This window comes from Williamsia deligens, assembly GCF_024171765.1.
Taxonomy (GTDB): Bacteria; Actinomycetota; Actinomycetes; order Mycobacteriales; family Mycobacteriaceae; genus Williamsia_A; species Williamsia_A deligens.
Map to the genome: position 1 here is coordinate 1 of NZ_JAMTCI010000001.1, position 57,105 is coordinate 57,105.

At 70.4% G+C, this 57,105-nt stretch carries 53 protein-coding genes, 1 pseudogene and 1 riboswitch (1 of these 55 only partly in view); of the genes and pseudogenes, 24 read left to right on the top strand and 30 right to left on the bottom strand.

The window, feature by feature from the left end; genetic code table 11:
- Positions 1-68 precede the first annotated feature (68 nt).
- Positions 69-1,250 carry an SGNH/GDSL hydrolase family protein gene (locus LX14_RS00005; RefSeq protein WP_253645251.1) on the top strand — a complete coding sequence of 394 codons (1,182 nt, stop codon included), beginning with the start codon at positions 69-71 and terminating at the stop codon, positions 1,248-1,250.
- Positions 1,251-1,264: 14 nt separating this feature from the next.
- Here LX14_RS00005 and LX14_RS00010 read toward each other — a convergent pair whose 3' ends face one another.
- Both LX14_RS00010 and LX14_RS00015 read right to left on the bottom strand, forming a co-directional pair.
- Positions 1,265-1,480, bottom strand: a complete 216-nt coding sequence (locus LX14_RS00010; RefSeq protein ID WP_253645252.1) for a hypothetical protein — start codon at positions 1,478-1,480, stop codon at positions 1,265-1,267.
- A complete protein-coding gene (locus tag LX14_RS00015) occupies positions 1,473-1,631 on the bottom strand; it encodes a hypothetical protein (protein ID WP_253645253.1) in 159 nt (52 codons plus the stop codon). The genes LX14_RS00010 and LX14_RS00015 overlap by 8 nt, the downstream gene beginning before the upstream one ends.
- Before the next feature lie 453 nt (positions 1,632-2,084).
- Between LX14_RS00015 and LX14_RS00020 the strand changes: the two genes are divergently transcribed.
- Positions 2,085-3,368, top strand: a complete 1,284-nt coding sequence (locus LX14_RS00020) for a SatS C-terminal domain-containing protein (protein WP_253645254.1) — start codon at positions 2,085-2,087, stop codon at positions 3,366-3,368.
- 21 nt (positions 3,369-3,389) lie between these two features.
- Here LX14_RS00020 and LX14_RS00025 read toward each other — a convergent pair whose 3' ends face one another.
- Genes LX14_RS00025 through LX14_RS00035 form a run of 3 tightly spaced genes read right to left on the bottom strand, consistent with a single transcriptional unit; the run spans position 3,390 to position 6,237 of the window.
- Entirely contained in the window at positions 3,390-4,529 is a 1,140-nt protein-coding gene (locus tag LX14_RS00025) for an adenosine deaminase (RefSeq protein WP_253645255.1), read from the bottom strand.
- On the bottom strand, positions 4,526-5,839 hold the full coding sequence (locus LX14_RS00030; protein ID WP_253645256.1) for a thymidine phosphorylase: 1,314 nt from the start codon (positions 5,837-5,839) through the stop codon (positions 4,526-4,528). The genes LX14_RS00025 and LX14_RS00030 overlap by 4 nt, the downstream gene beginning before the upstream one ends.
- Entirely contained in the window at positions 5,836-6,237 is a 402-nt protein-coding gene (locus tag LX14_RS00035) for a cytidine deaminase (protein ID WP_253645257.1), read from the bottom strand. Before LX14_RS00035 ends, LX14_RS00030 begins: the two co-directional genes overlap by 4 nt.
- Positions 6,238-6,456: 219 nt before the next feature.
- Between LX14_RS00035 and sdhC the strand changes: the two genes are divergently transcribed.
- Genes sdhC through LX14_RS00060 form a run of 5 tightly spaced genes read left to right on the top strand, consistent with a single transcriptional unit; the run spans position 6,457 to position 11,222 of the window.
- Entirely contained in the window at positions 6,457-6,861 is a 405-nt protein-coding gene (sdhC, locus tag LX14_RS00040; protein WP_253645258.1) for a succinate dehydrogenase, cytochrome b556 subunit, read from the top strand.
- Positions 6,862-6,872: 11 nt separating this feature from the next.
- A complete protein-coding gene (locus LX14_RS00045) occupies positions 6,873-7,328 on the top strand; it encodes a succinate dehydrogenase hydrophobic membrane anchor subunit (RefSeq protein WP_253645259.1) in 456 nt (151 codons plus the stop codon).
- 23 nt (positions 7,329-7,351) lie between these two features.
- Positions 7,352-9,106, top strand: coding sequence for a succinate dehydrogenase flavoprotein subunit (gene sdhA / locus LX14_RS00050; RefSeq protein WP_253645260.1), 1,755 nt, complete (start codon positions 7,352-7,354; stop codon positions 9,104-9,106).
- Entirely contained in the window at positions 9,106-9,897 is a 792-nt protein-coding gene (locus LX14_RS00055; RefSeq protein ID WP_253645261.1) for a succinate dehydrogenase iron-sulfur subunit, read from the top strand. Before sdhA ends, LX14_RS00055 begins: the two co-directional genes overlap by 1 nt.
- Positions 9,898-9,950: 53 nt before the next feature.
- The gene (locus LX14_RS00060; protein WP_253645262.1) at positions 9,951-11,222 is read left to right on the top strand and encodes a glycoside hydrolase family 27 protein; all 1,272 of its coding nucleotides are present in this window, start codon (positions 9,951-9,953) and stop codon (positions 11,220-11,222) included.
- On the opposite strand, the gene LX14_RS00065 is transcribed toward LX14_RS00060, so the two are convergent.
- The gene (locus tag LX14_RS00065) at positions 11,206-12,738 is read right to left on the bottom strand and encodes an HNH endonuclease signature motif containing protein (protein WP_253645263.1); all 1,533 of its coding nucleotides are present in this window, start codon (positions 12,736-12,738) and stop codon (positions 11,206-11,208) included. The genes LX14_RS00060 and LX14_RS00065 overlap by 17 nt on opposite strands.
- Positions 12,739-12,813: 75 nt before the next feature.
- Entirely contained in the window at positions 12,814-13,140 is a 327-nt protein-coding gene (locus LX14_RS00070; protein ID WP_253645264.1) for a hypothetical protein, read from the bottom strand.
- A gap of 163 nt (positions 13,141-13,303) precedes the next feature.
- Here LX14_RS00070 and glpK point away from each other — a divergent pair, with 163 nt between their 5' ends.
- Complete coding sequence (gene glpK / locus LX14_RS00075) at positions 13,304-14,851, top strand: glycerol kinase GlpK (RefSeq protein WP_308214109.1); 1,548 nt, start codon at positions 13,304-13,306, stop codon at positions 14,849-14,851.
- Positions 14,852-14,861: 10 nt separating this feature from the next.
- Here the strand turns inward: glpK and LX14_RS00080 are convergent, their stop codons facing one another.
- Complete coding sequence (locus LX14_RS00080) at positions 14,862-15,860, bottom strand: YihY/virulence factor BrkB family protein (RefSeq protein ID WP_253645265.1); 999 nt, start codon at positions 15,858-15,860, stop codon at positions 14,862-14,864.
- A 22-nt stretch (positions 15,861-15,882) separates the two neighbouring features.
- Entirely contained in the window at positions 15,883-16,812 is a 930-nt protein-coding gene (locus LX14_RS00085; protein ID WP_253645266.1) for an HpcH/HpaI aldolase/citrate lyase family protein, read from the bottom strand.
- 77 nt (positions 16,813-16,889) lie between these two features.
- On the opposite strand from LX14_RS00085, the gene LX14_RS00090 reads away from it, so the two are divergent.
- Both LX14_RS00090 and LX14_RS00095 read left to right on the top strand, forming a co-directional pair.
- Positions 16,890-17,387, top strand: a complete 498-nt coding sequence (locus tag LX14_RS00090; protein ID WP_253645267.1) for an acyl-CoA thioesterase — start codon at positions 16,890-16,892, stop codon at positions 17,385-17,387.
- Positions 17,384-18,502, top strand: a complete 1,119-nt coding sequence (locus LX14_RS00095; RefSeq protein WP_253645268.1) for an alcohol dehydrogenase catalytic domain-containing protein — start codon at positions 17,384-17,386, stop codon at positions 18,500-18,502. The genes LX14_RS00090 and LX14_RS00095 overlap by 4 nt, the downstream gene beginning before the upstream one ends.
- Here the strand turns inward: LX14_RS00095 and LX14_RS00100 are convergent.
- Entirely contained in the window at positions 18,455-19,144 is a 690-nt protein-coding gene (locus tag LX14_RS00100; RefSeq protein WP_253645269.1) for a DedA family protein, read from the bottom strand. The two genes, LX14_RS00095 and LX14_RS00100, sit on opposite strands and share 48 nt — an antisense overlap.
- A 125-nt stretch (positions 19,145-19,269) precedes the next feature.
- On the opposite strand from LX14_RS00100, the gene LX14_RS00105 reads away from it, so the two are divergent.
- Complete coding sequence (locus LX14_RS00105) at positions 19,270-20,775, top strand: APC family permease (protein WP_253645270.1); 1,506 nt, start codon at positions 19,270-19,272, stop codon at positions 20,773-20,775.
- A complete protein-coding gene (locus tag LX14_RS00110; protein WP_253645271.1) occupies positions 20,765-21,661 on the top strand; it encodes a universal stress protein in 897 nt (298 codons plus the stop codon). Before LX14_RS00105 ends, LX14_RS00110 begins: the two co-directional genes overlap by 11 nt.
- 1 nt (position 21,662) lies before the next feature.
- Here LX14_RS00110 and LX14_RS00115 read toward each other — a convergent pair whose 3' ends face one another.
- A complete protein-coding gene (locus LX14_RS00115; RefSeq protein ID WP_253647822.1) occupies positions 21,663-23,042 on the bottom strand; it encodes an NAD(P)/FAD-dependent oxidoreductase in 1,380 nt (459 codons plus the stop codon).
- A 65-nt stretch (positions 23,043-23,107) separates the two neighbouring features.
- The gene (locus LX14_RS00120; RefSeq protein ID WP_253645272.1) at positions 23,108-24,595 is read right to left on the bottom strand and encodes an aminobutyraldehyde dehydrogenase; all 1,488 of its coding nucleotides are present in this window, start codon (positions 24,593-24,595) and stop codon (positions 23,108-23,110) included.
- A gap of 73 nt (positions 24,596-24,668) precedes the next feature.
- Here LX14_RS00120 and LX14_RS00125 point away from each other — a divergent pair.
- The 4 genes and pseudogenes from LX14_RS00125 to LX14_RS00140 all read left to right on the top strand — a co-directional run bounded on the left by LX14_RS00125 (position 24,669) and on the right by LX14_RS00140 (position 28,737).
- Positions 24,669-25,156: pseudogene (locus tag LX14_RS00125) on the top strand (Lrp/AsnC family transcriptional regulator).
- Complete coding sequence (locus LX14_RS00130; protein WP_253645274.1) at positions 25,153-26,553, top strand: aspartate aminotransferase family protein; 1,401 nt, start codon at positions 25,153-25,155, stop codon at positions 26,551-26,553. Before LX14_RS00125 ends, LX14_RS00130 begins: the two are co-directional and overlap by 4 nt.
- A 64-nt stretch (positions 26,554-26,617) precedes the next feature.
- Complete coding sequence (locus LX14_RS00135) at positions 26,618-27,424, top strand: alpha/beta fold hydrolase (protein ID WP_253645275.1); 807 nt, start codon at positions 26,618-26,620, stop codon at positions 27,422-27,424.
- A gap of 11 nt (positions 27,425-27,435) precedes the next feature.
- The gene (locus LX14_RS00140) at positions 27,436-28,737 is read left to right on the top strand and encodes a D-alanyl-D-alanine carboxypeptidase family protein (protein ID WP_253645276.1); all 1,302 of its coding nucleotides are present in this window, start codon (positions 27,436-27,438) and stop codon (positions 28,735-28,737) included.
- Here the strand turns inward: LX14_RS00140 and yhjD are convergent, their stop codons facing one another.
- From yhjD to LX14_RS00165, 5 genes are all read right to left on the bottom strand, one after another.
- On the bottom strand, positions 28,738-29,772 hold the full coding sequence (gene yhjD / locus LX14_RS00145) for an inner membrane protein YhjD (protein ID WP_253645277.1): 1,035 nt from the start codon (positions 29,770-29,772) through the stop codon (positions 28,738-28,740).
- A 20-nt stretch (positions 29,773-29,792) separates the two neighbouring features.
- Positions 29,793-30,803 carry a tryptophan--tRNA ligase gene (gene trpS / locus LX14_RS00150; protein WP_253645278.1) on the bottom strand — a complete coding sequence of 337 codons (1,011 nt, stop codon included), beginning with the start codon at positions 30,801-30,803 and terminating at the stop codon, positions 29,793-29,795.
- Between the two features lie 23 nt (positions 30,804-30,826).
- A complete protein-coding gene (locus LX14_RS00155; RefSeq protein ID WP_253645279.1) occupies positions 30,827-31,654 on the bottom strand; it encodes an exodeoxyribonuclease III in 828 nt (275 codons plus the stop codon).
- Between the two features lie 11 nt (positions 31,655-31,665).
- Positions 31,666-32,943, bottom strand: coding sequence for an MFS transporter (locus LX14_RS00160; RefSeq protein WP_372505214.1), 1,278 nt, complete (start codon positions 32,941-32,943; stop codon positions 31,666-31,668).
- An 82-nt stretch (positions 32,944-33,025) separates the two neighbouring features.
- Positions 33,026-34,249: an NADP-dependent isocitrate dehydrogenase gene (locus LX14_RS00165; RefSeq protein ID WP_253645280.1), complete on the bottom strand. Its 1,224-nt coding sequence runs from the start codon at positions 34,247-34,249 to the stop codon at positions 33,026-33,028.
- Positions 34,250-34,448: 199 nt separating this feature from the next.
- Positions 34,449-34,572, top strand: a riboswitch (SAM riboswitch).
- 57 nt (positions 34,573-34,629) lie between these two features.
- On the opposite strand from LX14_RS00165, the gene LX14_RS00170 reads away from it, so the two are divergent.
- Positions 34,630-35,967 (top strand): bifunctional o-acetylhomoserine/o-acetylserine sulfhydrylase, encoded by a 1,338-nt coding sequence (locus LX14_RS00170; protein WP_253645281.1) that lies wholly within the window; start codon positions 34,630-34,632, stop codon positions 35,965-35,967.
- A gap of 1 nt (position 35,968) precedes the next feature.
- Positions 35,969-37,105 carry a homoserine O-acetyltransferase MetX gene (gene metX / locus LX14_RS00175; RefSeq protein ID WP_253645282.1) on the top strand — a complete coding sequence of 379 codons (1,137 nt, stop codon included), beginning with the start codon at positions 35,969-35,971 and terminating at the stop codon, positions 37,103-37,105.
- Positions 37,106-37,178: 73 nt separating this feature from the next.
- Here metX and LX14_RS00180 read toward each other — a convergent pair whose 3' ends face one another.
- From LX14_RS00180 to LX14_RS00195, 4 genes are all read right to left on the bottom strand, one after another.
- Positions 37,179-38,624, bottom strand: a complete 1,446-nt coding sequence (locus LX14_RS00180) for an Hsp70 family protein (RefSeq protein WP_253645283.1) — start codon at positions 38,622-38,624, stop codon at positions 37,179-37,181.
- A 95-nt stretch (positions 38,625-38,719) separates the two neighbouring features.
- The gene (locus LX14_RS00185; RefSeq protein WP_372505215.1) at positions 38,720-39,076 is read right to left on the bottom strand and encodes a DUF3017 domain-containing protein; all 357 of its coding nucleotides are present in this window, start codon (positions 39,074-39,076) and stop codon (positions 38,720-38,722) included.
- Positions 39,073-39,945 (bottom strand): bifunctional methylenetetrahydrofolate dehydrogenase/methenyltetrahydrofolate cyclohydrolase, encoded by an 873-nt coding sequence (locus LX14_RS00190; RefSeq protein ID WP_253645284.1) that lies wholly within the window; start codon positions 39,943-39,945, stop codon positions 39,073-39,075. The genes LX14_RS00185 and LX14_RS00190 overlap by 4 nt, the downstream gene beginning before the upstream one ends.
- Before the next feature lie 75 nt (positions 39,946-40,020).
- Positions 40,021-40,893: a rhomboid-like protein gene (locus tag LX14_RS00195; protein ID WP_253645285.1), complete on the bottom strand. Its 873-nt coding sequence runs from the start codon at positions 40,891-40,893 to the stop codon at positions 40,021-40,023.
- A gap of 81 nt (positions 40,894-40,974) precedes the next feature.
- Between LX14_RS00195 and LX14_RS00200 the strand changes: the two genes are divergently transcribed.
- Positions 40,975-41,439 carry a tRNA (cytidine(34)-2'-O)-methyltransferase gene (locus tag LX14_RS00200; protein ID WP_253645286.1) on the top strand — a complete coding sequence of 155 codons (465 nt, stop codon included), beginning with the start codon at positions 40,975-40,977 and terminating at the stop codon, positions 41,437-41,439.
- 13 nt (positions 41,440-41,452) lie between these two features.
- Here LX14_RS00200 and LX14_RS00205 read toward each other — a convergent pair whose 3' ends face one another.
- On the bottom strand, positions 41,453-44,755 hold the full coding sequence (locus tag LX14_RS00205; protein ID WP_253645287.1) for an error-prone DNA polymerase: 3,303 nt from the start codon (positions 44,753-44,755) through the stop codon (positions 41,453-41,455).
- A gap of 63 nt (positions 44,756-44,818) precedes the next feature.
- Positions 44,819-45,250 (bottom strand): PPOX class F420-dependent oxidoreductase, encoded by a 432-nt coding sequence (locus LX14_RS00210; RefSeq protein WP_253645288.1) that lies wholly within the window; start codon positions 45,248-45,250, stop codon positions 44,819-44,821.
- Positions 45,251-45,384: 134 nt separating this feature from the next.
- On the opposite strand from LX14_RS00210, the gene LX14_RS00215 reads away from it, so the two are divergent.
- Together LX14_RS00215 and LX14_RS00220 are read left to right on the top strand one after the other, a co-directional pair.
- Positions 45,385-46,440: an alanine racemase gene (locus tag LX14_RS00215; protein ID WP_253645289.1), complete on the top strand. Its 1,056-nt coding sequence runs from the start codon at positions 45,385-45,387 to the stop codon at positions 46,438-46,440.
- Complete coding sequence (locus LX14_RS00220) at positions 46,437-47,735, top strand: serpin family protein (protein ID WP_253645290.1); 1,299 nt, start codon at positions 46,437-46,439, stop codon at positions 47,733-47,735. Before LX14_RS00215 ends, LX14_RS00220 begins: the two co-directional genes overlap by 4 nt.
- A gap of 13 nt (positions 47,736-47,748) precedes the next feature.
- Here LX14_RS00220 and LX14_RS00225 read toward each other — a convergent pair whose 3' ends face one another.
- Positions 47,749-49,323, bottom strand: a complete 1,575-nt coding sequence (locus LX14_RS00225) for a DNA polymerase Y family protein (protein ID WP_253645291.1) — start codon at positions 49,321-49,323, stop codon at positions 47,749-47,751.
- Between the two features lie 12 nt (positions 49,324-49,335).
- Complete coding sequence (imuA', locus tag LX14_RS00230; protein ID WP_253645292.1) at positions 49,336-50,172, bottom strand: DnaE2-dependent mutagenesis accessory factor ImuA'; 837 nt, start codon at positions 50,170-50,172, stop codon at positions 49,336-49,338.
- 196 nt (positions 50,173-50,368) lie between these two features.
- Between imuA' and LX14_RS00235 the strand changes: the two genes are divergently transcribed.
- Complete coding sequence (locus tag LX14_RS00235) at positions 50,369-51,676, top strand: serine/threonine-protein kinase (RefSeq protein ID WP_253645293.1); 1,308 nt, start codon at positions 50,369-50,371, stop codon at positions 51,674-51,676.
- Positions 51,677-51,694: 18 nt separating this feature from the next.
- On the opposite strand, the gene LX14_RS00240 is transcribed toward LX14_RS00235, so the two are convergent.
- Genes LX14_RS00240 through LX14_RS00255 form a run of 4 tightly spaced genes read right to left on the bottom strand, consistent with a single transcriptional unit; the run spans position 51,695 to position 55,258 of the window.
- Positions 51,695-52,696, bottom strand: coding sequence for a MerR family transcriptional regulator (locus tag LX14_RS00240; protein ID WP_253645294.1), 1,002 nt, complete (start codon positions 52,694-52,696; stop codon positions 51,695-51,697).
- Positions 52,683-53,348, bottom strand: coding sequence for a HEAT repeat domain-containing protein (locus LX14_RS00245; RefSeq protein WP_253645295.1), 666 nt, complete (start codon positions 53,346-53,348; stop codon positions 52,683-52,685). Before LX14_RS00245 ends, LX14_RS00240 begins: the two co-directional genes overlap by 14 nt.
- A gap of 57 nt (positions 53,349-53,405) precedes the next feature.
- Complete coding sequence (locus LX14_RS00250) at positions 53,406-54,065, bottom strand: response regulator (protein WP_253645296.1); 660 nt, start codon at positions 54,063-54,065, stop codon at positions 53,406-53,408.
- Positions 54,062-55,258: an ATP-binding protein gene (locus tag LX14_RS00255; RefSeq protein WP_253645297.1), complete on the bottom strand. Its 1,197-nt coding sequence runs from the start codon at positions 55,256-55,258 to the stop codon at positions 54,062-54,064. The genes LX14_RS00250 and LX14_RS00255 overlap by 4 nt, the downstream gene beginning before the upstream one ends.
- Positions 55,259-55,388: 130 nt before the next feature.
- On the opposite strand from LX14_RS00255, the gene LX14_RS00260 reads away from it, so the two are divergent.
- Together LX14_RS00260 and LX14_RS00265 are read left to right on the top strand one after the other, a co-directional pair.
- Positions 55,389-56,633 (top strand): PspC domain-containing protein, encoded by a 1,245-nt coding sequence (locus tag LX14_RS00260; protein WP_253645298.1) that lies wholly within the window; start codon positions 55,389-55,391, stop codon positions 56,631-56,633.
- Positions 56,626-56,829 carry a hypothetical protein gene (locus LX14_RS00265; RefSeq protein WP_253645299.1) on the top strand — a complete coding sequence of 68 codons (204 nt, stop codon included), beginning with the start codon at positions 56,626-56,628 and terminating at the stop codon, positions 56,827-56,829. The genes LX14_RS00260 and LX14_RS00265 overlap by 8 nt, the downstream gene beginning before the upstream one ends.
- An 82-nt stretch (positions 56,830-56,911) precedes the next feature.
- On the opposite strand, the gene guaA is transcribed toward LX14_RS00265, so the two are convergent.
- A protein-coding gene (gene guaA / locus LX14_RS00270) for a glutamine-hydrolyzing GMP synthase (RefSeq protein ID WP_253645300.1) crosses the window boundary here: on the bottom strand, positions 56,912-57,105 show its end. It continues 1,390 nt past the right edge of the window; 194 of the gene's 1,584 nt are visible here — the last part of the coding sequence; its start codon lies beyond the right edge, outside the window — the gene reads right to left on this strand; it ends in the stop codon at positions 56,912-56,914.

Genomic DNA, 57,105 nt, shown 5'->3' on the forward strand with positions numbered 1-57,105 from the left:
TCCAGCTCCACCGCGCTCGCCGACAACGGCGACGGCACCTACACCCTGACCGCGTAAGGATCACCACCATGGCAACTGTCACCGCGTACACCGCCGCGCAGACCGACGCGTTGCTCGACGCGGCGGCCCAAGAGGCGGCGAAGAACAGCCACCGGTGGGTGGCGCGTCCGAAGATCGCCGCGATGGGCGACTCCATCACGGCGGCCAACCACCTGCTGAACCAGCCGTACTCGGTGGGCGGCGGCGCGTGGATGGACCTCGGGACCCTGCTGTCCGGGTACCGATACGAGTTCGTCGGCGCCGCGTCCACGGGCGGCTACACCATCGCGCAGGTGCTCGCGACACACCTCCCGACCGTCCTCGCCGCGCAGCCCGACTACTGCCTCGTGCTGGCGGGACAGAACGACATCGGGGCGATCGACACGCCTCGGCTGACGATGCTGCGGACGATCTGGGAGGCGCTGATCGCCGCCGGCATCACCCCGATCCTGTGCACCAACGTGCCGTCGTCCACCATCCCCAACTGGTGGCTGCTCTACGACTTCACCGTGGGGTACGCGCACCAGCACTCGCTGCCGCTCTTCGACCTCCACGCCGTGCTGACCGACCCCGCGACGGGCCTCTACCGAGCGGGCTACTCCACCGACGCGGTGCACCCGAACACGAAGGCGGGCATCGCAGCCGCGGCGCAGGCATGGTCGGCGTTCGCGAACAACCTCGTCGGCACCGCGCCGCAGCCGCCGACTCAGCTGCTGCCGATCACCGGGTCCGACGGCGGCACCACCCCGAACCCGCTCATGAGCGGTTCGAGCACCACCGCGTTGCCCGACGGATGGTACTGGGCCGAGGCGGCCGCGAGCGGCACCGTCGCGCTCGAGGCGGCCACCTACGGCAACCGGATGCGCCTGACGAAGTCGAGCTCGCAGCGCCTGCAAGCGAACAGCCCCCTGACTCCCGTCCAGCCGAGTACTCGTTACGCCGTGACGATGCGGATCGGCGCCCACGTGGCCGCCCAAGGCGCCAACTGGTCGCTGACCGTGGTGGAGGCGCCGAGCTACACCGCGCCCGCTCAGTTCAGCGCGGTCGAGGTGGACGTGCCCGACGGCACCCTGGCGAAGATGGAGTTCACCACTTCGGCCGCAGCTCAGCAGATCCTTGTGGCCGCGGCGATGTACCCGCCCTCCGGCGGAGCGGGCGCCAACCTCGCGATCGAGCAGTACCGAGTACGGCAGCTGTCGTTCGGCGTCTGACGCCCTGCGCCTGGTTAGTCGCGCGGCCTGCGAGCCAGGATCTTCTGCACCGCCTGGTAGGTCGTCCCGGTGAAACGGGATATCTGCACCGCGGTGCACCCGAGGTCGCCCGCCTCGTGGATGGACTCGAGGTAGATGCGGTCCCACTTCGCGCGCTCGTCGGCGGCCCGCGCGATCGCGTTCAGCGCATCAGCCTGCGCCGGCGACGGGTCTGGCAGCGTCCTAGGCATGCCGCACCTCGAGCACCAGCGCGACGAGCTCGAGCGCCAGGAAGACGGCGAGCACGATCGGCAACCACGCGCCCGCGCCGGCCGCGAGTGCGACGACGAGCAGCGCGGCGGTGCCGGTCGACGTCGCGGCGAGGACGTTGCGTCTGGTCATGGGATCAACCTCCGATCTAGAGTGGAGGGGCACCGGACCCGGGGTGTTATCTCCACCCCGGGCCCGGCCCCCGCTACCGGCGACGGATGCGGTCGACGATCGTGATGATCGCGACCACCGCCCCCGGTGTGGCGAGGATGAGGGCGATGATCTCGGTGATCATGTCGCCTCCCTTCCTGCCTGTCCCGGACTCTCCGGGACTCCTCTAGTATACGCAGCCGGGGTTGTGTAATGCAACCTCGGCTGTGCAACTTCCTGCAACATCCCTGGTCAAATCGCGGCACCCCTTTGGCGTATTGATTGAGGCGGGCGATCCCGTCGCGGTGTCGGCAATCCGGACCTCGAACGCCGGACAGGCCTTCGAGGGGTTCTACCGCCCCCGGTGAGGATGTTCGCGCCGGTCACGAGGGCACCTGCCCGGGTTCACAGTTGCTGCCGCTAGGGTTGCGACCCATGGCCGGAGACATCGTCCCGATCGAGCTCGGACTGACCGACGGGAACGTCGTCACACTGTGGGCACCCCGGTGGCGCGAGGGTGACGACGAGTGGGAGGCGTTCCTCGGACTCGACGACGACCTGTACGGGTTCCCGAGCGTCGCGGAACTCGTCGCATTCGTCCGGTCCGGCGCCGACAACGACCTGGTGGAGCACCCGGCGTGGGAGACCATCTCCGGGGTGCAGGCCGCCGAGCTCGTCCCCGCGAGCAGCAAGACCTACGACCTCATCGGTGTCCCCGAGCTCGCCGCGGAGGACCCGACGGCCGAGGTCGTCGCCGAACTGGAGGACGCCCTCGAGATCGTCCGCATCATCGGCGAGGTCTGCGAACTGAGCACCGTCACACGGTTCTTCAACGGCAACCCCATCCTGGGCGCCGTCACCGTGGGCACCACGAACTTCGTCGGCAAGGAGGGCCTCGAGCTCTGGGGGCGCGTCGGCACCCTCATCGACAAGCACTGGGACGACGTCGTCGACGCCATCGACGACGTGATCTCCGCGCCGGACGTCGACGGAGCCGCCGTCGCCACCGCCGAGGCCGAGCTCGAGGCCGCCGCCAGCGCGGAGGACGAGGACGAGCCCGACGAGGACGACGTCGAGATCGTGGCGGGCGCCGGTGCGGCCGAGGCAACGGACGAGTCCGACGACGAGGACGACACCGATGACGACGACGAGGATCCCGACGACCTCGAGGACGACTTCTGGACCTCGGTCGGCATCGACCCGATCCGGATCGTCACCGACGCCGCCGAGTACCTGACCCTGCGCTGCTACCTCGGTGACGACCCGGTGTTCCTCGGCAAGGACGGCAAGATCACCGTCTTCACCTCCGAGCGGGCCATGTCGCGCTACATCGCCGACTCCGACGACCACGAGCTCGCCGACGTGAGCACCTTCGAGGAGGTGCGCGTGGCGGCGACGGACGGCTCGCTGGAGATCGAGGTCTACGACGAGAACGTGTACGTGCTGCCCGGCATCGCCACCGACATCCTCGACGGACCGCGACGGATGGATCGCAAGCAGCTGGAGCTCGCGGTCGAGTTGCTCTCCGACGCAGCGGATTTCGCCGACGACGACTCGGTCACCGAGGCGCTCGCGTCGACGACACCGCTCGGCTGGTTCGTCAACTACACCATCAACCCGGACCCGAAGCGGCTCGCCCCGAGCGGGCCGTTCGACAACGAGTCCGAGGAGTTCCGGGCCCTGGTCCACGAGTTCGAGGCGCGGCTCGTCAAGCGCTGACCCGTCCGAGGCGCGGCCGGATCAGCCGATCAGGACCGCGTACCCGGGCTTGATGACCTCGTCGATGAGGCGCAGGCGCTCGTCGAAGTGGATGAACGCCGACTTCATCGCGTTGACGGTGAACCGCTCGAAATCGGCCCACCCGTATCCGAACTGGTCGGCGAGGACGCCGAACTCCTTGCTCATGGTGGTGTCGCTCATCAGACGGTTGTCGGTGTTGACGGTGACCCGGAACCGCAGGCGTGCGAGCACGTTGAAGGGGTGTTCGGCGATGCTCGCGACGGCACCGGTCTGCACGTTGGAGCTGGGGCACATCTCGAGCGGGATCCGCTTGTCGCGCACGTAGTTCGCGACGCGGCCGAGGCTCGCGCCGGTGACCACGCGGTCCGCCGCGCCGGTGCCCGACGGCAGCTCGATGTCGTCCATGACGCGCACGCCGTGACCGAGCCGGTCCGCACCGCAGAAGCTGATCGCCTCGTGGATCGACGGGAGACCGAAGGCCTCCCCCGCGTGGATCGTGAAGGGGGCGTTGTTGGCCCGCATGTACTCGAACGCGTCGAGGTGTCGGCTCGGCGGGTGGCCCGCCTCCGCGCCGGCGATGTCGAAGCCGACCACCCCGCGGTCGCGGAAACGCACGGCGAGCTCGGCGATCTCGCGTGATCGCGCAGCGTGCCGCATTGCGGTGACGAGACAGCGGACCTCGATCGGCTTCCCGACCGCCGCGGCGGCCTCGGCCCCCTCCACGAACCCCTCGAGGACCGCCTCGACGACCTCGTCCAGCGACAGGCCGTCGGTGAGGTGCTGCTCGGGCGCGAACCGGATCTCGGCGTACACGACGCCGTCGGCGGCGAGGTCCTCCGCGCACTCTCCCGCGACCCGTCGGAGCGCGGGCGCGGTCTGCATCACAGCGACCGTGTGGGTGAAGGTCTCGAGGTACCGGACCAGCGACCCGCTGTCGGCGCTCTCCCGGAACCATCGAGCGAGGCCCTCGACGTCGTCGGCGGGGAGCTCGTCGTATCCCGACTCCCGCGCGAGCTCGAGCACCGTCTGCGGCCGGAGGCCGCCGTCGAGGTGATCGTGCAGGAGGACCTTCGGGGCGAGGATCACCGACGCGTGGTCGAACGCGACGGGCCGGTTCCGGGACGACGGTGTAGCGCTCATCCCCCGACGGTAATACGTTCGGCCACCACCGACGTCGCCTCGGGCGCGGCCTCACCGAGCGTCAGCGCTCCGTCCAGGGCGGCCCGCGCGGCGACGAACCGCTCCGGCGTGCGGGTGTGCATCGACATCACCGTCTGACCCCGACGGACCCGGTCGCCGGGACGTACGTGCCACACGACTCCCGCCTCCGCCTGCACGTCGTCGCCGGGGCGGGCACGGCCGGCACCCAGCCGCCACGCGGCGAGTCCGACGGCGCGGGCGTCGAGGGCCGTCACGACGCCGTCGGCGTCTGCGGTGACCTCCTCGACGTGGTCGGCGCGCGGCAGCGGCGCGTCGGGGTCGCCGCCCTGCGCCGCGATCATCGCGCGCCAGCAGTCCATGGCCTGCCCACCGGCGAGGTGCTCGGCGGGGTCCGCGTCGATCCCACCCGCCGCGAGCATCTCCCGCGCCAGGGCGAGCGTGAGCTCGACGACGTCGGCCGGCCCGCCGCCGGCGAGCACCTCCAGCGCCTCGGCGACCTCGACCGCGTTGCCCGCGGTGTGCCCGAGCGGCGTCGCCATGTCGGTGATCAGCGCGACGGTGTCGACACCTGAGTCGGTGCCGAGCCCGACCATCGTGCGCGCGAGCTCACGCGCGTCGTCGAGGTCAGGCAGGAACGCGCCGGAGCCGCTCTTGACGTCGAGGACGAGCGCCTCGGTGCCCTCGGCGATCTTCTTGCTCATGATCGACGCCGCCAACATCGGGATGGACTCCACGGTCCCGGTCACGTCGCGCAGTGCGTAGAGCTTCCTGTCGGCGGGGGCGAGCCCCGGACCCGCCGCACAGATGACGGCCCCGACGTCACGCAGCTGTGCTGCCATCTGCGCCGGCGTGCGGTCGGCGCGCCACCCGGGGATCGACTCCAACTTGTCGAGGGTCCCGCCGGTCAGACCCAACCCCCGTCCGGACAGCTGCGGGACGGCCAGCCCGTAGGAGGCCACGAGTGGGGTCAGCGGGAGGGTGATCTTGTCACCCACCCCGCCCGTCGAGTGCTTGTCGACCGTGCGCAGCCGTCGGCCGTCCCGGGTGAGGTCGGAGAAGTCGAGGCGCTCCCCGGTGGCGACCATCGCCGCGGTCCACCGCGCGATCTCGCGACGGTCCATCCCCCGCAGCAGTATCGCCATCGTCAGCGCGGACATCTGCTCGGGCGCCATCCTGCCGTCGGTGAAGGCCTGCACCGCCCAGTCGATCTGTCGGTCGTCGAGGACGCCGCCGTCGCGTTTGGTGGTGATGATCGAGACGGCGTCGGGAGTGACGGACCCGGCGGTCATCGACGCGCCTCGAGGTCGTCGGGACCGAAGGCGTCGGGCAGGAGTTCCGCCAGCGGGCGGGGTCCGCGGGGGTGGTCGATGAGCAGATCCGCGCCACCGTGCTCCAGCAGGACCTGTCGGCAGCGCCCGCAGGGCATGATCACCGCGCCCGAACCGTCGGCCACGCTCACGGCGACCAGGCGGCCACCACCGCTGACGTGCAGGTCTGTGACCAGCGCGACCTCCGCGCAGACACCGAGGCCGTATGAGACATTCTCCACATTGCATCCGTGGACCCACCGTCCATCTGCCGTGATCCCGGCCGCGCCCACGGGGTAGTGGGAGTAGGGCGCATAGGCCCGCTCGCCGGCCCGTCGAGCGTTGTCCCGCAACCGATCCCACGTCGCTTCGGACACCATGGGCGTCTCCTTCCCGGACCGTCCGGCCCCCGTCGACCGGGATGCCCGACACACGCAGGTGATGTTAGGCAACCCTAATTCCAAAAGTTCTGCACCCGTGCAGAACTCAGCTGATTCCAAGGCTTGTCTGGAGTGGGTCTACTCTCGGGAGAGTAGGTCGCCGGACCGGGCCGCACCGATCTGGCGCACACATCACTGACGATGTTGGAGGCCCGTGGGATGACAGCTCAGACCGAGGTCGCGCCGGAGCCGGTTCGCCGCCGCTCCCTCTACCGCGGCGATCCCGGCATGTGGTCGTGGGTGCTGCATCGCATCACCGGCGTGTCGATCTTCTTCTTCTTGTTCGTCCACGTGTTGGACACCGCGATGATCCGCGTGAACCCGAACACGTACGACCAGATCATCGACACGTACAAGAGCCCGATCATCGGCCTGATGGAGATCGGCCTGGTCGCCTGCGTGCTCTACCACGCGCTCAACGGTGTCCGGATCATCCTCGTCGACTTCTGGTCGAAGGGTCCGCGCTACCAGCGGCAGATGCTGTGGGTGATCTCGGCGATCTTCGTCGTCGTCTTCGCCGCCGGTGCCATCCGCATGCTGGCCATCCTCGTCGACAACCTCTGAGAGGCACCGAGATGACGACTTCGGAAGCCCCCAAGCTCGCCAAGACCGTCGGCACCGATCACGATCGGCCGGCCAGTCTGGACAACCCCCGCTCGCCGCGTCGCCCCAAGGGCGGCAACTTCGAGAAGAACGCGTGGATGTTCATGCGCTTCTCGGGCATCGCGCTGATCTTCCTGACCCTCGGGCACATGACGATCATGCTCACCTTCGACAGCGGTGTGCACCGCATCGACTCCGCGTTCGTCGCGCAGCGGTGGGGTCAGCCGTTCTGGCAGGTCTGGGACCTGTCGATGCTGTGGCTGGCACAGCTGCACGGCGGCAACGGTGTGCGCACCGTCATCGCCGACTACTCCCGCAAGGACTCCACGCGCTTCTGGCTCAACGTGGTCCTCGCCGTGTCGATGATCCTGACCGTCGGTCTCGGCACCTACGCCATCCTCACGTTCGACGTGAACTCCGTCGGCTGACGCTCAACCAGGAGAGAAGATCCATGCAAGAGCACCGCTATGACGTTCTGATCGTCGGCGCCGGGGGCGCCGGGATGCGCGCCGCGATCGAGGCCGGACCCCGGGCCCGCACCGCGGTGCTGACGAAGCTCTACCCGACGCGCAGCCACACCGGCGCAGCGCAGGGCGGCATGTGCGCCGCGCTCGCGAACGTCGAAGAGGACAACTGGGAATGGCACACCTTCGACACCGTCAAGGGCGGCGACTACATCGTCGACCAGGACGCCGCGGAGATCATGTGCAAGGAGGCGATCGACGCCGTCCTCGACCTCGAGAAGATGGGCCTGCCGTTCAACCGCACGCCCGAGGGCAAGATCGACCAGCGTCGCTTCGGTGGTCACACCCGTGACCACGGCAAGAGCCCGGTGCGTCGTTCCTGCTACGCGGCCGACCGCACCGGCCACATGATCCTGCAGACGCTGTACCAGAACTGCGTCAAGAACGACGTCGAGTTCTTCAACGAGTTCTATGCCCTCGACCTCTGCCTCTCGGAGAACGAGGCCGGCGAGCAGGTCGCCACCGGCGTCGTCGCCTACGAGCTGGCCACCGGCGAGATCCACGTCTTCCACGCGAAGTCGATCGTGCTCGCCACCGGCGGGTCGGGTCGCATGTACAAGACGACCTCGAACGCGCACACGCTCACCGGCGACGGCATGGGCATCGTGTTCCGCAAGGGCCTGCCCCTGGAGGACATGGAGTTCCACCAGTTCCACCCGACGGGTCTGGCCGGTCTCGGCATCCTCATCTCCGAGGCCGTGCGCGGCGAGGGCGGCATCCTCCGCAACGCCGACGGCGAGCGCTTCATGGAGCGCTACGCCCCCACCATCAAGGACCTCGCGCCCCGCGACATCGTCGCGCGGTCGATGGTGCTCGAGGTGCTCGAGGGTCGTGGTGCCGGTCCGAACAAGGACTACGTCTACATCGACGTCACCCACCTCGGCGAGGACGTCCTCAACGAGAAGCTCCCCGACATCACCGAGTTCGCGCGCACCTACCTCGGTGTCGACCCGGTCACGGAGTACGTGCCGGTCTTCCCGACATGTCACTACGCGATGGGTGGCATCCCCACCAACATCAAGGGTGAGGTGCTCGCCGATCCCGACACCGTCGTGAAGGGCCTGTACGCGGCCGGCGAGTGCGCGTGTGTCTCGGTGCACGGCGCCAACCGTCTCGGCACCAACTCGCTCCTCGACATCAACGTCTTCGGACGTCGGGCGGGCATCTACGCGTCGGAGTACGCGACCTCGTCGGAGTTCGTCGAACTGCCGGAGAACCCGACCGGCATGGTCGACGAGTGGCTCGAGCTCATCCTGTCCGAGCACGGGCACGAGCGCGTCGCCGACATCCGCACCGAGATGCAGGCGTCGATGGACGCCAACGCGTCGGTGTTCCGCACCGAGGAGACCCTCAAGCAGGCTCTCACCGACATCCACGCACTCAAGGAGCGGTACAACCACATCCGCGTCCACGACAAGGGCACCCGCTACAACAGCGACCTGCTCGAGGCCATCGAGCTCGGCTTCCTGCTGGAGATGGCGGAGGTGACCGTGGTCGGTGCACTCAACCGCAAGGAGACCCGCGGCGGCCACGCTCGCGAGGACTACCCCGATCGCGACGACACCAACTACATGCGCCACACCATGGCGTACAAGAAGGGCACCGGCCTGCTCTCGGACATCGAGTTGGGGTGGAAGCCGGTCATCCAGACCCGTTACGAACCGATGGAGCGCAAGTACTGATGACCGCCACGCCCGACATCGCGTCCGACCCCCGGACCGAGGAGCCGCCGCTCCCGCCCGTCCCCGACGAGGCGACGATGGTCACGCTCAAGATCTCGCGCTTCAACCCCGACGACCCGGATTCCCAGGGCTGGGAGAGCTTCCGCGTGCCGGCGCTGCCGACCGACCGGATGCTCAACCTGCTCCTGTACGTCAAGGGCTACCTCGACGGGACTCTGACCTTTCGACGCAGTTGCGCCCACGGCGTGTGCGGGTCGGACGCGATGCGCATCAACGGCGTCAACCGTCTGGCCTGCAAGCTCCTGATGAAGGACCTGCTGCCGAAGGACAAGAACAAAGAGGTCACCATCACCGTCGAGCCCATCCGTGGGCTCCCGGTCGAGAAGGACCTCGTGGTCGACATGGAGCCCTTCTTCGACGCGTACCGCGCCGTGAAGCCGTTCCTCATGACCAGCGGGAACGAGCCCACGCGTGAGCGCATCCAGAGCCAGAGCGACCGCGCACGATTCGACGACACCACCAAGTGCATCCTCTGCGCCTGCTGCACCACGAGTTGCCCGGTGTACTGGAACGAGGGCAGCTACTTCGGTCCGGCCGCGATCGTCAACGCCCACCGCTTCATCTTCGACAGCCGCGACGAGGGAGCCGCCGAGCGACTCGACATCCTCAACGGCGTCGACGGTGTCTGGCGCTGCCGCACGACGTTCAACTGCACCGATGCGTGCCCGCGTGGCATACAGGTGACGCAGGCGATCCAGGAGGTCAAGCGCGCGCTCATGTTCTCGCGCTGACCCACAGCTCTGTCACAGCGCCCGCGCAGCGATGGTGTCTACCGTGATCCGTCATGGAGGCCACGTCGAGGCGCGGGCGTTCGTGTGTCGTCGTCCTCGTGGTCGCGATCACGATGTGGGTGCTGACGTCTTGCGGGGACTCGGTGGGTCATGAGATCGACAGCGCGGCAGTGGCCATCCCCGGTGTCGCCGCTACTCCCCCGATGGGCTGGAACAGCTGGAACACCTTCGGGTGCGGTGTCGACGAGCGGACCGTCCGGGCACAGGCCGACGCTCTGGTGTCGTCGGGACTCATGGCCGCCGGATACCGGTATGTGGTGGTCGACGACTGCTGGCAGGCCACAGCGCGCGATGCATCGGGACGTCTGACCGCCGCACCGGACCGCTTCCCCTCGGGTATGGCCGCGCTGGGCGCCTACCTCCACCAGCGGGGCCTGCTGTTCGGGATCTACACCGGCGCCGGGACCCGGACCTGCGCTCAACTGAACGGGATTTACCCGGGGGACACGGGAAGTCGGGGCCACGAGACGGTCGACGCCGCGACGTTCGCGTCGTGGGGCGTCGACTATCTGAAGGACGACTGGTGTTCGTCCGAGGCCGACACGGTGGCGCAGCGGGACGCGTTCGTGGCGATGCGCGACGCGATCCGGGCGACGGGCCGACCAATGGCGCTCGCGATCAACCCGAACAGCGGCGTCACCGCCACCGACGGTGTCCCCGGGGCAGTGCGCGACTGGGGAGGTGTGGCGACGACGACCCGCCTCACCAACGACATCGAGGCGACGTGGCGCTCGGGCCAGGACGTGTCCGGCTATCGGGGCGTCGCCGACATCGCCGACGCCGCTCGGGATCCCGGCGCGACCGTCGGCCCGGGGCGCTGGCTGGACCTGGACATGTTGGAGATCGGCGTGGGCTCGTCTCTCACGGCCGAGGAGGAGCGGACACACCTCGCCCTGTGGGCGATGGCGGCCTCACCACTGATGGCGGGCAACGATCTGACACAGATGAGCACCGCGACGCGGGACCTGCTGGCGTCACCGGGGATCCTCGCGATCGACCAGGACCCGGCAGGTGAGATCGCGCGGTCGGTGAGTGCGGACGGGTGGACGCGGCTTAGGCGGCTCGCCGACAGGTCGACGGCGGTGTCGCTGACAAACCCCACGGGCAGTCCTCGGACCATGACCGTGCCGCGGGACCTGGTGGGGTCCCAGGGCTCAGCCGTGGACGCGTGGACCGGCGTCGTGGCCGCGGCGGCGGGCCGGCCGATCGCCGTCGTCGTGGCGCCCCACGACACGGCGGTACTCCGGATCAGCCGCGGTTCGTGACCGACCTGTAGTCGATGACGCGGATGATCCACGGTTCTGCTTCTGGCGGTGACCCGGCCTCCGCCGAATTGTGTTCGGCGAGGATGCGTTCGAGGCGGTGTTCGATGTCGGACCAGTGCGGGTCCGGTGGGGCGTGGTCGGCCAGGAGCTGATCCGGTCGGTGCAGATGGTTGGTTCTGGGTGGGTCGGTGGTGCCGTTGGCGGTCCACCCGAATTTCCCGCGATCGGGGCCCTCAATGATCTTGCGGGTCTGCCAGCCACCGGGTCTGTCGTGGACGGCCCGGTTGTGCGGCCCGCACGCGGGGGCGAGGTCGGTGATGTCGGTGGTGCCGCCGTGCGCCCAGTCTTGTTCAGCGTGATGCGCTTCGGTGTGGGAGAACGGTGCCGGGCAGCCGGGCATCGAGCAGCCGCCGTACTGGGCGAACGCCACGAAGCGTTGCGCCTCGGAGGCGAGTCGGCGGCTGCGTCCGTAGAACAGGGCTTCGCCGGTGATGTCGTCGAACACCGCCAGATGCATCTGCGCTTGCGCTGCAAGCGTGATGATGTCGCTCATCGGCAGGTCGGTACCGGTGGCGGTGTGCCCGATCCCCGCCCGCTCGCGCAGTTGTGTCTCGGTGATGGAGATGATCAGGTGCGGCGGCAACCCACGATGCGACTTCCCCATCAACCCACCATCGGCGGCTGCCCGCAGGAGAGCCTGCAACGCGTCGTGATTGCGTTGCTGCTGGGTCCGCGAATCCCGATCCGCGGCAGCCTTCACGGCGTCGGTGTCGATGCCGTCGTCATCGACCCCACCCTGTGGTGAGGCCTCGTCGTCGGGATTGTTCATCCCGGGCTTGGCCCACTTCGCCAACACCACCTCGAACAACGCCCGTGTGACCGGATCCAGATTCCCGCGCAGCTTCGACATGAGCTGCGGATCCTGATTGCCCAACGACAACGACCGCTGCCGCGCCCGATCACGATCCGACGGTTCCGCGCCGTCGGGGTCGATGTGGGCGAGCAGGCGGGCGCCAGCCCGGTGGATGTCCTTCGGCGAATGGTGCCGGGCGATCTCGGCCATCTGCTCCTCGGCCTTCTCCCGAACCTCCGGCGGTGTCGCGGCAGGGACCTTGTCCATCACGCCCAGTACCGCATCCACGTGCTCGTGGGTGAGGTCGCCATCGGCCATGGCCGCCGCGGTCTCCGGGCACTTCGCCGGCAACTTCTCGCCGGTCACCGAGAACATCTCCGACAACGCCAGCACCTGCTTCAACCGGCGCTTCGGGTTCGGCACCCGCAACCGCTCAGCGACAAAGTGCGTCAATGTCGGAGATTGCACCGACGTGTGGGCATCACGATCGCTCACGTCGAGTATTCGTCGCAGCCCGATCGACCCCAGCCTGCGAACCGCACGCTCATGGGAGATCGCCAACTCCGCGACCTCACGCTCCGAACACGCATCCGACGACGCCTCGGCGATCTCACCCAGAAGACGATGCAACGCTTCGTATCTCGCGACCAGACCGCCGTCCACGATGCACCTCCCCCCGACTACAGCAACACATACATCATAGAACGGATGTACGACATTCGCAAGGGTGTTCGACCATCAGTGCAGGCGCACGGCCCACAAATCTCGGAGCAGTGCCGCCTCCGCTGCGTGATAGATCAACTCACCGGCGATATGGAGCAGGAACGATCGTCGGGTCGACGTCGCGTACTGCCCTGCAGCAGGGCCGATCTCGGCCCCCAGGTCCAGCGACGAGTCGAGCGCCTCACGGAGATCCTCGTACACGACGCAGAGCGCATCGACGGACGCCACCGCAGAATCGGTGACCGCCGGAGTCGACGTCGTCGAGCGGAGCCTGAGCCACAGCCGGTTGCGCTCATCGCCCAGCATCTCGGTGACGTGGGCGATCCTCCACGCGATGGTCACCCGGGGATCGCCGGCGATGGCATGCCATGCTTACTCGTCGTCGGTCAGGCCGCCCATCCTGTCGACGAGGCGACGGAACGCATGGTCGAGCAGGTCGACGATGTCATCGTTCTCCGACCGCACGCGCCGATCGTCCCACGCGGCGCGGCCCCGACAGGGCAGGATCGTCCCCGACAACCTCGACGGAAGGGGACGCGTGGCCAGGTACGTGGGCGCGATCGACCAGGGCACGACGAGCACCCGGTTCATGATCTTCGATCACCAGGGGGCGGAGGTCGCGCGACACCAGCTCGAGCATCAGCAGGTGATGCCGCGGGCCGGATGGGTCGAACACGATCCCGTCGAGATCTGGGAGCGCACCTCGTCTGTCCTGCAGACCGCGTTGCGCCGGGCCGGGATCGCCGCCGACGACCTCGCCGCCCTGGGCATCACGAACCAGCGTGAGACGACAGTGGTCTGGAACAGGACGACGGGTCGTCCGTACTACAACGCGATCGTGTGGCAGGACACGCGGACCGACCGGATCGCCAAAGCCCTCAGCGACAACGGTCACGCGGACACCATCCGCCGCAAGGCCGGCATCCCGCCCGCGACGTACTTCGCGGCCGCCAAGGTCCAGTGGATCCTGGAGAACGTCGACGGTGTGCGCGCCGCCGCTGAGAGCGGTGACGCGATCTTCGGCACCATCGACTCGTGGCTCATCTGGCACCTCACCGGCGGTGTCGACGGCGGGGTGCACGTCACCGACGTCACCAACGCCAGCCGCACGATGCTCATGGATCTCGAGACCCTCGACTGGGACGACGAACTCATCGCCCTGTTCGACATCCCCCGCGGGATGCTGCCCACCATCGTCTCCTCCTCCCCCACCGAGCCGTATGGACACACCACCCGCGGCGGCCCGCTCGCGGCGGAGGTGCCGATCGCCGGCGCACTCGGCGACCAGCAGGCGGCGATGGTCGGACAGGTCTGCTTCTCCCCGGGGCAGGCCAAGAACACCTACGGCACAGGCAATTTCCTGCTGCTCAACACCGGCGAGGAACTCGTGCGGTCCGACAACGGACTGCTGACGACCGTCTGCTACCGGTTCGGTGACGACAAACCGGTCTATGCCCTGGAGGGGTCGATCGCGGTGACCGGCTCGGCAGTGCAGTGGCTGCGCGACCAGCTCGGCATCATCTCCGGTGCCGCGCAGAGCGAATCGCTCGCGGGCGAGGTCCGGGACAACGGTGGCGTGTACTTCGTGCCCGCCTTCTCGGGGCTGTTCGCGCCGTACTGGCGGTCCGACGCGCGGGGGGCGATCGTCGGCCTGACCCGCTACACCAACAACGCCCACATCGCCCGCGCGACACTGGAAGCCATCTGCTTCCAGAGCCGCGACGTCGCGGACGCGATGTGCAAGGACTCGGGTGTGGAGCTCGAGGTGCTCCGCGTCGACGGTGGGGTCACCGCCAACTCCCTGTGCATGCAGATCCAGTCCGATGTGCTCGGCATACCGGTCAGCAGGCCGGTGGTGGCCGAGACGACCGCACTCGGTGCCGCCTACGCGGCGGGTCTGTCCGTCGGGTTCTTCTCGTCCACGGAGGAACTCGAGACGCACTGGCGTGAGGACAGGCGGTGGGAGCCGCACTGGGACGAGGACCAGCGGGCAGACCAGTACGGTCGCTGGCAGAAGGCCGTCACCCGCACCCTGGACTGGGTCGACGTCTGACCCGTGACGGTCAGCGCCGTTCCGGCGGTTCCCCGGTGTCGTCGGCCGTGTCCGCAGAGCGGTCGAATGTGACGTCGATCTGCTCGAAGCCCTTCGCGCGCTGCGCCTGCGCCTGCGCGGTGTAGGTGCGTCGGTCACCCCGCGTCAGCACGACGTCGTCGGTGAACGGGGTGAGAAGCGCACGGGGGTAGAGCTTCTGCACCCGCACGGAGTTGATCTCGGCGGTGAAGACCACCGCGAGCGACGTCAGGTACAGGAACGCCAGCAGACCGAGGACGACCGCGAAGATGCTGTTCGTGGCGCTCGCGTGCCGGACCACCTGACCGACGTAGACCGCGCCGAACGTCTGCAGCAGCTGCCAGATCACCGCCATGGCGGCGGCTCCCGGCAACACCTCCCGCAGCGACAGACCGCGCGCGGTGCCGATCCGGTACCCGAGGGAGAACACGAACGAGTTGATCACCACCGCGGCGACCGCCAGACCGAGGGTCGACAGGGTGCCGAACCCGTCGACGAAGTTGCCAAGCAGTGACAACAGCGTGGTCCCCGCCAGCGCCAACGCCAACACGACGAGCAGACGAAGGCTGCGCAGGCGCGAGATCAGGGGGTTGCCGCGTTCGTTGCGCGGGACGGACCACATCACGTTCATCGCGTTCTGGTACGCCTGTCCCACCCCCGATCCGCCGTACAGCGCGCCGATCACACCGATGACCACACCGGCGACACCCCCGCTCAGTCGGCGCGGCTCACCCAGCTGGTCACCGATGATGGGGAACTCCCCGAGCGCGGAGTCGACGAGGCGCTGCTGCAGCGACGGATGCTCGGCGAGGACCACACCGAGTCCCGTCGTCAGCAACAGCAGCAACGGGAAGAGCGAGATGAACGCGTAGTAGGCGATCAGCGCGGCGAGATACCCACCCTGGTCGTCGACGAACTTGTAGAAGACGGCGAGGACGAAACCGACGCCCTTGTTGCGACGCTGGACTGCGTCGAGACGACGGACGACCACGGCGGCGGGACCCGGCCCGGACTCAGTAGTGGTACGTGTCCGACGGCGCCGGCACGTGGTCCGGGTCGTCGTCGTGGTCGGCGTGGACCTCGATGCCGTAGGACCGCGCCAGGTCGATGATCTTCGTGGCCCGGGCGATACGGGGCAGATCCGAGCCGTTGCGGATCTCGCCGCCGTCGCGCTCGAACTCGGCGAAGAACTCGCGCGCCCAGGTGATCTCCTCCTGCGAGGGCGACAAGCCCTCGTTCACCGCCGCACACTGGTCCGGCGCGAGGCAGATCTTGCCCGTCATGCCGAACTCGCGACTCACCGCGGTGGCCTCGGAGAGCCGCAGCGCCGACGACCCGACTGTGGGACCGTCGATCGCGCTGGGCAGGTGCGCGGCCTTCGCGGCGATCGTGAAGCGCGACCGCGCGTAGGCGAGCGTGGTGGGGTTCTCGCCGAACCCGGTGTCGCGGCGGAAGTCGCCGATGCCGAACGCGAGACGGAAGGTGCCCTTCGCCGCGGCGATCTCGCCGATGCGCTCCAGTCCGCGAGCGGTCTCCACCAGCGCGACGATCGGGATCCCCGGCAGCCGCTTGGCGGTCTCGGTGACGTGGTCGACCGACTCCACCATCGCGAGCATGACCCCGCCCAGGCCGGTGCCCAGCTCACGGAGTGCGTCGAGGTCGCCCTCCCACCACTGTGTGCCGAAGCCGTTCACGCGCACCCAGTCGGGGTTGCCGGCGGACAGCCAGCGCACCACGTTGTCGCGCGCAGCGACCTTGTCCTTGGGCGCCACCGCGTCCTCGATGTCGAGGACGACGATGTCGGCGCGGGAGTGCGCGGCGGCCTGGAACCGGTCGGCGCCGATGCCGTTGACCAGCAGCCAGCTCCGGGCGAGCACGGGGTCGATGCGCGAGCCGATATCGTCGGGCTCGACGTCGGTGTCGGTGATCGGTGGCGGGTTCATCGCCCATATGGTCGCCCACCCACCACGTGTGAGCAAAACCGCCCACCGGGGCGACGTCGGACGAGCGGGAGGCGCGGATGGGCACCGATCACGAACTACGGCGGACGGACTTCGCCGTGCACCGGCCGATGACCACCCGCTGGTCGGACAACGACATGTACGGCCACCTCAACAACGCCGTCTACTACCAACTCTTCGACACCGCCGTGAACGGCTGGCTCGCCGACGGACTCGCCGCCGCCGGCGTGACTCTGGACCCCGCCCGGGACCCCGTCCGGAACGTGGTCGTCGAATCCGGCTGCCGCTTCCTCGACTCCGTGGCGTTCCCCGAGCCGGTGACCGTCGGGCTCGCCGTCGACCGGCTGGGGACGTCGTCGGTCACCTACGATCTCGCCGTCTTCACCTCCGACGACGGCCCCCCGTCGGCTCGGGGCCGCTGGGTGCACGTCTACGTCGACGCGGAATCCCGCAGACCGGTACCCGTCCCCGACGCGGTCCGCGGCGTGCTCACCGGAGCACTGCGGTCCCCCGACGACACGACCGACGACACGACGACGGCAGGAGAACGACGATGAAGATCAGGGCAGCCGTCCTGCAGGAATCGGGTCGTGAGCGGCCCTACGCCCGCTCGCAGCCGATCGTCGTCGAGGAACTCGACCTCGACGAGCCCGGTCCGCACGAGGTCACCGTCCGCATCGAGGCCGCCGGTGTCTGCCACTCCGACCTGTCGGTCGTGGACGGCAACCGGCCACGGCCACTGCCGATGGCCCTCGGTCACGAGGCCGCGGGGCGGGTCGTGGCCGTCGGCTCGGAGGTCGACGACCTCGAGCTGGGCACCCGGGTCGTCATGGCGTTCCTCCCCCGCTGCGGCGAGTGTGCGCAGTGCGCCACCGACGGCCGACTCCCCTGCGGGCCCGGTTCACTGGCCAACAACGCCGGCACGCTGCTCGACGGCGACCGTCGCCTGCATCCCGTCGACCCGTCCGACGACCACACCGTCCACCACCACCTCGGTGTCTCCGGATTCGCCGACCACGCCGTCGTCGACCGTCGATCGGTGACACCCGTGGGCGACGACGTACCGCCCGAGGTGGCCGCGGTGCTCGGTTGCGCGGTCCTCACCGGCGGTGGGGCCGTCCTCAACGCGGGCAAGCCGACCGAGGGACAGTCGGTCATGGTCGTCGGGCTCGGCGGGGTCGGGATGGCCGCGGTGCTGACCGCGCTGTCCCTGCGGACCGGCGACGTCATCGGCGTCGACGCCGTCGACGACAAGCTCGCCACCGCGCGGGAGCTCGGGGCGACCGCGACGTACACACCGGCGGAGGTGGCGGAGCAGGGCATCACCGCCGACGTGGTGATCGAGGCGGCGGGGAACGCCCGGGCCTTCGAGACCGCGGTCACCGCCACCGCACCGGGCGGCATCACCGTCACGGTGGGTCTGCCCGCACCCGACGCGCGGTCGTCGATCTCCCCGTTGGCGCTCGTCGCCGGTGCGCGCACCATCGTCGGCAGCTACCTCGGTTCGGCCGTCCCCTCCCGCGACATCCCCGTCTACGCCGACCTCTGGCGACAGGGACGGCTGCCGGTGGAGAAGCTGGTGTCCTCGCGCATCGGTCTCGACGACATCAACGCCGCGATGGACTCACTCGCCGACGGGACGGCGATCCGCCAGGTGATCCTGTTCGACTGAGTCGCTCGGGGCGGCGTCACCGGCGGACGCCGCTCGCCGCTTGCGGAGCTGGTGCCGGACGACCAGAGCGACGATCACCAACACGACGAGACCGATGAGGATCTCGGAGGCATAGCCCAGGCTGCTCTCCACGGTCTTGTACGACGACCCCGCGACGTATCCGAGGCTCGCGACGGCGCTGGCCCAGATCGCCCCGCCGATCGCGTTCGCGATGACGAACGTGCGCAGGCGCATCCCCGACATCCCCGCGAGGCCCGGCATCAGCGCCCGCAGCGCGGCGATCCACCGGCCGACGAGGACGGCGACGGCACCGCGCTTGCGCAGCTCCTCCCGCCCACGCTGCACGTGGTCGGGCTTGACGAGCCGTTCGGGCAGCTTCGCGAGCAGCACGGTCCCCCACCGGCGCCCGACCTCGAAGCCGATGAAGTCGCCGATGACCGCGCCCGCGATCGCCACGACGAGGACCTCCCACAACTCGAGCCGTCCGCCGCTGGCGATCACACCCGCGATGAGCACCGCGATCTCGCCGGGGATCACCACCCCGACGAAGATCGACGCCTCCAGGGCCGGGAACAGGAACGCCATCACCAGCGCGACCCACGGGGGGAGTCCGAGCAGCCACTGCACGAGTGCATCGATCACCCGTGCACGATAGCCGCGTTCCGTCCCACCCGGCCCAAGCAACCGATTTCGTCGCCGTGTTACCGCCAGGCAAACAAATTCGTCATCAAACCTCGAACAGACGGCGGAAACCGTATCTTTTCCGCATGGCCGTATCGGTGGACCCGCAGACGTCACCCGGGGACAAGGGACTGCAGGCCGGCGCCCTGGGGCTCGTCGGCAACGTGGTGATCGGGCTCTCGGCGGTGGCACCCGCCTACAGCCTCGCCGCGACCCTGGGCTACGTGGTGGCGCAGGTCCACACGAAGGCACCCGCGATGTTCGTCATCGCCTTCATCCCGATGCTGCTCATCGCGTTCGCCTACCGGGAGCTCGGCCAGGACACCCCCGACTGCGGGACGACGTTCACGTGGGCGACGAAGGCCTTCGGACCGTGGATCGGATGGATGGGCGGCTGGGGCCTCGCCGTCTCCGCGATCATCGTGCTGGCCAACGTGGCCGAGATCGCCGCGGTCTACCTCTTCGAGTTCCTCCACCTCGGCGGTCTCGCCGAGAACCTGTGGGTCAAGGTGTCGGTGGGGTGCGTCCTCATCCTCGCCATGACGTGGGTGTCGATCCGCGGCATCGTCATCAGCGAACGCATCCAGAACGTGCTCATCGCCGTCCAGTTCGGCGTCCTGGTGGTGGCCAGCGTCCTCGCGCTGGTGAAGGTGGCCACCGGATCCGCAGGCGCGCAGGCGATCACACCGAGCTGGAGCTGGTTGTGGCCGAGCGGGGTCTCGTCGTCCGAGCTCGCGGCCGCCGTCATCCTGTGCATCTTCATCTACTGGGGGTGGGACGCGTGCCTGGCCGTCGGTGAGGAGACCCGCGACGCATCACGCACACCCGGGCGTGCCGCTGTCCTGACCACTCTCATCCTGGTCTGCACCTACGTGCTGGTCGCCTACGCCGTGCAGTCCTTCGCCGGGTTCGGCGAGACCGGGATCGGCCTGAACAACCCCGACAACGCCGACGACGTGCTGACGATCCTCGGTGAGCCCGTCGGTGGGGTGGTCATGTCGTCGGCGCTCCTGCTCACGGTCAGCATCTCCGCCCTCTCCTCGACCCAGTCGACGATCCTGCCCACCGCCCGCGGGACGCTGTCGATGGCCGTGTACGAGGCGATCCCCCGCCGCTTCGCCCGGATCCACCCCCGCTACATGACGCCGGCGTTCGGGACCGCGGTCATGGGTGGCGCGGCGCTGATGTTCTACCTCGTCCTCTCCCTCGTCAGTCAGAACACGTTGGGCGACTCGGTCGCATCACTCGGCCTCGCGGTCGCCTTCTACTACGGCGTGACCGCCTACGCCTGCGTCTGGTACTTCCGCCGCACGCTGCTGCGGTCGGCACGGAACCTGTTCATGCGCGGCATCTTCCCGTTGCTCGGCGGCATCGCCATGACGTGGGCGTTCATCCAGAGCGCGAGCGACATGGTGGCACCCGACTACGGCTCCACCTCGCTCGGCGGGGTGGGTGGGGTGTTCATCATGGGTGTCGGCATGCTGGTCCTCGGCATCCCGCTCATGCTCCTGTGCGTGGCGGGCGGACGAGACTTCTTCCGCGGCCGAACACTCAACGCGACCACCGAGGTGAAGGTGCCCGATGTCTCCTGACGCGACCCGTGATCGCGCCCACGTCGTCGTCGGCTATCTCGCGACGCCGTCGGGTGCCGACGGTGTCGAGCTCGGGGTGTCCCTCGCGCAGGCCCTCGGCGCCGTCCTCGACCTGGTGTGCGTCGTCCGCGAGGAGGAGCCCGACGGCACGCCCGGTCGCGCCCCGTACCAGCAGCTGCTCGTCGAGCGGGCGCACCGCTGGCTCGCCGACGGCGAACGCATCGTGGCCGGACGTGTCCCGGTCGCGACGCATGCACCGGTGGCGGAATCGTTCACCGGCGGTCTGCTGGACACCGCCACGTCACTGGGCGCCACGATGATCGTGGTCGGCGGGACGCGGGACGGCATCATCGGCCGACACTCGCTGGGTTCTATCAGTTCCGAACTGCTGCACTGCGCCTCGCTGCCGGTGGCGCTGGCTCCGCGCGGACATGCCGATCGGTCCGACGCCCGCCTCGCCACGGTGACCGTCGCCGTCCCCGCCGTCCGCCGCGGGGACGATCCCCTGCCGGTCGCCACGGACCTCGCCCGTCGCGCGGGCCTGGCGATGCGGCTGGTCTGCCTGGTCTCGTCCGACGACCACACCGACATCGACGCGGAGGCATCCGCCCGCACCCGTACGCGACAGATCGCGGCCGCGCAGGCGGCGCTCGACGACGCCCGGGCGCGACTGGGCACGGGAGCCGAGATCGACGCGCTCGTCGGCGACGGCGACACCCTGGAGGCCGCGGTCGCGAGTCTGCGCTTCGGCGACAGCGACCTGCTCGTGGTGGGCTCGTCGCGACTGGGTCCGCCGAGCCGGGTCTTCCTGGGGTCCACGGCCTCTCGGATCCTGCGGAGCACGACGGCGCCGATCCTCGTGGTGCCGAACTCCGGCGACGCCTGACTCAGCTGTCGAAACCCAGCCCGAGGGCGTCCATCGCCCGCAACCACGGTCCGCGACGTCCGTGGTCGCGGTCGGCACGCGCGAACGCCCGTCGGGTCAGGGTGATGCCGATCCAGCGCAGCGGTTCCGGCGGGAACGGCAGCGGTCGTCCCCGCACCATCGACAGGCGGGTCCGGTCGGTGTCCCGGCCGTCGACGAGGTCCAGCGCAACGCGTGCACCGAAATGCGATGCGCCGACGCCGAGTCCGGTGAACCCCAGCACCGACACCACGCGGCCGCCCAGTGCGCGGTCCCAGAACGCGCAGAAACGTGAGCAGGTGTCGATCGCCCCGCCCCAGGCATGGGTGATGGCGACGTCGGCGAGGGTCGGGAACATCTGCACGAGATGTTCGGCGAGCACGGCGAACTCGTCGTCGTCGACGCGGTGGCGCGGATCGTCGTCGGAACCGAAGTGGTACACGGCGTCCCACCCACCGAACAGCATCCTGTCGTCGACCGTGCGCCGGATGTAGTGGAAGCGGTTGCCGACGTCGGCGAGTCCCTCCCGCCCGGACCACCCGATGTCGGCGAGCTGCTCCGGTGTCAGCGGAGCGGTCATGAGGGCGTAGTCGAAGACGGGCACCATCGACAACCGGTTGCGCCGGAGCAGCGGGCGCGCAGCCGCTGTCGCGATGACCGCACGATCGGCGGTGACAGCACCCCTGTGGCAGATCGCGCGCACACCGCCACCCCGGTGGCGGCGGAGCACCGTGACCGCCGAGTTCTCCAGGATCCTCACGCCGAGACGCTCCGCGGCGTCGGCGAGGCCCCAGGCGAGTCTCGCGGGGTCGACGAGCGCGACCGTCGGGTCGTGCGCGTAGGCCGCGACCATGGGTGAGCGGATGTCGGCGTCGGTGTCGCCGGCCCGGCGGAACGTGACGTCGAGGCCGAGATCCCGTGCGGTGCGGGCGTCGGACTCCAGATCGGCGACCTGCCAGTCGAAGGTCGCGACGTCGAGTTCACCGACGCGCTCGAACGCGGCGTCGATCCGGAGACGGTCCAGGGTCTCCTCGATCGCGTCGAGCGTCGCCAGGCCCATGTCGAGCAGCGCGGGCATCTCGTCGCGGAAGCGCGAAAGACCGTTGGCGATCCCGTGCGTCAGACTCGCCGCGCAGAATCCCCCGTTGCGACCGCTCGCACCCTCGGCGATCCGATCGCCCTCCAGTAGGACGACCCGTCGTCCCGGGTCCTCCTCCGCCGCCTGCACCGCGGTCCAGAGCCCGGTGAACCCGCCGCCCACGACGAGGAGGTCGCAGTCGAGGTCACCGTCGAGCGCCAGCCGGGCCGCGGGCCGGTCGGGACGGTCGAGCCAGTACGGCACCCGGCGGGCGTCGGCGACCATCGCCCGGCCGCGGGTGGTGGGGCCCTCCGCCCAGGCGGCCGCGGTCGCGGCCGGCGCGACGTCGGTCACCGGTCCGGCAGCGTGAACACCGCGCGGTGCCACTCCTTGGCGGCCACCCCGGTGATGTCGCTCATGACGTGCTTGATCGACAGGTACTCCTCCAACGAGTACGCCGACATGTCCTTGCCGAAGCCCGACGCCCCGAAACCACCGTGCGGCATCTCGCTGATGATCGGGATGTGGTCGTTGATCCACACACATCCGGCGTGGATCTCCCGGGACGCCCGCTGCGCGAGGAAGACGTCACGCGTCCATGCCGAGGCGGCCAGTCCGTAGTCGGTGTCGTTGGCGCGGCGCAGTGCGTCGTCCTCGCCGTCGAAGGTGGACACCGTCAGCACCGGACCGAACACCTCGTCGCGGTAGATCTCGCTCTGCTCGTCGACCCCGTCGATCAGGGTGGGCGGGTAGAAGGCGCCGGGCCCGTCGGGGACCACCCCACCGGCGACGATGCGGGCGCCGGCCGCGGCGGCGCGGTCGACCATGCCCGCGATCTTGTCCCGGTGCCGGTGGGACACGACCGGACCCATGTCGGTGTCGGGATCGGTGGGGTCGCCCACGCGGACGGCCGCCATGAGTTCGGCGACGCCGGCGACGAAGTCGTCGTGCAGGCTGGGCGCGACGATCGCCCGGGTGGCGGCCGTGCAGTCCTGGCCGGAGTTGATGAGTGCGCCCGCGACCGCGCCGTGGACCGCGGCGTCGAGGTCGGCGTCGGCGAAGACGACGAACGGCGCCTTGCCGCCGAGCTCGAGCTGCACCCGGGTGCCACGCGCCGCCGCGGCGGCCATGACCTGCCGCCCGACCGCCGTCGAGCCGGTGAAGGTGACGACGTCGGCGGCCCGGTGTCCGGCGATCGCCGCGCCCACCTCCGGGCCGGTCCCGGTGAGCACGCCGAACACGCCGTCGGGGACACCGGCCTCGGTCGCCAGACGTGCGAGCGTCAGTGAGGTCAGCGGGGTGATCTCGGCCGGCTTGAGCATCACGGCGCAGCCGGCGGCGAGCGCGGGCATGACCTTCCAGATGGCCATCCCCAGTGGGTAGTTCCACGGTGTCACGGTCCCGACCACGCCGACCGGTTCACGACGGATGGACGAGGTGTGATCGGCGGAGTACTCGGCCGTGGCCTTGCCCTCCAGCAGTCGGGCAGCGCCGGCGAAGAACGCCGTCGTGTCGACGGCCCCGGGTACGTCGAACTCGGTGGCCAACCGCGTCGTCTTGCCGGTCTGCGCCACCTCGTCGGCGACGAGTTCGTCGGTGGCACCCTCGATCCGGCGGGCGAGTTCGGCGAGCACCCCCGACCTCTCGGCGGGGGTGAGGCCGCCCCACGCGGGCTGTGCGGCACGCGCCTGCGCCATCGCCACGTCCACGTCGGCCGCGGTGGCCAGGCGCATGGTCGCCACGACCTCGTCGGTCGCGGGGTTCACCACCTGGTGCTCGGGCCCGTCGGTGCTGTGGGCGGATCCGGACAACCAACTCGAGGGCACGGTGCGCGGCATGGCGGCAAGTGTAGGCGAGCACGACTGATTCCTCTCCGTATCGGCGTCGTCACGACGGATTCGGTGTCATCGCTTGCTTCAGATCGCTGATTCCGCGACAATCGGCGCGTGACCAAAGACCTCGACGAGGTGTCGAAACGGATCATCGAGGAGCTGCAGGCGGACGGACGCCGGTCCTACGCCTCGGTCGGCAAGTCGGTCGGCCTGTCCGAGGCCGCGGTGCGCAACCGGGTGCAGAAGCTCAGCGACAGCGGGCTCCTGCAGATCGTCGCCGTCACCGATCCCCTCCGTGTCGGGTTCGCGCGACAGGCCATGATCGGTATCCGCTGCACCGGGGACTCGGTGGCCGTGGCGGAGGCGCTGGCCGAGATCGACGAGATCGACTACGTCGTCCTCACCGCGGGCTCGTTCGACGTCGTCGTCGAGGTCGTCTGCGAGGACGACACCCGCTTGCTCGACCTGCTGAACAAGAAGATCCGCGCACAGCCCGGAGTGACCGCCACCGAGACCCTCGTCTACCTGAAACTCGTGAAGCAACAATACAATTGGGGTACCCGATGACCACGACGCCGATCGAGCCCGCACACGGCTCCATCACCGAACCCACCTCCGACATCGGCGCGCGCAGCGCTCGGCACCTGTGGGGCCACTTCGCCCGCCACGGCGCCGAGATCGTCCCCCCGGTCATCACCCGGGGTGAGGGTGTCCGCATCTTCGACGATCGCGGGCGGAGCTACCTCGACGGGCTCTCCGGTCTGTTCGTCGTGCAACTCGGCCACGGCCGTGAGGAACTCGCACGCGCGGCCGCGGAGCAGGCGTCGTCGCTCGCGTTCTTCCCCCTGTGGTCGTACACGACCCCGCCGGCCGCCGCGCTCGCCGAGCGACTGGCCAACTACGCGCCCGGCGATCTCAACCGCGTCTTCTTCACCACCGGTGGTGGCGAGGCGGTCGAGAGCGCCTGGAAGCTCGCGAAGAAGTTCTTCAAGCTGACCGGCAAACCGTTGAAGCACAAGGTCATCTCGCGGTCGGTGGCCTACCACGGCACCCCGCAGGGCGCGTTGGCGATCACCGGCATCCCCGCGATGAAGCAGGACTTCGAGCCGCTCACCCCGGGTGCGTTCCGGGCACCCAACACCAACTTCTACCGGGCGCCGGAGCACGGCGACGACGAGAAGGCGTTCGGGCGGTGGGCCGCCGACCGCATCGCCGAGGCCATCGAGTTCGAGGGCCCCGACACCGTCGCGGCGGTCTTCCTCGAACCGGTGCAGAACGCGGGAGGCTGCTTCCCGCCGCCTCCCGGCTACTTCGAGCGGGTCCGCGAGATCTGCGACGAGTACGACGTGCTGCTCGTCTCCGACGAGGTCATCTGCGCCTTCGGACGCATCGGGTCGATGTTCGCGTGCGACGACTTCGGCTACGTGCCCGACATCATCACCTGCGCGAAGGGCATGACCTCGGGGTACTCGCCCATCGGGGCCATGATCGCCAGCGACCGGCTGTTCGAGCCGTTCGACGACGGCGTCACCTCCTTCGCCCACGGCTACACCTTCGGCGGTCACCCCGTGTCGGCGGCTGTCGCGCTGGCGAACCTCGACCTGTTCGACGCGGAGGGCATCACCGACCACGTGAAGGCCACCGCCCCGGACTTCCGACGCACCCTGAAGCGTCTGCACGACCTCCCGATCGTCGGGGACGTGCGCGGTGAGGGGTTCTTCTACGGGATCGAGCTCGTCAAGGACAAGGCCACCAAGGAGACCTTCACCGACGAGGAGTCCGAGCGGGTGCTGCGCGGCTTCCTGTCGCACGCCCTGTTCGACGCCGGGCTGTACTGCCGGGCCGACGACCGGGGGGACCCGGTGGTCCAGCTGGCGCCGCCTCTCATCAGCGGTCAGGCGGAGTTCGACGAGATCGAGTCCATCCTGCGGTCGGTCCTGACCGAGGCCTACACCAAGATCTGAGGTGTACACCGCGATCTGACCGTCGGCCGCGCGGCGGTCGTTCGCGTGGGTGATGATCGTGGTCGTGACCGACCTCGAAATCGCCCGACCGGGCGCCGTCCTGGCGTGCGACCCACCCGTCGCCGACGTCCCCGTCACCGTCGTGGCCCACGGCATGTCGTCGAGTCGGGCGGCGATGGACGGCGACGGCGTGTTCGACTGGGGTCCCGCGGGGCTCGGTCACCGTGTCCTCGTGCGGTACGACGCCCGCGGACACGGTCGCTCCACCGGGGGCACGGATCCCGCGGAGTACACCTGGCCCCGGCTCGCCGACGACCTGCTCGCGGTGATCGACACGGTGTCGCCGGGCAGCCCGGTCGACCTCATCGGGATGTCCATGGGGACAGCGAGCGCGCTCTACGCCGCACTGCGTGCACCGCACCGCATCCGACGTCTCGTCCTCGCGATCCCCCCGACGGCATGGGAGACCCGCGCGCCCCACGTCGCCGGCTACCGCGACGCCGCCGACGCCATCGACACCGAGGGCATCGACGCGTATCTCGCCGCCGCCGCGGACGAACCGCAGCCGCCGATCCTGGCACCGCTGGCCCGGCGGCCCTACACCGCGGACGTCGTGGACGGATGCTTCCCCGCGCTGCTGCGGGGCGCCGCCGCCTCCGACCTCCCCGACCCGTCCGAGCTCGCACGGATCACCCACCCGACGCTGCTGTTGCCGTGGGACACCGATCCCGGACATCCCGTCAGCACCGCCGAGGCGCTCGCCGACGCGTTGCCCGCGGCGACGCTGCAGGTCGCCACCATCCCCGACCAGATCCGCGGATGGGGTACGCAGGCGGCGCGGTTCCTCGGCGGCGACACCGCGACACTGTAGGTTCGGCGCTCATGCGTGATGTGTCCCGAGCGGCCCGGGTCGCGCTCGCCGCCGGCCTGTTCGGCGCGATCGCGGCGCTGCCCCTCGCGGCCGCGCCCGCGGGTGCGGCACCGGTCGCCGCGACCCCACCGGCAGCCGCCCCGGTCACGCCCGACACCTCCGCCTGCCCCTACCAGACGGCGCCGGCTCCACCCGTCGACACCTCGGAGGTCCCGCCGCCGGGTCAGCAGGCGCCCGCCGCCCTGCCCGTGCCCCGCCCACCCGTGGGTGGCGACCGGCTCGGCGCCTGCGGCGTCGTGACCGCCGGCTCCGCCGACGTCCCGCGCGGCCTCACCTCGGCGGGCTGGCTGGTCGCCGACGCCACGTCGGGGACCGTCCTGGCCGCGAAGGACCCGCACGGCCGCTACCGCCCGGCCTCGACCATCAAGACCCTGCTCGCCCTGACCGCACTGCGGGACCTCGATCTCGACACCGTGGTGACCGGTACCCGCGAGGACTACTCCATGGAGGGCGACTCCGCGGGGATCGGCCCCGGCGGGACCTACACGGTGCGCCAGCTGCTGCAGGGCCTGCTGATGGTCTCCGGCAACGACTGCGCCAACGCCCTGGCGCGCGAACTCGGCGGGTACGAGACCGCCGTGGGCAAGATGAACGACCTCGCGCACTCGCTCGGCGCAAAGGACACCCGCGCCGCCTCGCCGTCGGGTCTCGACGCACCCGGGATGAGCACGTCGCCGTACGATCTCGCCCTGATCTTCCGGGCGGCGCTGCGCGACCCGACCTTCCGCGACCTGATCTCCCATGTCGACGCGCCGTTCCCCGGATACCCACCGCTCGCGGACGTCCCCGGCGACAAACCCCATGCCGGCTACCAGATGCAGTCGCAGAACCGCCTGCTCACCGAGGGATTCCCCGGTGTCATCGGCGGTAAGACCGGGTTCACCGACGACGCCCGCAAGACCTATGTCGGAGCGGTCGAACGCGACGGCCGCACGCTCGTCGTGGTCCAGATGTACGGGTTCAACGAGATGGACGACTCGTACTGGGATCAGGCGAAGGCACTGCTGGAGTACGGGTTCGCGATCCCCAGGACCGCATCCGTGGGAACTCTCGTGGACGGCCGGGCGTCGTCCGGGAGCGGCTCGACGACCACTCGCCGCAGCACCGCGGGACCGGCCATCGCCCAGAACGTGTCCGACGAGGGCCCATCGGGCGGCGGCGTGGGCGAACGCCTGCTGATCGGCGGGGTCGGGGTCGTCGTCGTGGCCGGTCTGGTGGTCGCCGCGGTGCGGATCAACCGCCGGACGCGCTAGTCAGTCCCGACGACGCCAGCGCAGCACACCGACGGCGGTCACCGCACCGGCGACCAACGCGGTGACCGCGCCGACGCCGGGTGTGGTCGGCGAGACGACGACGCGCGGTTCGATCACCACGGGGTCGGGCACAGCCGCGGCCCCGTAGGTGCGGTTCATCTCGTCCGTGGCCGCCCAGGCCGTCGCGAACAACACGATCCGCGTGGTGAAGAACGCGAACACCATGATGCCGATGATCGGGCCGAAGGTGGCGCCCGCCGGTCCGCTCAGCACGGTGCGGAGATAGAAGGTGGCGACGAGCTTGAAGACCTCGAACACCACGGCCGTGAGCAGGCCCGCCTTCACGGCGTTGCGATACGGCAGCGGGATCCGCGGCAACCGGGCGATGGCCCAGGTGAACAGCAGCGTCGACGCACCCAGCGACACCAGGACGGACACCACGCGCACCACGATGAAGATGCCGGGCACGTCGCCGACACCGATGTGGTCGAGCACCCACCTCGTCAGCCCGCTGCCCGCGAGCGCGGACAGACCGAACGACACGGCGAGCGCGACGAACAGACCGAGCAGCGCGCCCAGGTCCCCGATCTTGGTGCGCACGAACGACTGTGCGGGTGGTTCCGGACCCCACTGCACCGTCAGGGCGTTGCGCAGGTTCGCCATCCAGCCCAGCCCCGAGTACAGCGCCAACAGCAGACCGATGAGGCCGATGGAGGTGCGCGACGAGATCGCCTGGTCCATGAGGTCGTTGAGCTGGTTGCCCATGTCTCCCGAGACCGAGTCCGTGATCTGTTGCTTGGCCTGGTCGAGCAGGTCTGGGCTCGCGACGAAGACGAATCCGGCGATCGCGAACGCCACCATGAGCAGCGGGAACAGCGCCAGCACGCTGAAGTACGTCGCCCCGGCGGCGAAGAAGTCGCCCTTGGAGCCCTGGTATCGCGCGCCGGCCGCGACGAGATGATCGAGCCACGGGTACCGGGCCCGGAGGGTGTCGAGCCGCGAGGGCTTGTCGTCCTGCGTCGTGGTGTCCGCCATCGTCACCCGTTCCTCGTGCCCTACGGCCTTGTCGCGCTCAACAATCCCACCCTGTCATAGACCCGGGCGAGCGTCCGCGACGCGACCTCCCGTGCCCGTTCGGCGCCCTGGGCGAGGATCGCGTCGAGGTGCGCGGGGTCTGCCATCAGCTCGTCGACGCGGCTGCGCAGCGGTGCGACGAAATCGGTGAGGATCTGCGCGGTCTCGACCTTGAGGTCGCCGTAGCCCTTCCCCGCGAAATGCTCGACGAGCTCCTGTACCGGTGTCCCCGACAGGGCCGAGTGGATGGTCAGCAGGTTGGTCACACCCGGCTTGTTCTCCCGGTCGACGATGATCTCGCGTCCGGTGTCGGTGACGGCGGAGCGCACCTTCTTCGCCGAGCGCTTCGGGTCGTCGAGGAGGTTGATGAGCCCGGCGTCGGAGTCCGCGGACTTGCTCATCTTCGCGGTCGGGTTCTGCAGGTCGTAGATCTTCGCGGTCTCGGTGACGATGTGCGCCTCGGGCACGACGAACGTCTCACCGAACCGAGAGTTGAAGCGCTGCGCCAGGTTCCGGGTCAACTCGAGGTGCTGGCGTTGGTCCTCGCCCACCGGGACGCGGTTCACGTCGAACGCGAGGATGTCGGCGGCCATGAGGATCGGATAGGTGAACAACCCGACGCCCGCGGCGTCGGCGCCGCCCTTGGCCGACTTGTCCTTGAACTGCGTCATCCGGTTGGCCTCACCGAACCCGGTGATGCACGACAGCACCCAGGTCAGCTGCGAGATCTCCGGCACGTGCGACTGCACGTAGAGCGTCGCCGAGGAGGGGTCGACCCCGACGGCGATGATCTGGGCGACGGCCCGGCGCGTCCTGTCCGCCAGCAGCTCGGGATCGAACGCGGCGGTCAGCGCGTGCAGGTCCGGGACGAAGTAGAACGCGTCGAATCCGTCCTGCAGCGACACCCACTGGCGCACCGCTCCCAGGTAGTTGCCGAGATGGAACGAGTCGCTGGTCGGTTGGATACCGGACAGCACGCGCGGGGTGGTCATGAGAGGGATTGTTTCAGACCCGCTCAATCGAATTCGACGGTGACCGGCGCGTGGTCGGACCATCGACGGTCGTACGCCTCGGGACGCTCGACCCGCGCCGATCGGACGCGGGCCGCCATCGTGGCGTTGGCGAGGTGGTAGTCGATCCGCCACCCCGAGTCCGTGTCGAAAGCCTTGCCCCGCCACGACCACCACGAGTACGGGCCGTCCACGTCACCGACGACGTCGCGCAGGACATCGCTCCACCGCCCGGCGAGGACCTCGTCGACCCAGGCCCGCTCCTCCGGGAGGAAGCCCGGACTCTTCTGGTTGCCCTTCCAGTTCTTGATGTCCCGGTTGTCGTGCGCGATGTTCCAGTCGCCGGCCACGACGACCCCACGCCGCTTGCGGCCCAACGCCGCGAGGTGACCGGCGAAGACGTCGAGGAAGCGGAACTTCTCGTCGCGCTTCTCACCGTCCGCGGCGCCCTTGGGCAGGTACAGCGAGCCGAGGGTCAGGGCCGGGTCGTCACCGTCCGCGGCGACGTCGACCTCGAGATACCGCCCCGTGTCGTCGAATTCGTCGCTGCCGACGCCGACACGGACCGCGTCGACGTCGACCGTGGAGAGCACACCGACGCCCGCGTGGCCCTTCTTCACCGACTCGCACATCGCCAGTCGCCACCCCGCGTCGAGCGCCGGGGCCAGTGCCTCGCGTGCCTGCTCCTCGCTCGCCCGGATCTCCTGGATCAGGACGAAGCGGCGTCCGGTGGGGTCACCCAGCCACGGCAGGATCCCGGGGTTGTCGGGGTTGCGTTCCTTGACCGCCGCGCGGATGCCGTTGACGTTGGCCGTGGTGACGATGGTGGACACGGGCAGGGAGTCTAGGCAGTGGTGCCGACGGCGCCGCGCCGGGAGGTGACCGCAGCGTGGCGGCGGGCCGTCACGGTCGCCACCGCGAGGACGACGAGTCCCGCCACGGCCAACCCAGCGCCGAGCACCGAGGGCGCGCGGTACCCGAGACCGGCGCCGATCACGATGCCGCCGAGCCATGCCCCGGCGGCGTTGGCGACGTTGAGCGCCGAGTGGTTCAGCGCGGCGGCCAGTGTCTGCGCGTCGGCCGCGGTGTCCATCAGACGTGTCTGCAGCGCGGGCACGAGCGCCGACCCGGTGACGCCGACGGCGAACACGAGCGGGACCGCGATCCACACCGTCCCCGCGAACGTCGCGAACGCGAGGAGCACCACGGCGATCGCCGCGAGACCGACGGTGAGGGTGAGCGTCACCGATCGGTCGGCGAGCGCGCCGCCCACGAGGTTGCCGACGACCATGCCGAGACCGAAGAGCATCAGCGCCACCGGCACCAGACCGCCCGGGAGTCCGGAGACGTCGGTCAGCGTGGTGTGGATGTAGGTGTAGAAGGCGAACATCCCACCGAAACCGACGATGCCGATCAGCACGGTCAACAACACCTGCGGGCGCCGCAGGGCACCCAGCTCGGTGAGGGGGTTCGTGACGGTCATCGACGACAGCGTCGGGAGGAACCGGAGCAGCGCGACGAGGGTGAGCAGTCCGATGACGACGACGAGCGCGAACGCCGACCGCCACCCGAGGTGCTCTCCGAGCCAGGTCGCGACGGGGACACCGACGACATTCGCCACCGACAGCCCCATCATCACCTGCCCGACGGACTTCGCACGGTTGCCGGGGCCCGCGAGGTGTGACGCGACCAGCGCCGCGACACCGAAGTAGGCGCCGTGGGGCAGGCCCGAGACGAAGCGGGCGATCATCAGCGTCGTCTGATCGGGCGCGACGACACTGGCCAGGTTGCCGACGGTGAACGCCACCATCAACCCGATGAGCAGGCGGCGTCGCGACATCCGCGCGGTGAGCGCCGCGATCACCGGCGCACCCACGACGACCCCGAGAGCGTAGGCCGAGATGACATGTCCGGCCGAGGGTTCCGACACACCCATCGATCCGGCGATGTCGGGCAGGAGCCCCATCGCGACGAATTCTGTGGTCCCGATGCCGAACCCGCCGAGCGCGAGGGCCAGGACCGCCCAGCGCCGGACCGACGACGACACCGGCGCACCCAGCGGCACCGCGTCGGTGGTGGCTGTGGCGGCGCTGTCGGTGAGGTTCTGGTCGGTGACGGTCACGAGGGAATCGAACCCCGGCGACCGCCGGGTCCATCCCTCCCGCGGCGGTGAGACTGTTCACACCCCGCCGCGGGTGTCGCGATCAGCTGTCGCGGCGCGCGGCCTCGAGGTTCTCGTCGATGGCGCCGAGGAACTCCTCGGTCGTCAGGTACTCCTGGTCGCCGCCCACGAGCAGCGCGAGGTCCTTGGTCATCTTGCCGCTCTCGACGGTGTTGATGACGACGTCCTCGAGCTGGTGGGCGAACTCGATCACCTCGGGGGTGTTGTCGAGCTTGCCGCGGTGCTCGAGGCCCCGGGTCCAGGCGAAGATCGACGCGATCGGGTTGGTCGACGTCGGCTTGCCCTGCTGGTGCTGGCGGAAGTGGCGCGTCACGGTGCCGTGGGCCGCCTCGGCCTCGCAGATGCCGCCGTCCGGGGTCATCAGCACCGAGGTCATCAGACCGAGCGAGCCGTAGCCCTGCGCGACGGTGTCGGACTGGACGTCGCCGTCGTAGTTCTTGCACGCCCAGACGTAGCCGCCCTCCCACTTCAGGGAGGACGCGACCATGTCGTCGATGAGGCGGTGCTCGTAGTGGATCCCCGCGGCGTCGAACTCCGACTTGAACTCCTTCTCGAAGACATCGGCGAAGATGTCCTTGAAGGCACCGTCGTAGGCCTTGAGGATGGTGTTCTTGGTCGACAGGTAGACCGGGTAGTTGCGCTGCAGGCCGTAGTTCAGGGAGGCGCGCGCGAAGTCCTCGATCGACTTGTTGAAGTTGTACATCCCCATCACGACGCCCCCTTCCTTGTCCATCTGCACGATCTCGTGCTCGATGGGCTCGGACCCGTCCTCGGGGGTGTAGGTGATGGTGACCGTGCCGGCGCCGGGGACCTTGAAGTCGGTGGCGCGGTACTGGTCGCCGAAGGCGTGGCGACCGACGATGACCGGCTTGGTCCAGCCGGGCACGAGCCGGGGGACGTTCGAGATGATGATGGGCGCGCGGAAGATGGTGCCGCCGAGGATGTTGCGGATCGTCCCGTTGGGCGACCGCCACATCTTCTTCAGACCGAACTCCTCGACGCGGGCCTCGTCGGGGGTGATCGTCGCGCACTTGACGCCGACGCCGTGTTTCTGGATGGCGTGTGCCGCGTCCACGGTGACCTGGTCGTCGGTCTCGTCGCGGTACTCGATGCCCAGGTCGTAGTAGTCGAGGTTGACGTCGAGGTAGGGGTGGATCAGCTTCTCTTTGATGAACTGCCAGATGATGCGAGTCATCTCGTCGCCGTCGAGTTCGACGACGGTGCCCTCTACCTTGATCTTGCCCATGTGACTGCGCGTCCTCCTCGGCGTGATGGCCGGCTCCCGGGGGAGGCACCTTGTGGGTGCCGGTGTGGGGCCGAGTCCACCGTAGTCCGCGCCGCGCGAGGCGTCCTCACCGACTCGACACCGGGGCACCCGGCATTTCGATCGCGACGATTCCAGAGGCTGCCATGAGCGAATTCACGATGCTATATCCTTGGCGCCAGGTCATGAGTGTCAGCGACAAGCCCCGGCTCGGCTGACCGGCAACCCTCCAACCGCGGTGGGGTGCTCCGGGTGAAAGACCAGGTTGTGGGTCCGCGAGTCGCGGTCCACGGCAAGCGCGGGTCCGATGGTCGGACCCCCCGGGCGGCGATGCCCGGCGCGACCTCAAGGAAGCACCCCTGATGAGCGATCTCCCGTACGACGGAACCCTCGAACCCGAAGACCCCACGGCCTCGTGGAGCTTCGAGACCAAGCAGATCCACGCGGGCCAGACCGCCGACGCGGCCACCTCCGCGCGCGCTCTGCCGATCTACCAGACCACCTCGTACACCTTCCGCGACACGCAGCACGCCGCGGACCTGTTCGGCCTCGCCGAGCCGGGCAACATCTACACCCGGATCATGAACCCGACGCAGGACGCGGTCGAGCAGCGCCTCGCCGCGCTCGAGGGCGGCGTCGCGGCACTGCTCGTCGCGTCCGGCCAGGCCGCCGAGACCTACGCGATCCTCAACATCGTCGAGGCCGGTGGCCACGTCGTCTCCAGCCCCCGCCTCTACGGCGGCACCTACAACCTCTTCCACTACACGCTGCCCAAGCTGGGCATCGAGGTGACGTTCGTCGAGAACCCCGACGACATCGAGTCGTGGCGTGCCGCGGTGCGTCCGACCACCCGCGCGTTCTACGGCGAGACGATCGCCAACCCCAACAACGAGATCCTCGACATCCCGGCGGTGTCGGCGTTGGCGCACGAGCACGGGGTGCCGCTCATCGTCGACAACACGGTGGCGACCCCGTACCTGATTCAGCCGCTCTCCCACGGCGCCGACATCGTCGTGCACTCGGCGACCAAGTACATCGGTGGTCACGGCACCGCGGTCGGCGGCGTCATCGTCGACGGCGGCACGTTCGACTGGCGCGGACAGCGCGACGGCCAGGACCTGTTCCCCGGCTTCACCACCCCGGACCCGAGCTACCACGGTGCGGTGTTCGCCGATCTCGGCGCGCCGGCGTTCGCCCTCAAGGCGCGTGTGCAGTGGTTGCGCGACACCGGTGCCGCGATCGCACCGTTCAACGCGTTCCTCATCTCGCAGGGTCTCGAAACCCTCAGCCTGCGCATCGAGCGCCACGTCGAGAACGCGCGCAAGGTCGCCGACTTCCTCGAGAAGCACGATCAGGTGGAGTCGGTCGCCTACGCCGGCCTGCCGTCCTCCCCGTGGTACGAGCGTGGCCAGAAGCTGGCCCCGCGCGGTCAGGGCGCGATCGTCGCGTTCGAGATCGTCGGTGGTGTCGACGCCGGCAAGCGGTTCGTCGACGCGCTGACCCTGCACAGCCATGTCGCCAACATCGGCGACGTGCGCTCGCTGGTCATCCACCCCGCGTCGACGACGCACTCGCAGCTCATCGCCGAGGAGCAGCTCGCCGCAGGCGTGACCCCGGGTCTCGTCCGGCTCGCGGTCGGACTCGAGGGTGTCGACGACATCATCGCCGATCTCGAACAGGGATTCCGAGCGGCACGCTGAGGTGACGATCGACCCCCGGACACCGACCGAGACCGACTGGGAGACACTCCCCGACGGCGAACTGACGCGCGTGTCCGTGGGGTCGATCGCGCTCGACAACGGTGATGTCATCGACGACGTCACCATGGCGTTCCAGCGGTGGGGACGCCTGTCCCCCACCCGCGACAACGTGGTGCTGACGCTGCACGCGCTCACCGGCGACTCCCACGTCATCGGTCCCCCGGGACCCGGTCACCCGTTGCCGGGATGGTGGGACGGGCTGATCGGACCCGGGTGCTCGGTCGACACCGACGAGTGGTGCGTCATCTCCGCGAACGTCCTCGGTGGCTGCGGCGGGTCCACCGGTCCGTCGTCGCCCGCCCCGGACGGGCGGGCGTGGGGTTCCCGCTTCCCCCACATCACCGTGCTCGACCAGGTCCGCGCCGAGGTCGCCCTGATGGAACGGCTCGGAATCGATTCCGTCGCCGCGGTTCTCGGCGGCTCCATGGGCGGGGCCCGCTCGCTGGAGTGGATGATCGGACATCCCGACCGCGTGCGGAGCGGCCTCGTCCTCGCCGTCGGCCCCCGGGCCACCGCCGACCAGATCGGCACGCAGACGACGCAGATCGCGGCGATCACCGCCGATCCCGCGTGGCAGGGCGGCGACTACCACGGCACCGGCATCGCGCCGACAGCCGGACTGGGCGTGGCCCGCCGGGTGGCGCACATGTACTACCGCTCGGAGATCGAGCTGGACAACCGGTTCCACAACGACTTCCAGGACGACGAGAACCCGCTGGCGGGCGGTCGATACGCGGTGCAGAGCTACCTCGAACACCAGGCCGACAAGCTCGCCGCCCGTTTCGATCCCGGTAGCTACGTCGTGCTCAGCGAGGTGCTCAACAACCACGACGTCGGCCGCAACCGGGGCGGCGTCGAGGCGGCCCTGCGATCGTGCACGGTCCCGTGCATCGTCGGCGGGATCTCCTCCGACCGGCTGTACCCCCTGCGGACGCAGGCGGAGTTGGCGCAGCTGTTGCCGGGGTGCGTCGGAGGACTGCACGTCGTCCAGTCCGACAGCGGACACGACGGCTTCCTCACCGAGATCGACGCCGTGGCGGACCTGCTCAAGCGGACGATGGAACTCGCCCGCAGCTGAGCGCCCCCGGCATGATCATCTCGATGACGGACCAGCCGGCGTCGTCGGTGCGGTGCGGTGCTCCCGAGAACTGTTACGGCGCAACGGCACCCGGCGCGATCGACCGCGGCGCGGTCGTCGGACCGGGCACCGGCGTGAACGGGTAGGGCGTCAGCGGATACGGCGTCAACGACGGCGCATCGGTGATCGGTGAGTCGTACGGCGCCGTGGAGGACGGCGGCGGCGCGGTGATCGTCGACGTCGGGACGTCGCCGCCCTGCTGTGTGGTGGGCAGTTGCGTCGTGGCCCACGGCCGGGTGGCGCGCCCCTCCCCGTCGAGATCGGGGGCGTACTCGTAGCCGCCGGTCGCCGTGGTGGTCGTCGGCGCCTCCGATCGATCCGCGTCGGGCGCCCCCGTCGGCGCGACGGACGGCGTGGCGGTGGTCGTCGGGGTGGCACGGACCGTGGACGCCACCGGATCCCCGCGGACCTGCGACACCGACGACGGGACTGTGGTCGACGGATCGGCGCCGGTGGACGCCGATGTCCCGTGCACCCCGACACCGATGACGACGGCTGTGAGCATGGCCGCGACGACGACCGCTCCGACGACGGCCACCGGGACGACCGAGAGCAGATCGCGGGGGCGTCGGCCGCCGATGAAACCCAGCGTGGACCGGGCCTGCGAGCCGGGTCGTGCGGCCAGCGCCGCGCCGATGGCACTGAGCAGTTCGGGCGTCTCGGGGACGAGGGGGGCGTCGCCGGTGGACCGCTCGATCGCGGTGCGGACGGCGGGCATCGCGGCCAACCCACCGACCAGCACGACCGGCCCGGGGTCGGTCGCGTCGCGGCGGCGCACCCTCTCGACGGCCTCGCCGACCACGGCGGCACCGCCGGCCACGATCTCGTCGAGCATGGCCGCGGTGATCGAGAAATCGTGACCGGCGACCGTCACCGTCGCCGACTGGGCCGCTCCCAGTTCCTCTTTCGCCGTGCGACACGCGCTCAGCAGCTCGGCCCGACGCCGTCGACCGAGGTCGGTCATCGATCCCGCCGCGCGACCCGCGAGCACCTCGTCGATCCCGGCACCGGACAGCTCCGTGGTCCGCTCCACCGTCGAGATGACGCCGTCGTCGGTCCGCAGCGTGAACACCGACGTCCCGCTGTCGCCGCTGTCCACGACGACGACGCGCGGATGTGCGGCCACCGCGCCGGTGTGGGCCAGGGCCAGGCCGATCGCCTCGGGGTCGTCGACGACATGCACCTGACGGCGTCGGCCGGAGCCCCGGGAGGTGATCGCCCCACCGCGGGCGGCGACGCCGATCGCGGTGACCGAGAGGCCGGTCTCGGCGGCACGGTCCAACATGAGGTCGATCCCGGAGTTGACCCGGCCCGGTCCGTCGAGACGGTCGGTGTGGTCGACGTCGATCACGCGGGAGTCGACGACGAGACGCTGATGGTCGTCCACGGTCACCAGGGCGCAGTGGATCATGCCGCTGCCGGCGGAGAGGCCGAGTGTCGTGGTGATGGGGTGCGTCATCGTCTTCCGGAGTCGGCGGACGCGGTGGTCGTCGTGCGTCCTGACGGTGTGGAACCTGTCAAGGATAGTGGGATGCGGCCCGGTGGGGCGACCGACTATTGATCGACACCGGTCCCCAGTGCGTCGATGGACGCCGCGAGCCAGATGATGAGACCGCCGGTGAGCGCGGTGGCGACCACGTCCACGAATCGGCCCCGGACCTGGAGCAGGCCCACCCGGGAGGCGGGGAGCAGGGCCCGCAGGACGGAGGCCAGCAGCGCGGCGCCGCCGAACACGAACGCCCCACGACGCCAGCGGTCGGCGACGACGAACGCGAACGCGATGATGACGAAGAGGGCGACCAACGCGAACGGGATCTGCACGAGCAGCCACCGGATGCGCCGGGCGCGATGTACCGACGCGACCGATCGCCCGCTCGACGGGATGCTCTGCGGGGTCCGCGAGCGGGTCACACCGCCGCCCCGGACCTCGACGCCAGCTCGGACTCCGCGCGCTCTACCACGTTGACCAGCAGGAATGCGCGCGTCAGTGGTCCCACCCCGCCCGGGTTGGGCGACACATGGCCCGCCACCTCCCACACCGCGGGGTCGACGTCACCGACGAGTCCGTCGTCGGTGCGACTCACGCCCACGTCGACGACAGCGGCACCCGGGCGGACCATGTCCGCGGTCACCAGGTGGGCAGCGCCGGCGGCGGCGATCACGACGTCGGCGCGGGCGACCTCTGCCGCGAGATCACGGGTCCCGGTGTGGCACAACGTGACCGTCGCGTTCTCGCTGCGCCGGGTGAGGAGCAACCCGATCGTCCGCCCGATGGTCACACCGCGACCGATGACGACGACATGCGCCCCGTCGAGGGGGATGTCGTAGCGCCGCAGCAGGTGCAGGACACCGCGTGGCGTGCACGGAAGGGGCGCGGGCGCGCCGAGCACCAGGCGTCCGAGATTGACCGGGTGCAGTCCGTCGGCGTCCTTCTCGGGGGCGATGCGTTCGAGCGCGGCGTTCGAGTCGATGTGCGACGGCAGCGGCAGCTGCACGATGTATCCGGTGCAGGCCGGGTCCGCGTTGAGCTCGTCGATGACGGCGTCGAGTTCGGCAGCGGTCGTGTCCGCGGGCAGGTCACGCCGGATCGAGGCGATGCCCAGCTTCGCGCAGTCGGCGTGCTTGCCCCGCACGTAGGCGTGTGACCCGGGGTCGTCGCCGACGAGGATGGTGCCCAGTCCCGGCGTGTGACCCGCCGCCGTCAGTGCGTCCACCCGTCCGCGCAGGTCGCCGAAGATCTCGTCGCGGGTGGCCTTGCCGTCCAGTGCTGTCGCCGTCACGGTGCCATTGTCCCCGATCGGACGCTGCGCCGGGACGAGGCCTCCTCCAGAGGGCGGGGATCGGCCGTACTCGGGTCAGCCGGGGCGGACCGTGGACGCGGCCCGCGCCGCGATACGGGAGCGCAGCGCGGCCACGGGGTGCAGTCGCGGCACGACGACGTCGACCAGCGGGGTCACCACCAGCTCGGACTCGGGCACCCGCTCGACGATGTGTGGTGAGACCGGCGGCAGTGCGGGCTCGATGCGTTCGACGATGTGCGGGGACACCGGCGGCAGTTCCGCCTGCACCCGGGGCACGCGACGCCCGACCTGGATCAGCGGGTACGAGCCCAGCCCGATGAGCACCGCGCACAGGTGCCCGATGTCGGTGAACGTGGGATGGCCGCCGTTCGCGAACGGCACGACCACCGGCGTGAGGGCCAGCGCGACGAGGACGACGAGGTACGGAGCACGCCACTTCCGGGCGAGGCGGTAGACGAGGATGCCCGCGACGCCGGCCAGCCCGTAGCTGACGCCGATGTCGATGACGTTGATCGCGGACTGCGGCGCGCGACCGGTGTCGATCGCCCACAGCAACACGCTCTGGCTGATGTAGGTGGCGCCCACGTGCGCGAGGACGACGACGCCCAGCCACCGCGCCGTGCCGATCCACCGCTCGACGGTGGCGTGGATCGTCGCGTACAGCAGGGCGTAGAGGAACCAGCCGTCGCCGTCGATCCAGAGTGCACTGCGGAAGAGGCTGGGCAGCGGGTCGTGCATGAGGTGCCGCAGATTCGTCGACCTGCTGCGGAGGATGTCGGTGAGGTCACCGGCGCCGACGCGGTGGGCGACGATCGTGGTGACGAAGAGGATGGCGAGCCAGATGAAGGTCCCCGGCGCCGAGCGCACGTACCGACCCACCGCGCCGCCGACACGGCGGACGGTGTCCCGGGTGAATGCTGCGGCCATGGTGTCTCTCTCATGCTCTGGGGTGTCTCCGCGTCCATCCGGGTGATCGGCGGTGCGGGCCATCCGGCACAGTGAGCGTCCGTGTTCCGCATTTTGTTCCACGAGCCGTGCATACCGCCCAATACGGGCAACGCGATCCGCCTGGCGGCCAACACCGGTTCGCAGCTGCACCTCGTCGAACCCCTGGGCTTCGACCTCGACGAGGCGAAGGTCCGGCGCGCCGGCCTCGACTACCACGACATGGCCTCGGTCACCGTCCACCGTGATCTCGACGCCGCCTGGGCCGCTCTCGCCCCGGAGCGCGTCTACGCGTTCACCGCGCATGCCACCGACGGGTTCGCCGACGTCGAGTACCGACCGGGGGACGTGCTGCTGTTCGGTCCGGAACCGACCGGGTTGTCGCAGGAGGTCCTCGCCGACCCCCACGTGACCGCCCGCCTGCGCATCCCGATGCTGCCGGGACGGCGTTCCCTCAACCTCGCGAACGCGGCGAGCATCGTCGTCTACGAGGCGTGGCGACAGAACGGCTTCGACGGCGCGGTGTGAGGGGCGGTGTCGCTCACCGCCAGTCGCGCGATCGGGTCCCGACCCGCAGGTCCATGCGTTCGAGGTGCTCGGCGACGACGGTGACGGCCCCCTCGGCGTTCTGGACGGTGCCCCGGATGACCAGTGCCGACGCCGTGGACGCCAGACGCCGGTACCGCTTCCACAACCCCACCGAGCAGACGACGTTCACCATCCCCGTCTCGTCCTCGAGGTTGATGAAGGTGACCCCCGACGCCGTCGCCGGACGCTGACGGTGCGTGACCGCCCCGCCGACGGTGACGCGGGACCCGTCCGGCACCGACAGCAACCCGTCGGCGGGGATGACGCCCATCGCGTCGAGGCGGGGCCGGAGGAACTGCGTCGGGTACGAGGTCGGCGTGACGCCGGTTGCCCAGGCGTCGGCGGCGGCGAGCTCCACGTCACCCAGGCCCGGGAGGACCGGTGCCTGCACCGCCGACTCCAACTCCAGCTGATCGTCGCGCTCCAGCGCCGCGGCGCCCGCGTCCCACAGCGCCTGTCGACGGCTGCCGCCGAAGCAGTCGAACGCACCCGCCGTCGCCAACGCCTCCAGCTGACGCTCGGTGAGACGGGTGCGTCGGGCCAGGTCCGCCGGGCTGCGATACGGGCCGTCGGCGTCCCTGCGGTCGACGATGAGCTGCGCGACGTCGTCGCCGATGTGGCGGACCGACCCCAGCGCCATCCGCACCTCGAGGCCGTCGTTCTCCAGGTTCGCGTACGCCAGGGAGATGTTGATGTCGGGGCCGTGCACCCGCACCCCGTGCCGACGGGCGTCGGCCACCAGCGTCTGCGGTGAGTAGAACCCCATCGGCTGCGCACGCAGCAACGCGGCACAGAACGCCGCCGGATGGTGCAGCTTGAACCACGACGAGTAGTAGACGAGTGCGGCGAAGCTCTGCGAATGACTCTCCGGGAAGCCGAAGTTCGCGAACGCCGCCATCTTCTCGAAGACACGGTCGGCGACGTCGCCGGTGATGCCGTGGGTGGTGCGCATCCCGTCGTAGAAGCGCTGCTTGAGCCGCTCCATCTTCTCCGGTGATCGCTTGGACCCCATCGCACGGCGCAGCTGGTCGGCCTCGGCGGCGTCGAACCCGGCGACGTCGACGGCGAGCTGCATCAGTTGTTCCTGGAACAGCGGTACGCCCAGGGTCCGCTCCAACGCCGGTCGCATCGAGGGATGCTCGTAGGCGGTGCGCTCGAGTCCGTTGCGTCGCCGCACGTAGGGATGCACCGACCCGCCCTGGATGGGACCGGGGCGGATCAACGCGACCTCCACGACGAGGTCGTAGAACTCCCGCGGTTTGAGGCGCGGCAGGGTGGCCATCTGCGCGCGGGACTCCACCTGGAAGACGCCGACCGAGTCGGCGGCACAGAGCATCTCGTAGACCGGCTTCTCGCCGAGGTCGATCTTCGCGAGGTCGACGTGGAGGTCCTTGTGTTCGGCCACCAGGTCGATCGCATAGTGCAACGCCGACAACATCCCGAGTCCCAGCAGGTCGAACTTGACCAGGCCGATGGCGGCGCAGTCGTCCTTGTCCCACTGCAGCACACTGCGTCCGGGCATCCTCGCCCACTCGGTGGGACACACGTCGGCGATGGGCCGATCGCAGATCACCATCCCCCCGGAGTGGATCCCCATGTGCCGTGGGAGGTCCTCGATCTCCTGCGCGAGGGCGAGCACCTCGTCGGGGATGTCGTGCTCGGGGTTGCGTTTCTCGTCGACGGTGCGCCCGAAACGGCTGACCTGCGAGCTCCACGCGTCCTGTTGTCCGAGCGAATACCCCAGTGCCCGGGCCATGTCCCGCACCGACGACCGGCCCCGATAGGTGATGACGTTCGCGACCTGCGCGCTGTACTCGCGACCGTACTTCGCGTAGACGTGCTGGATGGCCTCCTCCCGACGGTCGGACTCGATGTCGACGTCGATGTCGGGCGGGCCGTCTCGCTCGGGTGACAGGAAACGTTCGAAGAGCAGGGAGTTGCGCACCGGGTCGACGTTGGTGATCCCCAGCGCGTAACAGACCGCGGAGTTGGCCGCGCTCCCCCGGCCCTGACAGAGGATGTCGCTGCGCTTGCAGAAGTCGACGATGTCGTGGACGACGAGGAAGTACCCGGGGAAGTTCAGGGTGGCGATCACCGCGAGCTCGTGCTCGATCTGGCTGTACGCCTTCGCATGTGACTCCGGTGTCCCGTAGCGGTCGAGCGCCCCGCGCATCGTCAGCTCCCGCAACCACGTGTTCTCGGTGTACCCGTCGGGGACGTCGAACGGGGGCAGTTCCGGTGCGATGAGCCGCAGCTCGAACGCGCAGTCGCGGCCGAGCTGCGCGGCGGTGTCGATGGCCTCGGGATGGGCCGAGAGCAGCCGCGCCATCTCGTCGCCGCTGCGCAGGTGCGCGCCGCCGAGCGGCCCGAGCCACCCGGCGATCTCGTCGAGCGTGGACCGCGCACGAACCGCGGCCATGGCCATCGCCAGTCGCCGACGGTCGGGGCCGGCGAAGTGGGCACCGGTGGTGGCGACCGTCGCGACCCGGTGGGCGGCGGCGATGTCGGCGAGCAGGGCGTTGCGCTCGTCGTCGGTGGGCATGGACTGCGCCGTCAGCTCGACGACGACGTTGTCGCGGTCGAACCGGTCGATCAGGGCGCGCAGTTCCCGTTCGGCGCCGGGACGTCCCTCGGCGTCGAGGGCAGCACGGACGGCACCCTTGCGGCAGCCGGTGAGGACCAGCAGGTCGCCGTCCGCGACATCGGCGAGGGCGTCGATGTCGTGGCGCACGAGGCCCTTCTCGCCGGCCGCCATCTGCGCGACCGCGATCCGGCGGGACAGCGTCCGGTAGCCGTCCTGCCCGCGGGCCAGCACCAGCAGATGCTGTCCCTCCGGGTCGGGCGTGCCGGTGCGGGCGATGTCGTGGGCGAGCGACAGCTCGGCGCCGAACACCGTCGGCAGACCCCACTCACGGGCGGCCTCGGCGAACCGGACGACGCCGTAGAGACCGTCGTGGTCGGTGACGGCGAGAGCCTCGAGGCCGAGCCGGTGGGCCTCGGTGACCATGTCCTCCGGTGAGCTGGCCCCGTCGAGGAAGCTGTACGAGGTGTGCGCGTGCAGCTCCGCGTACGGGACCGTGCTGCGCACGGCCTCGACGTCGGACGCCTGGAACGGGGTCCGCTTGCGCGACCAGGCGGGGCTGTCGCCGCCGTCACCGAGGAACGGTTCGGCCGGGCGACCACCACCGCCCGGTGCGCGCCCGGACAGGACACGTTCCATCTCCGCCCAGGTCGGCGGACCCTCGTTCCAGCCCACCTCCCGACGATACCGCGTCGTCGAACATGTTTTCGAACGAACGGGGTGGGCGCCCGGGAGGGATCAGCCCAGTGCGGCGCCGTAGACGTGCTCGACGGTCAGGGTCATCAGCACCCGGCGGTCGTCCACCATGACCTGGCGGTACTCCTCCCAGTCGGGATGCTCACCGCCGCTGCCGAGCCGGTAGTACTCCACCAGCGCGTCCACCTCGGGGCCGTGCGGATCGGTGCCGGGACCGTCGAGGGTGACCGGCCCCTGCGCCGTCGCCCACGACCGGCCGTCGGCGGACGTGAACTCGATGGCCGCCCGCGGGTCCCGTCGCAGGTTCGCGGTCTTCGCCCGTCCCTCGGTCATCGACACCCGGATCGTGTCGGTCTCGCGGTCGTACACCGACGTGACCGGCGACAGCTGCGGCAGGCCGTCGGAGCGGATGGTGGCCAGTACGCCCAGGCTCGTCGCCGCGATGAGGGCCCGGGGATCGAAGTCGTCGCTCATGCGGGGACCAACGACGGCCCCGTCGCGACGATTCCGGTGCGCCCACGTGTCGTCCGGCGACACCACCGGGCACCGGGTCGGTCGGCGTGGCGGACGATGTCGACGACCGTGCCGTCGGTCTAGGGTTGCGCTCGATGGACACCCCTCACGTCGCGGTCGACCGCACGGTTCTGCGGCGCAACATCGACGCAATGGCCACGGCCACGCGCGATGCAGGACTCGACCTCCGACCGCACGCCAAGACCCACAAGTGCGCCGAGATCGGCCGGATGCAACTCGACGCCGGGGCCGTCGGGCTCACGGTCGCGACGATCGGCGAGGCGCAGGCGTTCGCCGCGGCCGGGTTCGACGACCTGTTCATCGCCTATCCGCTGTACCTCTCCGGCGACAAGGCACGCCGCCTCACCGAGGTCGCCGGTACGGCGTCGGTCCGTGTCGCGGTCGACTCCGTCGAGGGCGCGGTCGCGATGGCCGACGCACTGGGCGACGCCCGCGACCGCCTCGAGGTGCTCGTCGAGGTCGACAGCGGCCACCACCGGACGGGGATCGCGCCGGCCCGGGCCGGCGAGGTGGCCCAGGCAGCGGTCGACGTCGGACTGCGCGTGATCGGCGTCTTCACGTTCCCCGGTCACGGCTACTCCCCCGACGCCCGTTCGCTCGCCGCCCGCCAGGAACGTGACGCCCTCGCGTCCGCGGCCGACGAGCTGACCGCCCGCGGGATCGACGCCGGCGTCCGCAGCGGAGGATCCACCCCGACGGTCGGGTTCGCCGATGCCGACGTGCTCACCGAGGTCCGCCCCGGCGTGTACCCGTTCAACGACGCCCAGCAACACCATCTCGGCCGGGCGGGCCGCGACGACCTCGCGCTGGGTGTCGTCGCGACCGTCGTCCAGCGGGGCCCGGGGCGGTTCGTCCTCGACGCCGGCAGCAAGGTGCTCGGATCCGAGAGGCCCGCCTACGTGGACGGCCACGGGATGCTGCCTGACCATCCGGGGACCACCGTCGTCGCACTGTCGGAGCATCACGCGACCGTCGAGACCACCGGCACCGCACCGGGGTTGGGGTCGATCGTCCGTGTGGTCCCCAACCACGTCTGCATCACCGTGAACCTCGTCGACGAACTCGTCGTCACCGACGGGGGCGTGGAGGTCGACCGGTGGCGTGTGATCGCCCGCGGCGCCAACGCATGAGGTCACCGATCGGGCGGTCGCTGGTCGCGCTGGCGGTGATGACGACGATGGTGACGGTGGCCGGATGCGCTGTGACGCAACCCCCGCCGGACACCGCGCAACTGAGCCGGGCACCGAGTGTGACGTTCACGCAGCGTGGGATCGACTCCGTCGGCGACGCGAGTGCGGTGGTCGTCGACGGGACACGCCGGCTGGGCGTGGCGCTCGCACGGTCCGACGGGTCGCAGCGTCGATCGCCGAACACCCTGGTCGCCCCGTTCAGCGCGATGACCGCACTGGAGGCCGTCCGTGCCGGCGCCGATGGCGCCACCGCCGACGAGATCGACTCCGCGGTCGGCCCGTACCGGCCGGCGGCCGTGGCGGCGCTGCTCGGGCAACTGGCGGTGATCGCCGGCGACCCGGGTACCACTGACGCCGGGAACCCGCCCCCGGTCCCGCTGTACCACCAGGCGACAGGCCTGTTCCTCGCCGACTCCACCCCACCCCGCACCCCCTACCTCGACGAGCTGAGCCGGTGGTTCGACACCGGCGTCTACCCGATGCGCTTCGCGACCGACCAGTCCGAGCGCGCGCTCGACGAATGGGCGACGGTGAACACCGCCGGTCAGCAGACCCGGGCGCCGATCAGCACCGACCGGTCCACCTCCCTGGCCGTGGCCGCGACGGCGTTCCTGGCCGCGTCCTGGGCCGAACCGTTCCTCCCGTCCGACACCGGTGACGCGGCGTTCACCACCGATTCCGGGCGCGTGACGCAGGTCCCGACGATGCAGGCGGACATCCCTGCACGGGTGGCGCGAGCGGGCAGGTGGACGGCGCTCGAAGTGCCCTTCGCCGGAGCGGATCTCGCCCTGCAGATCATCCTCCCCGCCGACCGCGCCGGGGCGGACACGGTGCTCGACGACGAGGTGCTCGGCGAGGTGGCCACGACCCTGCGACGGACACCGACCACGGGCGACGTCGCGGTGAGCCTGCCGCGGTGGACGACGAACGCGACCGTCGACGTGCGTCGCGCCCTGACGGGACTCGGTGTGCGCGCACCGTTCTCCGGCGGACTGGACGCGATCGGTCGCGGGACCGTGGTGAGTTCGCTGGGTCAGTCGGGGGCACTGACCATCGCCGAGCGGGGCACCGCCGGTTTCGCCGACGCGCAGACGACGAGCCCGTCGAGCGTCGCGCCCACCCCCGCGGCCGGAAAGCGCTTCACCGCCGACCGCCCGTTCGTCTACCAGGTGGTGGACACGTCGACGTCGCTGCCGGTGTTCATCGGCCTGATGGGTGACCCCTCGGTCTCGTAGCCCCCCCGACGGTTCACTCGTAGACGCCCTCGACCGTCCACTGCTGTCGGCTGTAGCGCAGCAGCAGAGCGCGGGAGTCCTCCAAGAGGACCTGCGCGCGGGCATGCGTCCCGACCTGCTCGGCCGTCGCACCCCACCACCGTTCGTCGGCCGGCCACGGACCGGCCCACCACCGCAGGACCCATCGTCGCGACCCCCAGGTCACCGCCGCGGGCTCCGCGCTGAAGCCGCCACGGGCGGTCACCCGCACCGGTTCGTCGTCGTCGTCGAGGACGGCGACGGGTGTGTCGAGCACGACGGTGGGAACAGGATCGGGCACACGGCCCGGCCACGGTGCGGACGGGTCCGCAGCGGGGACGAGCTCATCACCCAGGGGCACCAGCGTGATCCGTTCCGCGACACCACGTCCCCCACTGGCGACCGGCACGCGCACGGCATCTCCCCCGAGGAGACCCTGCACGCGCACCAGCGCACGACGGGCCCGCTCGGCCACCTCGCCGTCCCCACCGGGGATGCCGGCGCCCCGGAACCCGAACTGCAGCGCCCCGGAGTCCACCAGTTCCACCGGCTCCAGCCGGAGCGACGCAATCGGTGAGTCGGGCCGGTCCCCGGCCTTACCGGTGAGCCAGCCGTCGAGCTGCCAGCGGATCCGGTCGGCGGTGGCCTCGGGGGTGAGCGGTTCGGCGCAGCGCCATGTCCGCGACGACTGCTGTCCCCCGGTGGTGGTGGCGTGCACCGTCAACCGGGTGCACGCCACCGACGCCGCCATCAACGCGCGGTGCAGTTCGTCGGCCAGTCGGCGACCGACGAACGCCGCCGCGTCGACACGGTCGATCGGGGGGTCGCAGTCGTGCTCGATGACGACGTCGGTGGTGGAGCATCGCCCCGACAGGCGTCGACCGGGCTCTGCCCGCGCCGCCCGATGCGCCGCGACGGCGTCGGTCCCGAACCGGTTGGCCACGTCGGTCGGCGAGAGCTGCGCGAACGCGCCGACGGTGCGGATCCCGAGGCGCCACAACAGGTCGATGAGTTGCTCACGGTCGTCGGCGGCGAGGCTCGGTTCCGCCCCGAGCTCGGAGACGGGTAACCCGGCGAGGAACTCCGCATCGCCTCCGGGCGGCACGATCCGGCCGTGGCGGGCGGCGGCGACACAGGTGAACAGTTCGTCGGCCACACCCGTCTGCGACTCCACGCCGTGAGCGGCCACCACGTCGACGAGTCTCTCCGCCGCCGACTCCTCCCCGCCGAAGTACCGCGCCGCGCCGGCGGCGGGCAGCACCATGAGCCCCGGCCGCAGGACCTCCACCGTCGGGATGACCTCCGCCACCGCCTCCACGAGCGGCTCGAAGAACCGGCCGTCCCGACCGCTGTCGGCGACGACCACGTGCAGGTTCGGGCACCGCGCCTGCGACTCCCGCTTGCGCATGCCGCGGCGGACCCCCATCGCCCGGGCCGTCGCCGAACAGGTGATCACCCGGTTCGCCGAGATCACCGCCACCGGACGGTCCGGCGACAGATCGGCGTCGGCCGCGGCGGCGGCCGCCGGCCAGTCCGGGCACCAGACGGCGAGCGCGCGACGTGATGTCATCGTCGACACCTGTCAGTTCGCGACCGACAGGGACGACCGCGCGGACGCCGACCGTCCGGACGATGCGACCGACTCCACGGGCTGCGCGGCGACCACCTGGACACGACCGTCGAGATGGACCACGTCGACGCGGGTGTCGGTGCCGGGGGCGCCGCGATCACTCGCGTGCACCGTCAGCGACAGCCCCGCGATGCGACCGTGTCCGATGTGGCGGAACGGTGTGTGCCGGTAGTCCTCGACGCGCGCCGTCACCGAGGCCCGGGCCCCCGCCCACCGGCCGTCGGTGACGATGAGCGCGGATCCCTTGGCCCGCGCCCGGGCCATCACCGCCCGCGACCGCGACGGCGGGACGGAGATCCCGCCCAGACCGACGACGACGAGGTCGAGCCCGTCGAGCAGGACCGCGGCCACCTCGACGGGGTCGAACGCGGACGACGTCGTCCGATCCGGTCCGGACGGACCGGGCACGGTCGCGATGCGGGACAGGTCCGCACCCATCTCCGCCGCGGCGTGCAGGCTCAGATGCGGATGGCCGACCACCGCGACATACCCACCCGCGGCGGTGACGGAGGCGATGATCGCGACCAGCAGCGACCGGGCGCCGTCGACCGCCGTGACCGCACCCCGGGCCACCCCACCGCCGGGCATCACACCGGCGAGGGCCTCCGGGACGGGCAGGACCTCCCGCTGCCGCTGCTGGGAGGCGACCACCGTCACCGACTGTTGGTCGGCCGGTGTCACCGACACCGACCGCTCGGCCGACACCGTCGCCAGACGAGCCCGCAACATCGCGACGGTGTCGTGCACATCCGGGTCCTGAGCACCCGGGTCGACCTCTACAGACGTCATGGTTTCTCCCCTCGACCGACACGTCGGCCACCGACTCGGATTCACACCCGACTCAGGCCGCGGGGAAGTCACGACCGATCGAACATGCTTTCGAGATCGAGGGTAGGACCGGGGTCCGACAGGCGTCAATCGGCTCGTCGACCGATCCATCCGGACATCCGAACCACTGGGACAGGAGTCCACTAACCTTGCTCAGGTGACGATCTCTCCCCACCCGCGACACGTGCCCGGACCGGGTTCGCTCATCGCCGGGCGCTATCGACTGACGTCGAAACTGGGCGGTGGCGGGATGGGTGCGGTGTGGCTCGCGAGCGACCAACTGCTCGACCGGGAGGTCGCCGTCAAGCAGGTCGTCTCCACCGACGGCCTGTCCGACGCCGGGGCCGACGACGTCCGCACCCGGGCCCTGCGCGAGGGGCGGATGGCCGCGCGGCTCAACCATCCCAACGCCATCGCCATGCACGACATCGCCGTCGACGGCGGTGAACCGTGGCTCGTGATGGAGTACGTCCCCTCCCGCAGCGTCGCGCAGATCCTGCACTCGACCGGGACGCTGCCCGTCGTGCACTCGGCACAGATCGGCGCGCAGGTGGCGGCCGCGATGGCCACGGCACACACCGAGGGGATCGTCCACCGCGACATCAAGCCCGGCAACATCCTCGTCGCGACCACGGGGCGCGACGCGGGGCTGGTGAAGATCTCCGACTTCGGCATCTCCCGGGCCAAGGACGAGATCCAGACCGCCGAGAACGGCGTGATCACCGGGACCCCGGCGTACTTCGCGCCGGAGGTGGCCCGGGGTGCCGAACCCACCGAGGCCTCCGACGTCTACTCGCTGGGGGCCACCGTCTACACGGCGGTCGAGGGCACCCCGCCCTTCGGTGTCGACGAGGACTCCCTCGTCCTGCTGCATCGCGTCGCCCGCGGCGAGATCACCCCGCCGCAGCGGGCCGGTGTCCTCGCCCCCGTCCTGCTCGCGATGCTCGAGCCCAGCCCCACACGTCGACCCACCATGGCCCAGGCCCGCGATCAGCTGGCCGCGGTCGCCGCGGGACCGGGCGGGAACCCGGCGGCCGTCCTCGCGGCACCGCTGCCGCGCAGCGAGGGCGGCATGCCCATCTGGGGCGGACGGTCGGTGCCCCGCAACCGATCCGGACGTGACCGCACCGGGGTGTCCGCCCGCACCGAGACCGGGTTGCCCGCGGCGCGGGTGCGACCCGCGACATCGCACACCGCGGCATCGCCCACCCCGTCATCCGCCGATCCGACACGACCGGCGCCGACGACCACACCGCCGCCGGCGGCCACCACCGCGGCGGACGGATCACCCTCCGTCGCACCACCTCCCGCCGACACCGCGCAGCCGTCGGTGGCGTCGCGCCTGCTGCCCGGCACACCCACCCCGCCGGACTCCGCCGACCGCACCGTCCCCGTGCGGGTCGTGCTGATCGGCGCAGGCATCGCGGTCCTCGTGGTGCTGCTGCTCCTGCTGGTCTTCCTCTGAGGGTCTTCCTCTGAGGGGTCAGCCGTCGGATCCGACGGTCAGCAGGTACTGCGCGGTGAGGGCCACCGCGGGCACAGAGTCGTCGACCAGCCCGACGAGGACCATGCGTACCCGCTCGCCCGCGAGTTCACCGAGTGCCTGCACGAGACGTCCCCGCGCACCGGGGTCCGCCACCCCTACGAGTTCTCGTTCGATCGCGGTGACGATGTCGGTGGTGATGTCGTGCTCCCGCGCGAGGTGCCCGAGTGTCTCCGCCGCCTCGACATCGTCCGCCCCTCGCACGACCTTCGCGACGAGGTGGTCGACGACCTCCGTCTCGCCGAGACCACCGAGGGTCACCACCGCCCGGTCGCGCACCACCGGATCCGGGTGGGTGACCGCCTCGCGCAGGACCGGCATCACGGCCGCTGCGTCGGATCGAGCAGCCGCCGTGATCACCTCCATCGCACGGCGCCGCGCTCGCGTGTCATCCGACCGCACCGCGGCCACGAGGTGGGGAACGGCCGCGTCGATCGACCGGAGAACCGACCACTGCAGTGCCCCTGCGACGTTCGCCTCGTCCTCGGCGAGGAGTGCCGCCACCGTCGCGGTGACGGGAACGGGCCCGTCGGCGGACAACACGACCCGGGTCCTCCGGAGCGGGTCGGGGGAATCGAGCTCCTGCAGCAGGGCGACGACGTCGAGGACGTCCCGCCACGACGATGCACCGCTCGCCCGTACGTCGGTGAGCCGCACCACGAGTCGTCGTTCGCGGTCGATCCGGTCGCGGGCACGGTCCATCAGCTCGTCCACCAACGCAACGGGGATGTCCCCGTCCTGCAACGCCTCCCGGATCGACTGCAGCGGCAGACCGAGGGACCGGAGACTCTCCACGCGGAACAACCGGTCGATGTCGGCATCGGTGTAGTCCCGGTAGCCGTTGCCCGCTCGACGCCCCGGCGAGACCAGACCCATCGCGTCGTAGTGGCGCAGCATCCTCGTGCTGATGCCACTGATCCGCGAAAGCTCACCGATCCGCATCGGACCCCATCACGGCCACACGACGCGCCTCGTGGAGGGCGTCGTCGTCACCGGAGTCCGGATCGTCGAGCAGACGAGCGGTGCGGGCGGCGTGTCGCGCGACGCGCTCGTCGGTGGACGACATCGCCTCGCGAACAGGGCCGTCCGCCACCCGGTCCAGGGCGACCAACGACCGGGTCAGACGTCGCTGTCGCTCCTCGCCTCCGACCCCGAGCTGCGCGAGCAACGTGTCGACCAGTGCGCTCTCCTGGCCTGTCGGCACCACGGCGACCGCTGCCCGCCACGCCGTCGTCGCCACCTCGTCGACAGGGTCGTCGACCAGGGAGAGGACACGCGGCCACAGATCGGCGGACATGGCGCCGACGCCGGGCAGCTTCGTCAGCGTGTGCAATGCCTGGCTGCGGGCCTGCGGCTCGTCGCTGTCGAGTTCGGCGACCACGCGCGGCAGGACGAGGGAGGCGGCGTGACGGGTCAGCGCCCACGTCAGCATGTCGCGCACGAAGAAATCGGGGTCGATGCCGCACCGTCGCACGAGCGCCTCGACGAACTCCGGGTCGGGGTGGGTACCGGCGTACACGGCGGCGCGGAGCCGTGCCGACGGATCCGGTCGATCCAGGGCCGCGACCACAGCGGACCGGGTGGTGGGTGTCATGGCTGTCCTCCTCGACACCCACCCAAGACCTTCGCATCGTGTGAGGGTCAAGGTTCCTCAGCTGATGTGGCGGGTCGCAGCCCAGCGGGTCAGCGCGTTCCGGTTGGACTGCTGGGTCTTGCGCAGGACGTTCGAGGCGTGGGTCTCGACGGTCTTGACCGAGATGAACAGGTCCTCGGCGATCTCCCGGTAGGTGTACCCGCGGGCGAGCAGGCGCAGCACCTCGAGTTCCCGTGGCGTCAACGAGTCCAGGTCGGGGTCCAGGTGCGGTTCGGGCATCGGCGACCGGCCGGTGAACGAGTCGAGGACGAAACCCGCCAGACGCGGACTGAACACGGCATCGCCGTCGGCGACACGGCGGATGGCGTCGGCCAGGTCGGGTCCCGCGATCGTCTTGGTCACGTACCCCCGTGCACCGGCCCGGATCGTCGCGATGACGTCCTCGGCCGCGTCGGAGACGCTGAGGGCGAGATAGACCGGTTCGACGCCGCGCCGGCTGTCGGCGACACCGCGGATCACCGCCACCCCTCCCCCGGAGGGCATGTGGACGTCGAGCAGGACGACATCGGGTGCCGTCTCGACGATCCCGGCCACCGCCTGCGCCACCGTCCCGGCCTCACCGACGATCTCGAGTCCGTCCTCCCCGGACAGCTCCGACCGCACGCCGGACCGGAACACCCCGTGGTCGTCGACGAGGAACACCGTGCGCGTGGTCATCTGTCTGCCTCTTCTGTCGTCGGATCTGGTGCGGGATCGTCGAATCCGATCCGCAGGGCGACCTCGGTGCCCCGCTCCCCCGATCGGATGTCGACGGTGCCGCCGTGTCGCTCGAGGCGCGCCCGGATGGACCGTTCGATGCCGTGGCGGTCCGGCGCCACCGTCGTCGGGTCGAATCCGCGGCCGCGGTCGCGGACGAAGACCTCGGCCGCGGATTCGCCGAACTCGGCGTAGACGTCCACCCGGCGTTGCCCGGAGTGCTTGGCCGCGTTGACGAGCGCCTCGCGGGTCGCGCCGACCAGCGCGTCACACCGGCGGCGCGTCTCGCCGACCGTCACCACGTCCACCTCGATGCCGTACCCGTCCTCCACCTCCGCGGCGACCGCCGCTAGCGCGGCCGGGAGCGCGGTGGTCTCGCCGCGCGGACCGTCGAACAGCCACCGTCGCAGTTCCCGTTCCTGACCCCGAGCGAGCCGGGCGACGTCATCGGGGTTGTCGGAACGCTTCTGGATGAGGGCGAGGGTCTGCAGGACCGAATCGTGCAGGTGCGCCGCGATCTCCTCACGTTCCGCGGTGCGGATGCGGGCCGATCGTTCGGCGTCGATGGTGCGGACCAGGCGCATCCACACCGGGATGGTCAGAAGGACACCACCGACCAGCGTCGCGGCCACCGCGAACAGCGTCGAGTTCAGTCCCCCGAACGAACGGTTGCCGGCCACGACCACGACCACGAGGCCCCCGACCACCAACACCACGCCACCCACGAGGCGCGCCCAGGTGAGCACCGACGCCGATCGACGATCCCCGAGGTCGGCCTCGCGCCACACCACCGCGGCACCGATCGCGACGACCGCCAGGGGCAGCAGGTACCCCGCCGGAGTACCCGAGGCCGTCGAGCCGACGACGACCAGACCCACCGCGCCCACCACCGCGAGTCCGAGAGCCTGCGTGCGTTCGCCCGGTCGAGGGCGGTCGGTGTCGGTGCCCGGAGGGCAGAAGAACCACAGCAACGCGTATGCCATGACGCCGGCGCCGGCGAGGACGGTCAGTCCGACGAAGACCATGCGGACGACCACAGGCCGGACGCCCAGGTGGTCGGCCACACCACCGGCCACGCCACCGACGATCCGGCCGGCGTCGCGGCGCGCGATCCGCGGCGGCGCGGGATCCGCACGCGTGTACCGGGTGGTCATGCACCGATCGTGACACGTGGGACCCGCAGCGGGCATCGGGGACAGCCCTGAGACCCCCGGGCGTGGGCGGGGACGGATATCAGGGTGGATCCCGATTCTCTCGCCGCCCGCCGCGACCGACGATGGGTCCATGAGCCCCACGACCGCTCCCCCGACCACCGACGAGCTCCACCACCTGTGGCGCACCCGCCCCGTGCGCTCCGGCGGCGACGCCATGGTCGCCGGCGTCTGCAGCGGCATCGCCCGGCGCTACCGGGTCGACCCGACACTCGTCCGGGTCGCCCTGGTCGTCGCCGCGCTGTTCGGCGGCAGCGGCGTGCTCGCCTACATCGCGGGCATGGTCGTCCTGCCGTCCGACGGCGTCGACAGGCCGCGGAGGCGGGGGCGCCCGGGGCGCGTCGGCGGGCCGCATGGCGGTTGGAAGCACGGGGGGATGGGTCGCGAGATGCACCGTCCCGGACCGGTCGTGGTGGTGATCGCGGTGGTGGTGCTGCTCGCGGTGCTCCCGAGTCCGGCGTGGGGGTCCAGTGGACTCGTCGGTGCGGTGCTGCTCCTCGTCGGCCTGTGGGCCCTGCACCGTCGCACACCCGAACCACCGGAGGGGACGTCGGCGGAGGCGCCGGTGTCGCTCACCAAACCGACCGTCGATCCCGTGACGACGCCTGCGGATCCCTCTGCCCCCGAGGACGATCCGACCGTCCGCATCACACCACCCGCATGGGATCCGTTGGGGGCCGCGCCGTTCGCGTGGGACCTGCCCGAGCCGTCGGCACCGTCACCCACCCCGGCGCGGACCCGGAGGGACACGGCCGTCGTGGCCGTCGTCGTCGGCATCGCCCTCGTGGTCGCCGCGATCGGCACCGCCCTGCGGGCCGTCGGGCTCGACGGGGTGACGCCGGTGCGCATCGTCGCCGCCACCCTGTGCGTCGTCGCGATCGGCGTGGTGGTCGGTGCGATCCGTGGGCGACGCACCGGCCTGGCCGGGATCGCTGCGCTGCTCGCGGCGGTGGTCGTGATCCTCGGTGTGGCGCAGTCGTCGCCGGGACTGCCCGGAGGGGGTGTCGGCGAACGTGTCTGGACGCCGACGTCGGAGAACGACATCGCCGAGCGCTACTCCCTGACCGTGGGGTCCGCGGAACTCGACCTGCGGTCGGTGTCGCTCTCCGCGAACCGCTCGGTGACGATGAGCGTGGGTGTCGGACAGGTGATCGTGCGGGCGCCGGAGAACATGAACATCCGCATGACCTGTCACACCACCGTCGGTGACCACACCTGTCCGGCCGGGATCTCCGGTGGCGGCGACGGCACCGCCGGACCGGTCGTCGACGTCGACGCGACGGTCACCGCCGGCGAGATCGCGGTGCGCCGTGGCTGAGAGTGAGGACCGCGGCCCCGTCGACGTGGGTCAGGTGATCGTGGGTCTGATCGCCCTGGCCGTGTCCGCATGGGGACTCATCGGCGCACCGTCGCTGCATGATTCGACCGTCGCCGTCTGGGTCGGTGTGGCTGTGGCCGCCGCCGTCGGGCTGGCCCTCGTCGTCGGTGGCGGTGTCCGAGCTCGGCGGCGCTGACCCCCTCGCCGAGCGAGCCGAGGCCCCTCGCCGAGCGTGCCGGAACCCACCGCCGAGTGGTACGGCGGTCAGAGCCGGGCGGTCACTCCCACTCGATGGTGCCCGGGGGCTTGCTCGTCACGTCGAGGACGACGCGGTTGACGTCCGCGACCTCGTTGGTGATGCGGGTGGAGATGAGCTCGAGCGTCTCGTAGGGCACGCGGGTCCAGTCCGCGGTCATCGCGTCCTCGCTGGAGACGGGCCGCAGCACGATCGGATGGCCGTACGTGCGGCCGT

Excerpts from the sequence above, each read along its gene's own strand:
- LX14_RS00060 (WP_253645262.1), top strand. The coding sequence starts at position 9,951 with ATGGAGGCCACGTCGAGGCGCGGGCGTTCGTGTGTCGTCGTCCTCGTG.
- LX14_RS00095 (WP_253645268.1), top strand. The coding sequence starts at position 17,384 with ATGAAGATCAGGGCAGCCGTCCTGCAGGAATCGGGTCGTGAGCGGCCC.
- LX14_RS00020 (WP_253645254.1), top strand. The coding sequence starts at position 2,085 with ATGGCCGGAGACATCGTCCCGATCGAGCTCGGACTGACCGACGGGAAC.
- LX14_RS00245 (WP_253645295.1), bottom strand. The coding sequence starts at position 53,348 with ATGACACCCACCACCCGGTCCGCTGTGGTCGCGGCCCTGGATCGACCG.
- LX14_RS00210 (WP_253645288.1), bottom strand. The coding sequence starts at position 45,250 with ATGAGCGACGACTTCGATCCCCGGGCCCTCATCGCGGCGACGAGCCTG.
- LX14_RS00110 (WP_253645271.1), top strand. The coding sequence starts at position 20,765 with ATGTCTCCTGACGCGACCCGTGATCGCGCCCACGTCGTCGTCGGCTAT.
- LX14_RS00015 (WP_253645253.1), bottom strand. The coding sequence starts at position 1,631 with ATGACCAGACGCAACGTCCTCGCCGCGACGTCGACCGGCACCGCCGCG.
- LX14_RS00105 (WP_253645270.1), top strand. The coding sequence starts at position 19,270 with ATGGCCGTATCGGTGGACCCGCAGACGTCACCCGGGGACAAGGGACTG.
- LX14_RS00035 (WP_253645257.1), bottom strand. The coding sequence starts at position 6,237 with ATGGTGTCCGAAGCGACGTGGGATCGGTTGCGGGACAACGCTCGACGG.
- sdhA (WP_253645260.1), top strand. The coding sequence starts at position 7,352 with ATGCAAGAGCACCGCTATGACGTTCTGATCGTCGGCGCCGGGGGCGCC.
- LX14_RS00120 (WP_253645272.1), bottom strand. The coding sequence starts at position 24,595 with ATGCCGCGCACCGTGCCCTCGAGTTGGTTGTCCGGATCCGCCCACAGC.
- LX14_RS00055 (WP_253645261.1), top strand. The coding sequence starts at position 9,106 with ATGACCGCCACGCCCGACATCGCGTCCGACCCCCGGACCGAGGAGCCG.
- LX14_RS00085 (WP_253645266.1), bottom strand. The coding sequence starts at position 16,812 with ATGAACCCGCCACCGATCACCGACACCGACGTCGAGCCCGACGATATC.
- LX14_RS00225 (WP_253645291.1), bottom strand. The coding sequence starts at position 49,323 with ATGACATCACGTCGCGCGCTCGCCGTCTGGTGCCCGGACTGGCCGGCG.
- LX14_RS00025 (WP_253645255.1), bottom strand. The coding sequence starts at position 4,529 with ATGAGCGCTACACCGTCGTCCCGGAACCGGCCCGTCGCGTTCGACCAC.
- trpS (WP_253645278.1), bottom strand. The coding sequence starts at position 30,803 with ATGACCACCCCGCGCGTGCTGTCCGGTATCCAACCGACCAGCGACTCG.
- LX14_RS00045 (WP_253645259.1), top strand. The coding sequence starts at position 6,873 with ATGACGACTTCGGAAGCCCCCAAGCTCGCCAAGACCGTCGGCACCGAT.
- LX14_RS00195 (WP_253645285.1), bottom strand. The coding sequence starts at position 40,893 with ATGGCCGCAGCATTCACCCGGGACACCGTCCGCCGTGTCGGCGGCGCG.
- LX14_RS00090 (WP_253645267.1), top strand. The coding sequence starts at position 16,890 with ATGGGCACCGATCACGAACTACGGCGGACGGACTTCGCCGTGCACCGG.
- LX14_RS00215 (WP_253645289.1), top strand. The coding sequence starts at position 45,385 with ATGGACACCCCTCACGTCGCGGTCGACCGCACGGTTCTGCGGCGCAAC.
- LX14_RS00010 (WP_253645252.1), bottom strand. The coding sequence starts at position 1,480 with ATGCCTAGGACGCTGCCAGACCCGTCGCCGGCGCAGGCTGATGCGCTG.
- LX14_RS00140 (WP_253645276.1), top strand. The coding sequence starts at position 27,436 with ATGCGTGATGTGTCCCGAGCGGCCCGGGTCGCGCTCGCCGCCGGCCTG.
- yhjD (WP_253645277.1), bottom strand. The coding sequence starts at position 29,772 with ATGGCGGACACCACGACGCAGGACGACAAGCCCTCGCGGCTCGACACC.
- LX14_RS00220 (WP_253645290.1), top strand. The coding sequence starts at position 46,437 with ATGAGGTCACCGATCGGGCGGTCGCTGGTCGCGCTGGCGGTGATGACG.
- LX14_RS00005 (WP_253645251.1), top strand. The coding sequence starts at position 69 with ATGGCAACTGTCACCGCGTACACCGCCGCGCAGACCGACGCGTTGCTC.
- LX14_RS00115 (WP_253647822.1), bottom strand. The coding sequence starts at position 23,042 with ATGGTCGCCGACGCCCGCCGGGTGCCGTACTGGCTCGACCGTCCCGAC.
- sdhC (WP_253645258.1), top strand. The coding sequence starts at position 6,457 with ATGACAGCTCAGACCGAGGTCGCGCCGGAGCCGGTTCGCCGCCGCTCC.
- LX14_RS00130 (WP_253645274.1), top strand. The coding sequence starts at position 25,153 with ATGACCACGACGCCGATCGAGCCCGCACACGGCTCCATCACCGAACCC.
- LX14_RS00165 (WP_253645280.1), bottom strand. The coding sequence starts at position 34,249 with ATGGGCAAGATCAAGGTAGAGGGCACCGTCGTCGAACTCGACGGCGAC.
- LX14_RS00180 (WP_253645283.1), bottom strand. The coding sequence starts at position 38,624 with ATGACGCACCCCATCACCACGACACTCGGCCTCTCCGCCGGCAGCGGC.
- LX14_RS00255 (WP_253645297.1), bottom strand. The coding sequence starts at position 55,258 with ATGACCACCCGGTACACGCGTGCGGATCCCGCGCCGCCGCGGATCGCG.
- LX14_RS00250 (WP_253645296.1), bottom strand. The coding sequence starts at position 54,065 with ATGACCACGCGCACGGTGTTCCTCGTCGACGACCACGGGGTGTTCCGG.
- LX14_RS00260 (WP_253645298.1), top strand. The coding sequence starts at position 55,389 with ATGAGCCCCACGACCGCTCCCCCGACCACCGACGAGCTCCACCACCTG.
- imuA' (WP_253645292.1), bottom strand. The coding sequence starts at position 50,172 with ATGACGTCTGTAGAGGTCGACCCGGGTGCTCAGGACCCGGATGTGCAC.
- LX14_RS00170 (WP_253645281.1), top strand. The coding sequence starts at position 34,630 with ATGAGCGATCTCCCGTACGACGGAACCCTCGAACCCGAAGACCCCACG.
- LX14_RS00240 (WP_253645294.1), bottom strand. The coding sequence starts at position 52,696 with ATGCGGATCGGTGAGCTTTCGCGGATCAGTGGCATCAGCACGAGGATG.
- LX14_RS00030 (WP_253645256.1), bottom strand. The coding sequence starts at position 5,839 with ATGACCGCCGGGTCCGTCACTCCCGACGCCGTCTCGATCATCACCACC.